This is a genomic window from Chryseobacterium sp. HNCC26DJ238 (assembly GCF_057180465.1).
Genome location: NZ_JBXUGI010000012.1, coordinates 57672 through 115342, shown reverse-complemented (window position 1 = coordinate 115342; position 57671 = coordinate 57672). Strand labels below are relative to the sequence as shown.

General features: G+C 37.0%; 54 protein-coding genes and 2 tRNA genes (2 of these 56 cut by a window edge). 32 read left to right on the top strand and 24 right to left on the bottom strand.

What is annotated here, in order from left to right; all coding sequences use genetic code 11:
* The 10 genes from AC2A07_RS12745 to AC2A07_RS12700 all read left to right on the top strand — a co-directional run.
* A protein-coding gene (locus AC2A07_RS12745; protein WP_484050732.1) for a hypothetical protein crosses the window boundary here: on the top strand, nt 1-467 show its 3' portion. 238 nt of this gene lie to the left of the window's left edge; the window shows 467 of its 705 coding nt (coding positions 239-705); its start codon lies off the left edge, out of view; the stop codon is at nt 465-467.
* Between the two features lie 297 nt (nt 468-764).
* Nucleotides 765-1436, top strand: a complete 672-nt coding sequence (locus AC2A07_RS12740) for a DUF2461 domain-containing protein (RefSeq protein WP_484050731.1) — start codon at nt 765-767, stop codon at nt 1434-1436.
* The gene (locus tag AC2A07_RS12735; RefSeq protein WP_484050730.1) at nt 1430-2155 is read left to right on the top strand and encodes a DUF429 domain-containing protein; all 726 of its coding nucleotides are present in this window, start codon (nt 1430-1432) and stop codon (nt 2153-2155) included. Before AC2A07_RS12740 ends, AC2A07_RS12735 begins: the two co-directional genes overlap by 7 nt.
* A gap of 828 nt (nt 2156-2983) precedes the next feature.
* The gene (locus AC2A07_RS12730; RefSeq protein WP_314498193.1) at nt 2984-3529 is read left to right on the top strand and encodes a peptidoglycan-binding protein LysM; all 546 of its coding nucleotides are present in this window, start codon (nt 2984-2986) and stop codon (nt 3527-3529) included.
* 505 nt (nt 3530-4034) lie between these two features.
* Nucleotides 4035-4580, top strand: coding sequence for a peptidoglycan-binding protein LysM (locus AC2A07_RS12725; RefSeq protein ID WP_484050729.1), 546 nt, complete (start codon nt 4035-4037; stop codon nt 4578-4580).
* A 325-nt stretch (nt 4581-4905) separates the two neighbouring features.
* Nucleotides 4906-5268: a response regulator transcription factor gene (locus tag AC2A07_RS12720; RefSeq protein WP_484050728.1), complete on the top strand. Its 363-nt coding sequence runs from the start codon at nt 4906-4908 to the stop codon at nt 5266-5268.
* Between the two features lie 97 nt (nt 5269-5365).
* On the top strand, nt 5366-6160 hold the full coding sequence (locus AC2A07_RS12715) for an alpha/beta fold hydrolase (protein ID WP_484050727.1): 795 nt from the start codon (nt 5366-5368) through the stop codon (nt 6158-6160).
* Nucleotides 6153-7262, top strand: coding sequence for a PAS domain-containing sensor histidine kinase (locus AC2A07_RS12710; protein WP_484050726.1), 1110 nt, complete (start codon nt 6153-6155; stop codon nt 7260-7262). Before AC2A07_RS12715 ends, AC2A07_RS12710 begins: the two co-directional genes overlap by 8 nt.
* A gap of 424 nt (nt 7263-7686) precedes the next feature.
* Entirely contained in the window at nt 7687-8232 is a 546-nt protein-coding gene (locus AC2A07_RS12705; protein ID WP_484050725.1) for a peptidoglycan-binding protein LysM, read from the top strand.
* Between the two features lie 322 nt (nt 8233-8554).
* On the top strand, nt 8555-9271 hold the full coding sequence (locus tag AC2A07_RS12700; RefSeq protein WP_484050724.1) for a leucine-rich repeat domain-containing protein: 717 nt from the start codon (nt 8555-8557) through the stop codon (nt 9269-9271).
* A 161-nt stretch (nt 9272-9432) separates the two neighbouring features.
* Here AC2A07_RS12700 and AC2A07_RS12695 read toward each other — a convergent pair whose 3' ends face one another.
* From AC2A07_RS12695 to AC2A07_RS12670, 6 genes are all read right to left on the bottom strand, one after another.
* Nucleotides 9433-10263: a GLPGLI family protein gene (locus tag AC2A07_RS12695; protein ID WP_484050723.1), complete on the bottom strand. Its 831-nt coding sequence runs from the start codon at nt 10261-10263 to the stop codon at nt 9433-9435.
* An 84-nt stretch (nt 10264-10347) separates the two neighbouring features.
* Nucleotides 10348-10602 carry a hypothetical protein gene (locus AC2A07_RS12690; RefSeq protein ID WP_484050722.1) on the bottom strand — a complete coding sequence of 85 codons (255 nt, stop codon included), beginning with the start codon at nt 10600-10602 and terminating at the stop codon, nt 10348-10350.
* Between the two features lie 903 nt (nt 10603-11505).
* A tRNA-Arg gene (locus tag AC2A07_RS12685) sits at nt 11506-11579 on the bottom strand.
* A gap of 31 nt (nt 11580-11610) precedes the next feature.
* Nucleotides 11611-11685 (bottom strand) — tRNA-Pro (locus AC2A07_RS12680).
* A 238-nt stretch (nt 11686-11923) separates the two neighbouring features.
* On the bottom strand, nt 11924-12415 hold the full coding sequence (locus AC2A07_RS12675; RefSeq protein WP_484050721.1) for a YcxB family protein: 492 nt from the start codon (nt 12413-12415) through the stop codon (nt 11924-11926).
* 5 nt (nt 12416-12420) lie between these two features.
* Nucleotides 12421-14568 (bottom strand): endonuclease MutS2, encoded by a 2148-nt coding sequence (locus AC2A07_RS12670; RefSeq protein WP_484050720.1) that lies wholly within the window; start codon nt 14566-14568, stop codon nt 12421-12423.
* A gap of 185 nt (nt 14569-14753) precedes the next feature.
* Between AC2A07_RS12670 and AC2A07_RS12665 the strand changes: the two genes are divergently transcribed.
* The 3 genes from AC2A07_RS12665 to AC2A07_RS12655 all read left to right on the top strand — a co-directional run bounded on the left by AC2A07_RS12665 (nt 14754) and on the right by AC2A07_RS12655 (nt 16294).
* Entirely contained in the window at nt 14754-15263 is a 510-nt protein-coding gene (locus AC2A07_RS12665; protein ID WP_484050719.1) for a GNAT family N-acetyltransferase, read from the top strand.
* A 54-nt stretch (nt 15264-15317) separates the two neighbouring features.
* Nucleotides 15318-15455 (top strand): hypothetical protein, encoded by a 138-nt coding sequence (locus tag AC2A07_RS12660; protein ID WP_484050718.1) that lies wholly within the window; start codon nt 15318-15320, stop codon nt 15453-15455.
* Between the two features lie 197 nt (nt 15456-15652).
* The gene (locus AC2A07_RS12655; RefSeq protein ID WP_484050717.1) at nt 15653-16294 is read left to right on the top strand and encodes a uracil-DNA glycosylase; all 642 of its coding nucleotides are present in this window, start codon (nt 15653-15655) and stop codon (nt 16292-16294) included.
* On the opposite strand, the gene AC2A07_RS12650 is transcribed toward AC2A07_RS12655, so the two are convergent.
* Nucleotides 16281-16772: a hypothetical protein gene (locus AC2A07_RS12650; protein WP_484050716.1), complete on the bottom strand. Its 492-nt coding sequence runs from the start codon at nt 16770-16772 to the stop codon at nt 16281-16283. The genes AC2A07_RS12655 and AC2A07_RS12650 overlap by 14 nt on opposite strands.
* 6 nt (nt 16773-16778) lie before the next feature.
* The gene (locus AC2A07_RS12645; RefSeq protein WP_314498153.1) at nt 16779-17270 is read right to left on the bottom strand and encodes a DUF456 family protein; all 492 of its coding nucleotides are present in this window, start codon (nt 17268-17270) and stop codon (nt 16779-16781) included.
* Between the two features lie 124 nt (nt 17271-17394).
* Here AC2A07_RS12645 and AC2A07_RS12640 point away from each other — a divergent pair, with 124 nt between their 5' ends.
* The 11 genes from AC2A07_RS12640 (at nt 17395) to AC2A07_RS12590 (ending at nt 29684) form a co-directional block, all read left to right on the top strand.
* Complete coding sequence (locus AC2A07_RS12640; RefSeq protein ID WP_484050715.1) at nt 17395-18657, top strand: mechanosensitive ion channel family protein; 1263 nt, start codon at nt 17395-17397, stop codon at nt 18655-18657.
* 63 nt (nt 18658-18720) lie between these two features.
* Complete coding sequence (locus tag AC2A07_RS12635; RefSeq protein ID WP_484050714.1) at nt 18721-19656, top strand: hypothetical protein; 936 nt, start codon at nt 18721-18723, stop codon at nt 19654-19656.
* Nucleotides 19653-20372, top strand: coding sequence for a pyridoxine 5'-phosphate synthase (locus AC2A07_RS12630; RefSeq protein ID WP_484050713.1), 720 nt, complete (start codon nt 19653-19655; stop codon nt 20370-20372). The genes AC2A07_RS12635 and AC2A07_RS12630 overlap by 4 nt, the downstream gene beginning before the upstream one ends.
* A 65-nt stretch (nt 20373-20437) precedes the next feature.
* On the top strand, nt 20438-21226 hold the full coding sequence (locus AC2A07_RS12625) for an alpha/beta fold hydrolase (protein WP_484050712.1): 789 nt from the start codon (nt 20438-20440) through the stop codon (nt 21224-21226).
* 113 nt (nt 21227-21339) lie between these two features.
* Nucleotides 21340-21534 carry a microviridin/marinostatin family tricyclic proteinase inhibitor gene (locus AC2A07_RS12620; RefSeq protein ID WP_314498143.1) on the top strand — a complete coding sequence of 65 codons (195 nt, stop codon included), beginning with the start codon at nt 21340-21342 and terminating at the stop codon, nt 21532-21534.
* Between the two features lie 76 nt (nt 21535-21610).
* On the top strand, nt 21611-22570 hold the full coding sequence (locus tag AC2A07_RS12615; RefSeq protein WP_484050711.1) for an MvdC/MvdD family ATP grasp protein: 960 nt from the start codon (nt 21611-21613) through the stop codon (nt 22568-22570).
* Nucleotides 22560-23567: an MvdC/MvdD family ATP grasp protein gene (locus AC2A07_RS12610; RefSeq protein ID WP_484050710.1), complete on the top strand. Its 1008-nt coding sequence runs from the start codon at nt 22560-22562 to the stop codon at nt 23565-23567. Before AC2A07_RS12615 ends, AC2A07_RS12610 begins: the two co-directional genes overlap by 11 nt.
* Nucleotides 23568-23576: 9 nt before the next feature.
* Nucleotides 23577-25733 (top strand): peptidase domain-containing ABC transporter, encoded by a 2157-nt coding sequence (locus AC2A07_RS12605; RefSeq protein ID WP_484050709.1) that lies wholly within the window; start codon nt 23577-23579, stop codon nt 25731-25733.
* Between the two features lie 3 nt (nt 25734-25736).
* Nucleotides 25737-26753, top strand: a complete 1017-nt coding sequence (locus tag AC2A07_RS12600; protein ID WP_484050708.1) for an NAD-dependent epimerase/dehydratase family protein — start codon at nt 25737-25739, stop codon at nt 26751-26753.
* Entirely contained in the window at nt 26753-28513 is a 1761-nt protein-coding gene (locus tag AC2A07_RS12595) for an AMP-dependent synthetase/ligase (RefSeq protein ID WP_484050707.1), read from the top strand. Before AC2A07_RS12600 ends, AC2A07_RS12595 begins: the two co-directional genes overlap by 1 nt.
* 112 nt (nt 28514-28625) lie before the next feature.
* The gene (locus AC2A07_RS12590; RefSeq protein WP_484050706.1) at nt 28626-29684 is read left to right on the top strand and encodes a diphosphomevalonate decarboxylase; all 1059 of its coding nucleotides are present in this window, start codon (nt 28626-28628) and stop codon (nt 29682-29684) included.
* A gap of 621 nt (nt 29685-30305) precedes the next feature.
* Here AC2A07_RS12590 and AC2A07_RS12585 read toward each other — a convergent pair.
* Nucleotides 30306-31388, bottom strand: coding sequence for an endonuclease/exonuclease/phosphatase family protein (locus AC2A07_RS12585; protein ID WP_484050705.1), 1083 nt, complete (start codon nt 31386-31388; stop codon nt 30306-30308).
* 199 nt (nt 31389-31587) lie between these two features.
* Between AC2A07_RS12585 and gloA2 the strand changes: the two genes are divergently transcribed.
* The gene (gene gloA2 / locus AC2A07_RS12580) at nt 31588-31965 is read left to right on the top strand and encodes an SMU1112c/YaeR family gloxylase I-like metalloprotein (RefSeq protein WP_484050704.1); all 378 of its coding nucleotides are present in this window, start codon (nt 31588-31590) and stop codon (nt 31963-31965) included.
* A 78-nt stretch (nt 31966-32043) separates the two neighbouring features.
* Here the strand turns inward: gloA2 and AC2A07_RS12575 are convergent, their stop codons facing one another.
* Nucleotides 32044-32427 carry a DUF1634 domain-containing protein gene (locus AC2A07_RS12575; protein WP_314498123.1) on the bottom strand — a complete coding sequence of 128 codons (384 nt, stop codon included), beginning with the start codon at nt 32425-32427 and terminating at the stop codon, nt 32044-32046.
* Nucleotides 32424-33254, bottom strand: a complete 831-nt coding sequence (locus AC2A07_RS12570) for a sulfite exporter TauE/SafE family protein (RefSeq protein ID WP_484050703.1) — start codon at nt 33252-33254, stop codon at nt 32424-32426. The genes AC2A07_RS12575 and AC2A07_RS12570 overlap by 4 nt, the downstream gene beginning before the upstream one ends.
* An 87-nt stretch (nt 33255-33341) precedes the next feature.
* Between AC2A07_RS12570 and AC2A07_RS12565 the strand changes: the two genes are divergently transcribed.
* Both AC2A07_RS12565 and AC2A07_RS12560 read left to right on the top strand, forming a co-directional pair.
* Entirely contained in the window at nt 33342-33893 is a 552-nt protein-coding gene (locus tag AC2A07_RS12565) for a DUF1543 domain-containing protein (RefSeq protein ID WP_314498120.1), read from the top strand.
* Between the two features lie 87 nt (nt 33894-33980).
* Nucleotides 33981-35090: a 5-(carboxyamino)imidazole ribonucleotide synthase gene (locus AC2A07_RS12560; protein WP_484050702.1), complete on the top strand. Its 1110-nt coding sequence runs from the start codon at nt 33981-33983 to the stop codon at nt 35088-35090.
* Between the two features lie 46 nt (nt 35091-35136).
* On the opposite strand, the gene AC2A07_RS12555 is transcribed toward AC2A07_RS12560, so the two are convergent.
* The 4 genes from AC2A07_RS12555 to AC2A07_RS12540 all read right to left on the bottom strand — a co-directional run bounded on the left by AC2A07_RS12555 (nt 35137) and on the right by AC2A07_RS12540 (nt 39286).
* Nucleotides 35137-35496 carry a hypothetical protein gene (locus tag AC2A07_RS12555; protein ID WP_484050701.1) on the bottom strand — a complete coding sequence of 120 codons (360 nt, stop codon included), beginning with the start codon at nt 35494-35496 and terminating at the stop codon, nt 35137-35139.
* A 75-nt stretch (nt 35497-35571) separates the two neighbouring features.
* Nucleotides 35572-37692: a cation:proton antiporter gene (locus tag AC2A07_RS12550; protein WP_484050700.1), complete on the bottom strand. Its 2121-nt coding sequence runs from the start codon at nt 37690-37692 to the stop codon at nt 35572-35574.
* A gap of 7 nt (nt 37693-37699) precedes the next feature.
* Entirely contained in the window at nt 37700-38269 is a 570-nt protein-coding gene (locus tag AC2A07_RS12545) for a hypothetical protein (RefSeq protein WP_484050699.1), read from the bottom strand.
* A gap of 108 nt (nt 38270-38377) precedes the next feature.
* Complete coding sequence (locus AC2A07_RS12540) at nt 38378-39286, bottom strand: DMT family transporter (RefSeq protein ID WP_484050698.1); 909 nt, start codon at nt 39284-39286, stop codon at nt 38378-38380.
* A 418-nt stretch (nt 39287-39704) separates the two neighbouring features.
* On the opposite strand from AC2A07_RS12540, the gene purE reads away from it, so the two are divergent.
* Nucleotides 39705-40208, top strand: coding sequence for a 5-(carboxyamino)imidazole ribonucleotide mutase (gene purE / locus AC2A07_RS12535; protein ID WP_484050697.1), 504 nt, complete (start codon nt 39705-39707; stop codon nt 40206-40208).
* Between the two features lie 72 nt (nt 40209-40280).
* Here purE and yiaA read toward each other — a convergent pair whose 3' ends face one another.
* The 3 genes from yiaA to ahcY all read right to left on the bottom strand — a co-directional run bounded on the left by yiaA (nt 40281) and on the right by ahcY (nt 43098).
* On the bottom strand, nt 40281-40673 hold the full coding sequence (gene yiaA, locus AC2A07_RS12530) for an inner membrane protein YiaA (protein ID WP_314498108.1): 393 nt from the start codon (nt 40671-40673) through the stop codon (nt 40281-40283).
* A 213-nt stretch (nt 40674-40886) separates the two neighbouring features.
* Nucleotides 40887-41684, bottom strand: coding sequence for a hypothetical protein (locus tag AC2A07_RS12525; RefSeq protein WP_484050696.1), 798 nt, complete (start codon nt 41682-41684; stop codon nt 40887-40889).
* Between the two features lie 97 nt (nt 41685-41781).
* On the bottom strand, nt 41782-43098 hold the full coding sequence (gene ahcY / locus AC2A07_RS12520; RefSeq protein ID WP_484050695.1) for an adenosylhomocysteinase: 1317 nt from the start codon (nt 43096-43098) through the stop codon (nt 41782-41784).
* Nucleotides 43099-43259: 161 nt separating this feature from the next.
* On the opposite strand from ahcY, the gene AC2A07_RS12515 reads away from it, so the two are divergent.
* Nucleotides 43260-43790, top strand: coding sequence for a pyridoxamine 5'-phosphate oxidase family protein (locus AC2A07_RS12515; protein ID WP_484050694.1), 531 nt, complete (start codon nt 43260-43262; stop codon nt 43788-43790).
* A gap of 322 nt (nt 43791-44112) precedes the next feature.
* A complete protein-coding gene (locus AC2A07_RS12510) occupies nt 44113-44727 on the top strand; it encodes a 4'-phosphopantetheinyl transferase superfamily protein (RefSeq protein WP_484050693.1) in 615 nt (204 codons plus the stop codon).
* On the opposite strand, the gene AC2A07_RS12505 is transcribed toward AC2A07_RS12510, so the two are convergent.
* The 5 genes from AC2A07_RS12505 to porU all read right to left on the bottom strand — a co-directional run bounded on the left by AC2A07_RS12505 (nt 44708) and on the right by porU (nt 54281).
* Nucleotides 44708-46969 carry an FUSC family protein gene (locus tag AC2A07_RS12505; RefSeq protein WP_484050692.1) on the bottom strand — a complete coding sequence of 754 codons (2262 nt, stop codon included), beginning with the start codon at nt 46967-46969 and terminating at the stop codon, nt 44708-44710. The two genes, AC2A07_RS12510 and AC2A07_RS12505, sit on opposite strands and share 20 nt — an antisense overlap.
* Nucleotides 46970-47242: 273 nt before the next feature.
* Nucleotides 47243-47896 (bottom strand): HAD family hydrolase, encoded by a 654-nt coding sequence (locus AC2A07_RS12500; protein ID WP_484050691.1) that lies wholly within the window; start codon nt 47894-47896, stop codon nt 47243-47245.
* A 106-nt stretch (nt 47897-48002) separates the two neighbouring features.
* Nucleotides 48003-49022 carry a LacI family DNA-binding transcriptional regulator gene (locus tag AC2A07_RS12495; RefSeq protein WP_484050690.1) on the bottom strand — a complete coding sequence of 340 codons (1020 nt, stop codon included), beginning with the start codon at nt 49020-49022 and terminating at the stop codon, nt 48003-48005.
* Between the two features lie 143 nt (nt 49023-49165).
* Nucleotides 49166-50329 (bottom strand): type IX secretion system outer membrane channel protein PorV, encoded by a 1164-nt coding sequence (porV, locus tag AC2A07_RS12490; protein WP_314498091.1) that lies wholly within the window; start codon nt 50327-50329, stop codon nt 49166-49168.
* Nucleotides 50330-50387: 58 nt separating this feature from the next.
* The gene (gene porU, locus AC2A07_RS12485) at nt 50388-54281 is read right to left on the bottom strand and encodes a type IX secretion system sortase PorU (RefSeq protein WP_484050689.1); all 3894 of its coding nucleotides are present in this window, start codon (nt 54279-54281) and stop codon (nt 50388-50390) included.
* A gap of 165 nt (nt 54282-54446) precedes the next feature.
* Here porU and gldJ point away from each other — a divergent pair, with 165 nt between their 5' ends.
* Nucleotides 54447-56048: a gliding motility lipoprotein GldJ gene (gldJ, locus tag AC2A07_RS12480; protein ID WP_484050688.1), complete on the top strand. Its 1602-nt coding sequence runs from the start codon at nt 54447-54449 to the stop codon at nt 56046-56048.
* A gap of 145 nt (nt 56049-56193) precedes the next feature.
* Nucleotides 56194-57465, top strand: coding sequence for a UDP-N-acetylmuramoyl-tripeptide--D-alanyl-D-alanine ligase (locus AC2A07_RS12475; RefSeq protein WP_484050687.1), 1272 nt, complete (start codon nt 56194-56196; stop codon nt 57463-57465).
* On the opposite strand, the gene AC2A07_RS12470 is transcribed toward AC2A07_RS12475, so the two are convergent.
* Nucleotides 57458-57671: the 3' end of an NUDIX hydrolase gene (locus tag AC2A07_RS12470; protein WP_484050686.1), read on the bottom strand. It continues 398 nt past the right edge of the window; only the last 214 of its 612 coding nucleotides appear in the window; the start codon falls outside the window, past its right edge; its stop codon occupies nt 57458-57460. The two genes, AC2A07_RS12475 and AC2A07_RS12470, sit on opposite strands and share 8 nt — an antisense overlap.

The window sequence follows — 57671 nt, the reverse complement described above, 5'->3', positions numbered from 1 at the left end:
GCAGTTATGGTAATGGAGTAAGAGGAGGTGCTGCACAATCGAGAAGTACTTCAAAAAAAACTTATGAATTTATACAATTGGGAAGACCAGCTGGTTTTGGAAGTGTTATGTCCGCAATGGGTGGTAATGCACAGAATATGGCAGATAACAGTTTAAAGAATACTAAAGTCATTGTAAATGAAATAAAAACATATCATAGAGGCAGTAAAAATAAACCCTTATATGTAGTTATGGTATTGGGAGAAATTAATGGAAGGGCTTTTGGAATAAATAAATATTTGAGCGTAATGGATACAGAGTTAGGGATTGAGTCTGGAGAAATTCTTTTGAAAAACAGAAAAATGACCAGAGAGGAAGCAATTGCAAAATTAAAAGAGGCGAAGGAACTGTTAGAAATTGATATGATGAGCAAAGAAGAGTTTGAAGCGTTAAAGAAGGAACTCGCTCCAATTATAACAAATAACTAAGAATGTAATCTTCCCTAAAAATCTCTACTTTTAATTGTTCCAGTTTTTTGGGAGAAGGTCAAAAAGGTCAATTTCCTTGAAAAACGCATACAAACCCTTCAGGCTGAATCAGCGACCCGACGATATCAGAAGCTTCTGGTCTTAGAGCCCGAATTGATCAAAAGAGTCCCTTTCAAATTTATTGCCTCCTACATTGGCATCTCCAGTGAAACGCTTAGTCGAACAAGACAAAAGTTAAATTGACTTTTGTCAATTTTAAGAACTAAATAAATTCGTTAATTTGAAGAAATTACCAAAATGATCAATCAAGAAACTTTTTCATTTTTAAAGGATCTTAGCGTCAATAACAATAAAATCTGGATGACTGAAAACAAGGAACGTTATCAGGAAGTGAAAGAAGGTCTTGTAAGCTACGTCCAAACTTTAATTGATGAATTTTCCAAAATAGATCCTATGATCGCAAGGCTGGATGCAAGAAAATGTATGACGAGGATCAACCGTGACATGAGATTTGCGAAGAATGCTCCGCCATATAAAGATGATTTCTACTTGGTCTTAAATAAAAAACAACTTCACGGCGTAACGGCTGGATATTACCTTTACATCAAACCCGGAAATTGCTTTTTGGGCGGTGGCGTTTGGAATCCTCAGAAGCCGGAACTTGACCGCTACAGACAAGAGGTCGCTGATTATTATGAAGATTTTAAATCAATTATTGATGATGATTCATTTAAGAAAAAATTCCCGACCGGAATACAGGGTGATGGAGCTCTTGTAAATGTTCCAAAGCAGTTTGATGAGAACCATCCTGCAGGTGAATTTTTGAAAATGAAAGGTTTTTGTACGAAAGAAAAAATTACGCAAAAGGAATTGATGTCAAAAGATTCCACAAAAACTGTGATCTCATTTTTCGAAGCGTCTAGACCATTGGTTGATTTTCTTAACAGAGGGATAGAATTTGAATGTTGAAATTAGTAGGAATCGACGGCTGCAGATCTGGCTGGATAGCTGTTTCGCTAAGTGACCGGTGTGCTATGCTTTTTGAAAGGCTAAGTGATCTGGTTGCCCATTATGATGAAGATGCCCGTTTTCTCATTGATATGCCTATCGGTCTGCCAGATAAGATGATCGGGCGTTCTTGTGAAACGGATGCTCGAAAGGAATTATCATCACAAAGAAAATCAAGTATCTTTCCGATCCCTTGCCGGGAGGCTGTCTATGCTGAGACTTATGAAATGGCAAACCGGATCAATCGCAGGATCCTTCAAAAAGGAATTTCCAAACAGACCTGGTTTATCTGTTCTAAGATCAAAGAATTGGATTATCTGTTGCTTCAGGATAAAAAACTTCAGATGAGAATTAAAGAATCTCATCCAGAAGTAGCATTCCATTATCTTAATCATAGGGTTTCAATGGAGTTTAGCAAAAAGACTGCGGAGGGTCAGCAGGAACGTTTGCTGCTCTTATCTCAATTTTCTCAAAGTATCAATATTATTTATAACAATGCCATTCAAAAATTCAAGCGTATGGATGTCGCAAAGGATGATATCATAGACGCCCTATGTCTGGCAGTGACTTTAGAAGAGATCATCAGAAACAATATCTCGTTAGAAAGCCCAAGTAAGGATGATAAAAATCTTGATATGAAGATGCACTTTTTCGACAGTCAGCTTTTCAAGTCATCGTAAAGCTTTGTGAAAATTTTATTATTTCTGCAAGTAAGATTTATCTATCGGTTCTAACTTTAAATACCATAAGCTCTTCTAGATTTCAAAGGAAAATAGTTTTTCAAAATTTCCCAAGCATTTGCTATTTTCATTTTCTGATAATAAATTCTCCTTTAATGAAAAATATTTTTTTGATCTATATCAGTATCAGGAGTAAATTCAAAATGTAGTTCTGATTTTTTCTTTGAAGGCTCAGATCAAGCGAAAATTCTCAAAAAATGATTAATTATAATTCTTTAAAAGGTTGTTTAAAATCTCAGTAGAAAAAAACCATTAAAAAAAGTTTTGATTTAAAATTTGCTGAATGTGGCCAAAGATGGCTTTGGAATGATCAATGGTGTTTATTATATCTGGATGGATTTTATCAAAAACAAAAGATTTGTCAATCCAAAGAAAATTTAAGATGAAAAAGATTTATAAGCATTTAAAAAAATAAGTTTTACATGGGTGGCTTACATTGCTCGACAAAATTAGATAATTCAGCTTGCCGAATGTGTAAATTTGATAGTTGGCAACAATATTTCCAAAGCTTATTTTTCAGCCTATAAATATTTTTTGTGAAGACCTGAAGAAAAATTACAAAAAAGAGCTTTATCATAGAAATAACAGCAATTCATATACGCCCTCAACACTTACTAAGTGCTGAGGGCTTTTCTATTAACTATACGTGTAGTTATTTTACTACATGAACTTCCATTTTCCACTACAAAGAAACTTTTATTGCTGCTGTAGATTTGTAGTGTTCAAAAGAGAACAATTAAACAGGAATAAAAATTAAACAATACGATCATGACAAAACAAATAGCAATCGCAGCCTTAACTATTGGAGTCTTCATCTTAGGAACTAACAATGTTCACGCTCAGAATACCACCGCAACCACGACGGTAAACATTACCCTGAACGATGTCATCTCTATTGATGCGGGAAGTACTGCCATTGGTAATACGGTTGACTTTAACTATGCTACTGCGGCTGATTATAATTCTGATCAGACAATTACTAAAGCCAACTCTTTGAAAGTGACTTCAACGAAGAACTTTAATGTAAAAGTAAAAGCAGGCGGTGCAAATTTCATGAACGGAACCAACTTAATCCCTGTCAATGTTCTGACCATCAAAGCCGCTACAGCTGCCGGAACTATGGGCGGGACAAAAAGCGCTGTTGTTTTATCTGCAACGGATCAGACTTTAGTATCAAATGCTCCGCTTGGAAGCGCATTAACTCTTAATCTGGATTACACAATTCCAGCGGCGAAATCATCATCTTCGGATATTTTAGGTAAACCGGCCGGAACTTATACTCAAACAGTAACTTATACTGCAACAGCTTTATAAGTAAATTTTTTCATATTAATATTTTGTGATTTGGTGTTCGAAGGCTTCCTACAGGAGGCCTTTGATTTTATTTATATTAATACGGATACAGAGAAATTCAAAATCCGGGAATAAGTATCTGTGAGCGGTAGGGTAGAACCTGTGTTTTTAGAAATTTTAAATCTAAACAATACATCACAACAGACATTCAGTAAATTTATTATGCCTTTTTATATCTTTTTAAAATTATCAATTCTCAAAAAACGGTTAACAATGTTAATAAGGTCAAAAAGTTCACCAACATACATTCGGAAAAGAAAATCATGTTGGTTTATAGAATTGCTATTTTTTATCTACGCCCTCAACACTTACTAAGTTTTGAGGGCTTTTCTATTAACTAATACGTGTAGTTATTTTACTACATGAACTTCCATTTTCCACTACAAAGAAACTTTTATTGCTGCCGTAGATTTGTAGTGTTCAAAAGAGAACAATTAAATAAAAATAAAAATTAAATAATACGATCATGATAAAACAAATAGCAATCGCAGCCTTAACCATCGGAGCCTTCATCTTTGGAACGAATAATGTTCACGCTCAGAATACTACTGCAACCACAACGGTAAACATTACCCTGAATGATGTTATCTCTATTGATGCGGGAAGTACTGCCATTGGTAATACGGTTGACTTTAACTATGCTACTGCAGCGGATTATAACTCTGATCAGACAATTACCAAAGCCAACTCTTTAAAAGTGACTTCAACGAAGAACTTTAATGTTAAGGTAAAAGCAGGCGGTGCGAATTTCATGAACGGAACGAACCTGATCCCTGTCAATGTTCTGACCATCAAAGCCGCTACAGCTGCCGGAACCATGGGAGGTACAAAAAGTGCTGTTGTTCTATCTGCTACTGATCAGACTTTAGTATCAAATGCTCCGCTTGGAAGCGCATTAACTCTTAATCTGGATTACACAATTCCAGCGGCGAAATCATCGTCTTCGGATATTTTAGGTAAACCGGCCGGAACTTATACTCAAACAGTAACTTATACTGCAACAGCTTTATAAGTAAATTTTTTCATATTAATATTTTGTGATTTGGTGTTCGAAGGCTTCCTACAGGAGGCCTTTGATTTTGTATGTATCGATACCGGTACGGAGAAAGTATCTGTCAGCGGTAGGGTAGAACCTGTGTTTTTAGAAATTTTAAATCTAAGTAATACATCACACCAGACATTCAGTAAATTTATTAAGCCTTTTTATATCTTTTTAAAAGTTATCAAGTCTCACAAAACGATCAGTTCATTTTTTGAAAAAATGAAATTACTGAATGCCTTTAAGCAATACTACAAAATTATAGTTTTATTTGGTTTCATTATTGCTAATAAAGGATATGAGAAAGATTTTTTTGGTCGAAGACGATCAGGCAATTAGAGAAATCCTTGAGATCGTACTCTCGTCGGAAAATTATGAGGTACAATCTTTTTCAACTGCCCGTGCCTTTAAGCAAAGAAATCTAACAGTAAATCCTGATCTCTACTTATTTGATGTTATGCTTCCTGACGGATCTGGAATTGATCTTTGCAGTGAACTTAAAGAGGATTTCAATAACAAAGATGTTCCTGTTATCGTTATGAGCGCCCATGCCCAACTGAAACAATTTAATGAGATCTGTCAGCCTGACGATTTCATCTCAAAACCTTTCGATATTGACCATTTACTTGCTAAGATTCAAGAGATTTTAGTTAAAAATTAAAAATATTTCAAATACAATTAATAGTCATTAATTTATTTACAAAAAATTTATTACATTCCATTTTAAAAATTGATAAATTTGCAAAAACTAGATTTTAATGAATATTCTTAAAAGGAATAATGTTACAATAAATGGAAAGGGTGAAAACGTCATTTTCTTTGCTCATGGTTTCGGCTGTGACCAAAATATGTGGCGTTATGTCTCCCCTGCATTTGAGGATCTTTATACTACTGTTCTTTTCGATCATGTAGGTGCCGGAAATTCAGATCTTTCCTCATATTCCTTTAAAAAGTATAGTCAGCTTGAAGGCTATGCTGAAGATATTGTTGAAATAGCAAAAGAACTAAAAATTTCCAACGCAGTTTTTGTAGGACATTCAGTAAGTTCAATAATGGGACTCATTGCCGCAAAAATGGCCCCGGAACTCTTCACAAAGTTAGTTTTAGTAGCACCTTCACCATCATACATCAATGACGAAAATTATGTAGGAGGTTTCAATAGATCTGAAATTGATGAGCTTCTTGATTCATTAAACGACAACCATTTAGGATGGTCAGCAACGATGGCTCCCGTAATTATGGGCAATCCTGACCGAGAAGAACTTGGAAAAGAATTAACTAACAGCTTCTGTAAAACCGATCCTGATATTGCTAAGCATTTTGCCCGCACTACTTTTTTAACTGATAAACGTGAGATTTTAGGTGAGTTGGATGTTCCTGTTCTTATCCTCCAATGCAGTAATGATGTTATTGCTCCGGTAGAAGTTGGGCATTATATGCATAAGCAAATGAACGGAAGTCAATTGGTCATTATGAATGCAACAGGACATTGCCCTAATCTCAGTGCACCCGAAGAAACCATTGAAGCAATAAGAGTTTTTTTAAATGACTAATAGCCAATCGAATAATTTTTCAGAGGATTTTGACGACTTTTTCGAATCTTCATTATGCGGATTTGTGATCGCTGATGGAAACGGGAAAATCACCAGAATCAATACGTCTGCAGCCCGTTGGCTCAACAAGAGCCCCGATCAGCTTACTGGAAAACGTATTTCTGATTTACTTTCAGTAGGCGGCAGAATATATTTTGAAACCCATCTGTGGCCACTACTTCGCATACAGGGACATTTTGACGAAGTATCAGTTGAACTCACTGATACGGGAAAAGGTAAGGTCCCGGTTTATATCAATGGGTATGAAAGAAGAGACGAAAACAATAAACCCCTTTTTTTACGTTTCACTTTATTTAAGGCAACGGACAGACGTCTGTACGAAGAAAACCTACAGATGGCCAAAAAATTAGCCGAAACAAACTTAAATATTGAACAGCAACAGGCAGTTATTCGTGAGCAGTTTATCGCAGTACTTGGTCATGATCTTCGAAATCCGCTTGGAGGTATTATGAGTGCAGCACAATTGCTGACAAGATCTGAATTAAGCGAACGCGACAAAAAATTAATGAACATAGTACATTCCAGCTCAAAAAGAATGTATGAAATGATTAACAATATTATGGATTTGGCTCGTGGCAGGCTTGGAGGTGGAATTTCAATTAATCCGGTTACCGTTGATTTGGAACAGCTGCTCAATGAAGTAAGCAATGAATTAAAAGTTTCCTGGCCGGAAAGAATTATAGAATCTCATTTTAAAATTAATCATTCAGTAGAATGTGATCCGGGGCGCATTTCACAACTGGTTTCCAATCTTCTCGCTAATGCTATAACTCACGGGTCATCTGATACTCCTATCATTCTGGATGCCGAAGCTAATGATGAATTTTGGGAAATTTCAGTTACGAACAGAGGTCAAAAAATACAGGAAGAAGCCGTAAAAAACCTTTTTAATCCTTTTCACCGCGAAGGCACTGAATCGAATCAAAATGGTCTTGGACTGGGGTTATATATTTCATCAGAAATAGCAAACGCACATCACGGCTTACTATCTGTTACTTCAGACGAAAATAAAACATGTTTTACGTTTCGTGCTCTATTATAAAATTTATATTGAGAGAAATTTTATCAATAAACACAGCAATATTTTTATAAAATCTCATATCTTCTTTCATTCTTTGTAACAGGGTTTGATGAGATTTGGGAAAATAGTACATTTACAGTTAATAAAGTCTCAAAAAACGACTAATAATACTAAAAAGGTCACCAACATATATTCCGAAAAGAAAATCATGTTAAAAAAAGGACTTCTACAAAATTGCAGAAGTCTTTGGTTTATTGAATTGCTATTTTTTATATGCGCCCTCAACACGTAAAAGTGTTGAGGGCCTTTCTATTAACTAATACGTGTAGTTATTTTACTACACGAACTTCCATTTTTCACTACAAAAAAACTTTTATTGCTGCCGTAGATTTGTAGTGTTCAAAAGAGAACAATTAAACAGGAATAAAAATTAAACAATACGATCATGACAAAACAAATAGCAATCGCAGCCTTAACCATCGGAGCCTTCATCTTGGGAACTAACAATGTTCATGCTCAGAATACTACCGCAACCACAACGGTAAACATTACCCTGAACGATGTCATCTCTATTGATGCGGGAAGTACTGCCATTGGTAATACGGTTGACTTTAACTATGCTACTGCAGCGGATTACAACTCTGATCAGACAATTACTAAAGCCAACTCTTTAAAAGTGACTTCAACGAAGAACTTTAATGTAAAAGTAAAGGCAGGCGGTGCGAATTTCATGAACGGAACCAACTTAATCCCTGTTAATGTTCTGACCATCAAGGCCGCTACAGCTGCAGGAACCATGGGAGGAACAAAAAGCGCTGTTGTTTTATCTGCTACTGATCAGACTTTAGTATCAAATGCTCCGCTTGGAAGCGCATTAACTCTTAATCTGGATTACACAATTCCAGCGGCGAAATCATCATCTTCTGACATTTTAGGTAAACCGGCCGGAACTTATACTCAAACAGTAACTTATACTGCAACAGCTTTATAAGTAAATTTTTTCATATTAATATTTTGTGATTTGGTGTTCGAAGGCTTCCTACAGGAGGCCTTTGATTTTGTATGTACTGATACCAATACAGAGAAAATTCAAAATACGGAAATAAGTATCTGTCAGCGATAAGGTAGAATCTGTTTTTTTGGACATTTAAATCTAATGAATACATCACACCAGACATTCAGTAATTTATTAAGCCGTTTTATATCTTTTAAAGTTATCAAGTCTCAAAAAACGATGAGAAAATGATTTGTAAAATTTCGTAAATTTGAATAATACCTGAAATTTCAAGCAATACAATCTAGAATTGATACTTATGAAAATTATATCAACCGTTTTTTTACTCGCTACAGCGATATGTTCCGCTCAAAATTTGAAATTTGAGAATTCAGAACTTGAAAAAATAGTTTTAGCAAAATATCCAGAAATTGACTTAAACAAAAACAATCATATTGAACAAAATGAAGCTGAAAGTCTGCAAAAACTAAGCTTAATGGAAACAAACTTAACAAATGCAAATGATGTACGGTATTTCAAAAACTTGACTTTTTTATCCCTTACAATCAACAATATTAAAGAATTTATAATTAAGGATTTTTTTAAATTAGAAAAATTATATATTGCAAGAAATAAGTTGAATACACTTGAAATTAATAATCTACCCCTATTAAATGAATTCGCTTGTGGTTTAAACCAATTAACAACAGTTAAAATTAAAAACTGTCCTAATATTGTATCTTTAAATATGATGGATAATCAAATAAAAAAAATTGACTTAAGTCAATTTAAAAAATTAAGATATTTGACTATTGATAATAATAAATTAGAAAATCTTGACTTATCTAATAATCTCGACTTGATACAAATTACTATTGACAATAATAACATAAAGACACTTGATATAACGAAAAATCAAAATCTTAAAATGAATATACTATATATTGATAATGATGTCAAGATTATAGGAACACCAGAACAATTATCTGGCTATAAATCAGCAGCAAAAGTTGGACCTCCACCTCCTAGTAAATAAAAACTGAAGGCATTTTCAAAATCCAAATTCCAATTTGAACGGCGTAGATTGAGCATTTGTGAAAGGCTGAACTTTCTGTTCTACTTCTAAAAATTCCGGACTTCTGCAATAAACGAAAAGTTAGTACATAATACTAAGTCTCAAAAAAAACGATAGAATTGTTAATCCTCTAATTCAATAGGATTATATCCTTTTTTTTCTGTTTCTATTATCTTTTGTGTTTTTTGATTATCTGAAAATACAGTCCCTGTTCGTTCTAATTCATACTTACTATTTTCTTTAGCACTTTCTATTGCTTGAGCCAGTTCTTTTTTTGTAACTGATTTAGCATTATGGTATCGTGCCTTATTCATTTTTACCAGTTTTCCTTTCAAATTAGAGCTTGATACTGATTTTACTAATTCAAAATCATAATGTCCTGTTTTATCAATTATTTTTACAATTAAGCCAGGCAACCCGCTAAATTTATAGGGACCATAAGGAAAAGGAATTTCGGTTGAGTACCAGGCAGTCCATTCCCTTCCTTTATAATTAACCTCGGCTTTTTTACAAACAATGGAATTAATTATTTTTGTTTCATCAACAAGTTTCCAATTATCGATTACAGGATTACTATATGATAGTAGAGTCATTCCCGCTGCCTCATAAAATTGTGAACGATCATTTGTTTGTATAATTAAAAATTTAAATTTTGATGATGGTAAGGCCCTCATATCAATATTAAAAGCATCGTTCTTTCTATTGTTAAATTGCGCTGCGAAAATAGAATCAAATTTCAATCTATTCTCACTGATAAAATAAGCACTTTTATCACTTATTTGCAATGAAAAAAGTTCTTTATACACATGATTTTTATCTAAATTGTGAGGTCTGTACTGAAGTAAATAAGTAAACTCACCTCGTAACGAATCGTTTTTAGGTGTTTGAGAAAATGAAACAAAGAAAAGGAATGAAAATATAATTGTTAAGATTTGTGTTTTTACAAAATTCATATGTTTATTTTATAAAATTGAAAAATCGTCCAAATAAATATTTATTTGGACGGTTTTTATTGATAATTAATAAATTTAAGGTCGTTACCAAAGTTGACAGTAATTTTCTTGAATCTGTTCCATCCAGTGTAACCATTGAGATTCAGTCCAATCCTGACATGTATATGCAGATGTACAAGATGCGTGAAAAACACCACATTGTGTTTTCACTTTCTTACTTTTACTAACATTTTTGATAGCATTAATTTTCTTTTCTTTAGAATTTATATTTTCTAAATTTTCTTTAGCACTTGCTAAACCAGCTACACCTAGGGCAATGATAAATAATAGTTTTTTCATGTTATAATATAATTTATAAGTGTTAAACAAAAATAAAATATAAATCAAAAAAGGAAGACGAATAACCAAAAATATATGAACTTAAGAATACTTAAATAAGTTTTGTGCATTATTTTTTTTCCGGATCAAAGCAAATCCAGCGCTTTTATTACATTGTTGGGGCTTTGAAGTTCTAGATGTGCAAGCTGTTTATGATGCAATAAAAGATCTACCGGCAAAGTAAGTCCGAGTTTCAGTTTATACCTTCGGCTCAAAGCGTTTGTGGAGATCATTTTTGTTTTTTTCTGAATGAGCAGAATTACAATGATATTCCTTTAGTACTCGTTTGGTACGATTGAAACGAAGTTAATTATCTTGACCAAATCTAAAAGAGCTATTTTTAGAACATTACTTACTGATATGTCAGATCAGAATGTTAGTAATGAAAAATTTAAAAATAATCCTAATGACATCATCAGGACTCGTACCAGATATCTAACTGCAGAGCAAGTAGATATCTGCAAAATATACTTTCGAAGGAAATTGACTCTATATTGAATTACCAGAAGGAAGAAAAGAAAAACACAGACGGCTTTGATATACACAGAATTAGAGGGAATATTGAAAGATTCTAATTCTATACGATAAATATGTATCAAACATTCGCCCATGCGGATGAACAGTGAAATATCCAATAACTAATTAATATATTTTTAAATGCTTCGTACAGTTAAAGAAATTTTTGAATCTTATAATGTAGAAGTAAAGTTTGTTAGAATTTTTTAAAAGAGTAGGAGCATTTGAATTTTTATAAAATAATCCGAGATTCTTTGATTTCCGTTTGAGATATTGATCCATAAAACATCCACTCAATCTCAAACCACCTAAAAACAAAAAAACCACAATTAAAATTGTGGTTTTATGTGAGCGCGAAAGGATTCGAACCTTTGACCGTCTGCTTAGAAGGCAGATGCTCTATCCAGCTGAGCTACGCACCCATTGGTAATTTTGAGAAAATTACGAAAACAGTCGGGGCGGCAGGATTCGAACCTGCGACCTCCTGGTCCCAAACCAGGCGCGATGACCGGACTACGCTACGCCCCGATTAAAAGGTCATCTTTTACAAGTTTTACCTTGTTTTTTGTGGGTGCAAATATAGGGATTTTTTTGATAAGTCAAAATTAATAATACATTAATTTCAAAAAAAACATTTTCGCCCCCTCTGGTTTTGCCTTTATTGCCCTGTTCGGATTGGGATAAAATGAAGATAACACGACCCAAAATCATTGAAATGATTAAGTGAAAAACGAGCAGTGATTCACAGAAATATCTATTTTTATGATCAGTCTTTCCTGAGATTTGCTTTTACCCCGTTGTTTACGATGATTTGTCGAAACTCTGCAATCTGGTTGCTTGTAAAATTCTTTTTCATCACCATATTCATCGTGAATTTACTCTGATAGATCAAAAACCAGTCTTTAGTCTCTTTAATTTTGTATACTGTGGCCCACGTAAAATCTTCTTCGAAAGTTTCCCCTTTGGTCTGTACTTTTTCATCAAAAAAAATATAGATAATCTCCTCCTGAATTTTTGCGTTCGAATAAAATGAATTTTTCAGCCGAAAGTAAGAACGGATAATTATAAAAATAATGATAACAGGAAACCATAGGGCTGCCGATCTCAAAATTTCCCTCCTGTCATTTTCCGCATTATAAAAATTCATAACAAAAAGCAGGATGATGAGCAGGGAAAAAAGAATGATGCGGGGCAAAGAACTTTTTATATTGAAGTTTACAAAATCCTTCAATGTGATGTGGGTTTTTACCGTTATCATCTTCACTAAATTCTTTCCAGCTCCTCAGCACTGATCACCGTCTTGAAACTTCCGTAATTGACCGTCACCTTGTTTTTAGAAATCGTTTCTATGGTTCCGACGCTGGTGCTTCCGGTAATTCTTACCCGCTGACCGATTTTCATCCATACCGCACGGTCCGTTTTACGCTTTTCTTCGATCTTATCGTTGGTCTCACTTATTTTTTCGATAACATCCTCTTTTTTCAGCTGCTGCGTGATCTTTCTTTTCACGACCTGAAGGCGTTTCGTTTCATCCTTATTCGCTCCGATTTTTCTGAATTTTTCCTGTTCCAGGATTTTTACGAAATCTTTGACAACGTCTTTTCTGGATTTTCCTTTGATGTAGCTGTCGATGAAAGATTCGATCTTATTTCCGAACTGAAGCTTGCGGTGCTCATCTTCATACAGTTTCTGGAAGTTGAAAAGCTTTTGCTGCAGCTGCTCATTCAGTTTCTGAAGATTATCCCGTTTGTCCTCCACAGAACCTTTTCTTTCTGCAAGATCGGTTTTCAGTTTTTCAACCTCAAATTTTTCCTGCTGAAGTTTCACGATGGTTTTATCTAAATTCACAATATCATGCTCTACTTTTTTCTTTGCGGAGTGAATGATAAACCTCGGTATCTTGTTCTTTTCCGCTACTTCAAAGGTGAATGAGCTCCCGGCCTGTCCGACTTCCAGTTTATACATCGGTTCCAGGGTTTCTTCATCAAAAAGCATCGCTGCATTTTCAGCATTTGGCAGTCCCTCAATCACAAGTTTGATGTTGGTGTAATGCGTTGTAATGATCGCAAAACTTTTTTTATCGTAGAAGAACTCCAGGAAACTTTCTGCGAGTGCACCTCCCAGTTCAGGGTCTGAACCCGTTCCGAACTCGTCAATGAGTAAAAGCGTATCGGGATTCGATTCGCGGATGATTCCGCCCATTTTCTTGAGTCGTGAAGAATAGGTAGAAAGATGATTTTCAATTGACTGATTATCCCCGATATCCGTCATGATCTTTTCAAAGAAAAACATTTCCGATTTAGGATGAACCGGAACCAGAATTCCGCTCTGGATCATCAGCTGAAGCAGTCCGACTGTTTTTAACGTAATCGATTTTCCACCCGCATTCGGTCCGGAGATACAGATGATCCTGTTGTGCTCTGTCAGGCTTAGTGACTGTGGGAAGATGGTTTTGTTTTCAGCTTTGTTTCTGAGCCATAGCAGCGGATGGTAGGCGTCTTTCAGCCTCAGGGTCTTATGTCGGTTGATCTTAGGCAGGATCCCATTGACAAGTTCACCAAACTTCGCTTTCGCCCTTGTAAGGTCGAGGTCAAAAATATACACCTGGTACCTCCACAGCTGCGGCTGAAAAACAGAAAGTTCAGCAGTCAGCTGTCTCAGGATTTTATCAATTTCTTTCTTTTCCTCTTCCTGATCCTCGCGGAGTTTGAAATAATGCTTAACAACACTGTCGGGCTGGATAAAAGTAATAGAGCCGGTTTTCGAAAGTCCTAACACTCTTCCCGGGACTCTTTTTTTATATGCAGATTTCACAGCCAGAACCCTTTGGTCTTCGATAATGCTTTCCCGGATATCATCCAGGAAATCACTTTGGCTGTAATTGAACAGTACGCGGTTAAAATTTTCCTGAATGGCTTTTTTAGCCACCTGGATTTCAGCCCGTAACGTTTTCAGAATCGGGGATGCTTCACTTTTTACTTCTCCGAAACGGTTGAACACTTTATCAACCTTGTCAATGATTTCTTTTTTGAATTCCAGGACCGAAGCTTCCTGCATCAGGTTCGGAAAGGTATCCGGCATGGTCGGGAAAAACTTCTGCAGTTTTCCGATCTGCTCGGTTATTGTTTTTATCTTGATGAAAGCACTGTTTTCAAGGCGGTAATTTTCGATCAGCATCAGTTTCAGTTCGCTTTCGATATCTTCATATTCATCGAAAGGAATTGCATTTGAACTTTCAAAACTCGAGAGGTATTCTGAAGTTTTTTTCAGCGACAATTCTGCCTCATCGATCTTCATCGGACGGAGCTCAAGAATTTTCTCCCTCGTTTTAGGAGAATAGGCAAAAGGGGCAATTTCCGAAAGCAATGCCGGAAATTCCAATTCGTTTAAATCTGCTTTGTTTATATACACAGTGCAAAGATAATTAATTTGGAAATGAATTAATTTGAGAATTAAAAAATGTTATTTTTATTCAGAGCATAAAACAGACCGGATAAGCAATGAAATTAAATGGCAAAGTCCGGTTATGAATTAAGAAACCTAAAACTGAAAAGGTCTTATCTATCGGGAGATTTTTTTATGATTATATTTGGATAATGAAACTGGAAACCGAAAGATTGCATTTAAAACCTATTAATGAGAGTCACATTGATGATATTTTAAAAATCCGTAGCAACGCAGTCATCAACAGGTTTGTACAAAGAATTCCTCCCAAAACCAATTATGATGCGCTGGATTTTATTATGACCATCAAAAAGAGGACAGAAAAAAGAGAAACTGTTTTTTTTGGCATTACCTCTAAAGATCATTCCCGCCTGATCGGAACCATTTGCCTCTGGAAGTTTTCCGATGACAGAAAAGAAGCAGAAATAGGTTATGAACTGCTGCCTGAATTTCACCGGGAAGGATTGATGTCAGAAGCTTTGAAGGCAGTTACAGCGTATGGTTTTAAGGAATTAAATTTAAAGGAGATATTCGCTTTTACCCATAAATCTAATGAAAATTCAAAAGGACTTCTTTTAAAAAATAATTTTGTTGTGAAGGAGGGCAGGAGTGATCAGGGATTTCCGGACAATATTATTTTTAGTCTGAAGAAAGAATCTTAATTTTGTTCGTCAGGGAAATTCGATATTCAATTTTTGAAATTATTACAGTAAAAAATGAAAAAAATAATCATTAACCGTTCTTCAGAATTTTCAAACTGTTGGAGAACAATAGGAATCTATCTGAATGAGAAAAAGACAGAAGATCTTCATGAAGGTAAATCTAAAGAATTTGAAATTGAGGAAGGACAATAGACAATACGGGTTAAGAGCTGAAATTGACTGGTGCCGTTCCAATCCTGCTGATTTAAAAATCAAAATAAAATTCTGCAGTTTAATCTGAATGTAAAAAATCCCTTTTTTGGCATTATTTTATCTGACATTTGGAAAAGACCGATATTTAGAATTCAAAGCAATTCATTAAGCCTGTATAAAATTATTAAATCAAATTTATGACCTGGACCGATATTTTAGCCCCGATAAAAACGACCCCTTACTTTACCCAGCTCTGGGAAAAAGTAAAACAGGAATACGCCTCAACAAAAGTTTTCCCTCCAAAGAATCAGATTTTCCGTGCACTGGAAATCACGCCTTTCGATGAGGTGGAAGTGGTGATCATCGGACAGGACCCGTATCATAATGATTTTCAGGCCAACGGTCTTTGTTTTTCTGTTTCTGAACAGGTGACGGCACCGCCGTCGCTTAAAAATATTTTTATCGAACTTAAAAATGACCTCGGTATCGAAAGAACTTCAAAAGAACTGGATGATTGGGGAAAGCAGGGGGTCTTAATGCTTAATGCAACGCTGACCGTCCGTGCGCACGCTCCCAACTCGCATAAAGATTTGGGTTGGGAAAAGTTTACCGATTTTATTATTAAAGAAATTTCAAATAAGAAAGAAAATGTGGTTTTTGTGCTGTGGGGCGCTTTTGCACAGAAAAAAGTCGAATTGATCAATCCGGCAAAGCATTTTATATTAAAATCAGCCCATCCATCCCCTTTCTCTGTTCATAAAGGGTTTTTCGGTAGCAGGCCATTCTCAAAAATCAATGAATATTTAGTTTCAAAAGGAAAGAAAGCTATCGGGTGGTAGATGAATTTACTCCGTTTCTGCTGATAATAATTCCGATCCGGTATTTTCCTGCCAGTGTTTTGGCACCCTCCCCGGAAGCAGGAGCAGGAGTTACTTCTACGAGTGAAATGGTATAACCGTTGAACACTGTGGATGTATGGTAGTTTCTGCCGGCATTTTCCGTCGTTGCCAGAGGAATCGTCATCGGTCGGGTTGCGATGCCCATCAGTTCGATATTGGCAACCGCAGCACCCTGCCATACACAGGTAACTCCTTCAGGACAGCGGCTGTCTTCAGCAATATTCTTAAATGTAACATTCATTTCGTATTCTTTCAGGAATTTGTTTTCTCCCTGGTTGAAATAGATGATCTTCCCTTCCAAATTCTTACCTACTTTATCTTTAGTAACCATTTTTTCAGGATTTTTTGTTTCCTTTTGCGCATTGCAGTTTGTTAAAAACAACAGGGCAAAACTTGAAATTATAATTTTGCAGAACATATTTTTTTATATAAAATTAATCATATCTAAAATTACAACAAATAACATGGCCAGACCTACGACAAGGCTGAAACCTGTACCGTAAATAAATCCGATGAAGGCGCCTTTTGTCGAGCGGAGCGCTTTTTTCATGTCTTTACTGTCATGAAGCAATTCTCCGATAAAAACCCCTGCAAACATTCCAACCAGAAAACCTAAAGGAATAGGCAGGAAAACCCCTACAATTGTTCCGATTACCGATCCGATACTTCCCCAGCTTGTCCCCCCGTATTTACGGTTGGTTTTTGCGGGGATCACATAATTTAAAACCGCCGACGCCAGTGTCAGAATTACAAAAGCCCAGATATAAATCATCGGCATGTCAGAATCTGTACCGTATTTATAAATAAGTAAGCCCCCTAAACTTAAAACAAGTCCCGGCAGTACAGGGAGAAATGTTCCTAAAATTCCTAAAACCAATAGGATGATGGAAATGATGCTGATTAAAGTGGTGTCCATTTTTTTTGAATACAATACAGGTTAAGAAAAATATGCTTTTTAAATATCAGATTTGGGATGATAATTGCTGATAATTTTAGAATCATAAACCAAAATCATTCCTAAATTCCATAAATTTGCTTCAATGAAAGACGAAATAAAAGATACTAAAGATTTTTTGCAGGATATAAGCGATCAGATTCATTATTTTGTGAGAGATCATGTTCCGTCAGATCTCGTGCTTCCGTGCCAGATCGTTCTTAAGTTCATCTTCCTCGCAGGTCTTATTTATACCTTGGATATCGTTTTAAAGATTCTTGTTAATTTTATATTCAAAAGGTTTTTTGATAAGGAAAAATATCCGGTTTTCAAATCGATTTATCAGTCAAGGATAACCAATTCGATTGTACATCTCTGGGCTTTGTCGTTTGCCGGTTCAGCTCTTTTATCTGTTTTCTACAGGCATCCCAAAAGCTTTACTTTACTGGAAATCATAGTGAATATTTCCATTATTTTTGTAATCGCCGGAATGTTGTTCAGAGCAATAAATACGTTCAGGAACTATTTTATTATCAAACAGGATTTTTATAAAATAATGGCGCTGAATGCTATTGCGGAAACCGTGAAAATCTTTGGAATATTTATTCTGACCGTGATTGGCATCTGCACGGTATTCGGCATCAAGGGAGGCACCATTTTAGGCAGTCTGGGTGCTATTACGGCAGTTCTCGTTCTTGTTTTCAGGGATACGATTCTCGGTTTTGTGACAGGTCTTCACGTGGCAACTTCTAAAAGTCTGAAAGTCGGCGACTGGATCGGAATACCAAAATACAGTATCGAAGGAAATATTCTGGAGATCAATCTGCTGACCACTAAAATTTCCAATTTTGATAAAACGATATCTTCCATACCGACTTATGATTTACTGACCACCGAGATCAGGAATCTTCAGGTCATGTCAGAGTCCAATACCCGTCGAATTAAAAAATCGGTATTCTTTAATATCAATTCTTTTAAATTTTTAAATGATGAAGAGATTGAAAGGTTGAAAGATATCAATCTCATCGCTGATTACCTGATCGAAAAAACTTCGGAGATCAATCTTGAAAAAGAAACTATTCAACATAAAGATAAGATCATCAACGGAAGACAGCTGACCAATATCGGAGTGTTCAGGTACTATGCCCAGAAATACCTTGAAAATGACCCCGATATTGATAAGGAAAGTCCGATCATGGTCCGGCAGCTTGAGATTACCACGCAGGGTCTCCCCATGGAAGTATACTGTTTCGCCAACGACTCAAAATGGCAGAAATTTGAACAGATCCAGGCTGATATTTTTGATCACCTTTTGGTGGCGTCGAAAGAATTTGACCTGCAGATCATGCAGATCGGCCTTCCGAAATAACGCAGTCACTGATCTCTAAAATTAAACTTTTTGTTCCCAATCACTTTTTTAAATAAAGTTGAAATGATCAATTGTCTGATGGTACTGATCTCACTGGCAGCAGCCTGTTTTTTGCTTTTTGAGACCTTTTTGTTTTCTTATGCAGTACTGGGACCATTACATTATCTTACCGAATTACAGTGGCTGAATAAGAAAGATTTTTTTATTCAGAAAAAAAGGATCTTACCATTTGTTATTCTTTTTACAGGAATTACAATCCTTTTGTTTCTGAATGGTTATCTGTTTTACCTTCATATAACAGCATTGGTTGCAGGACTGATTTTATCCTTACTCTTTGCGCTCTGTTTCAGTTATATTGTCTTGTCAGACTCCAAACGGGCAGGAATATTCCTGTTGGCGTTTGTCATGCTCCCGGGAATACTGTATTTTGTGAAACCGGATTTGATTATCATGTTAGGACTGTTCCTGCCGACCATCATCCATGTTTATGTATTTACGCTTTTTTTCATGATTGCCGGATATTTGAAATCGCCCCATCCGTTAGGCCTCACAGGTATACTGATGTTAATAGCCGTTCCTTTGCTGATTTATTTTCTTCCTTTGGAACAGGTTTCCGCATCGGGTATTCATTCGCAGAACATCTACAACTCTACAGGTTTTAAAATCATCAGTGAATGGCTAGTCTTCATGTTTGGGAATACCGCTGGAATAGGTACGGAAATTATCATCAAAGCACAGATTTTCATTGCCTTTGCCTATACTTATCACTATCTGAACTGGTTTTCAAAAACTTCAGTGATAGGATGGGCTAAAACTTTACATCCTAAAAAAATGATAATGGTTTCAGGAATTTGGATTTTATCAATAGCTTTGTACCTTTATAATTATCAAACCGGTTTGATGGTTTTATTTATCCTGAGTATGATCCATGTGCTGGCAGAATTTCCACTCAATGTGTTATCCATCAGAACGGTATTTCAAAAATTTATCAGTAAATGACAAAACTAAGCGTAAACATTAATAAAATTGCAACGATAAGAAATGCAAGAGGCGGTGAAACGCCAAGTGTTACCGAAGCTGCAGTTAAAATTCAGGAATTCGGTGCCCATGGGATTACCATTCATCCCAGACCGGATGAAAGACATATCACCCGAAAAGATGTGTATGACCTGAAACCACTGGTAACGACTGAGTTTAATATCGAAGGAAATCCGCACAGGGATTTTATTGATATGGTGGTAAAGGTAAAACCTGAACAGGTAACTTTGGTTCCTGATGCAGATGATGCGATCACTTCGAATGCAGGGTGGGATACCAGAAAACACCTTGATTTTCTGAAGGAGATTATTGCGGAATTCAAAAATGCAGGAATCAGAACATCTGTTTTCCTTGACCCGGATCCGGAATTGGTAGAATACGCAGCAGAATCCGGTGCTGACAGAATCGAACTGTATACCGAAGCGTATGCGAAGGATTACCTGACAAATAAAGAACAGGCCATCAAAGCGTATTACGATACTGCAGTTGTAGCCGGTGATTTTGGTTTGGGAATCAATGCAGGTCATGATCTGAGCCTGGAGAATATAAAATATTTTGCCGATCATATCCCGAATTTGCTGGAGGTTTCTATCGGACATGCACTGGTTTCTGAAGCACTGTATATGGGAATGGAAAACACGGTACAGGCGTATCTGAAAAGACTGGCTAAATGGTAAACTGAAAGCCGGAAGTTTGCAGGCGTATTTTTAAACTTTCATCATCCGGCCCTAAATAAAAATATATGGAAATTTTACATTCAAAAATATTCGGAGAAAACCTTACGTCCACACCCCTGTTAGTATTTCACGGTCTGTTTGGAATGCTTGATAACTGGGGAAGTTTCGGCAAAGAACTGGGGGAATATATACCCGTTCATTTGATCGATCTGAGAAACCATGGCAGAAGTTTTCATTCCGGAGAAATGTCTCATGATGACCTGGCGGACGATATTGCCCATTATATGGATCATCACGGAATTGAAAAAGCACACGTTTTAGGACATTCTTTAGGTGGGAAAGCTGTCATGCAGTTCGCACTCAGCTATCCTGAAAAAGTGGAAAAGCTGATTGTAGTCGATATATCTCCGAAAGCATATCCTCCGCATCATCAGGGAATTATAAAAGCGCTTGAGACCGTAGATTTTGAAACTGTGAAATCAAGAAACGAGGTGGAAGCAGTACTCAGTGATTACATTCCTGAAAAATCAACGATTCAGTTTCTGGCAAAAAACCTTTATTGGGAAGAATCAGGCGATACCAAAAGACTTAACTGGAGGTTTAATTTGAAAACATTATCCGAAAAATACAATCAGTTTGTTTCAAATGCAGTAAAATTTGGCTTTTTCGAAGGTGAAACTTTATTCCTTGCCGGAGAAAAATCAAATTATATTTTACCGCAGGATGCGTTTTCAATTAAGCAGCAGTTTCCAAAGGCTCAGATTGTTACTGTGAAAAATGCAGCGCATTGGGTTCAGGCAGATAATCCTGTAGATTTCAGTGCCGAAGTTAAAAAGTTTCTGCAGATCTCCTGACTTGACTTCTTTTTTTTTTGATAAGTTAAATTTATCATAAAATTGAATATTCTTTCATAACATAATAAATAATTTGTACCTTAGATTTATCAAATCAGTAAAAAAAATGTGTTATGGACAACAAAAAGTTAAAAAAACCATTTTTTGCTTCGTTTTTAGAAAATCAAATGAAAGATTCTAAAGAAGTAAAAGGAGGTACAAGCAGTTTCGGAGCTACGACTCCGTTAAAAGATACGGTTACAAAACCAACGCTTGATACACAGCAGACGATGAAATATCCGTCTGATGGTGATGAGTCAACCGTTTAAAATATAGGTTAGATCATATTAACAATTCATATTGAAGGAAACTTAAGTTCTAAGTTTCCTTTTTTAATACCTCAGAATGATTCTCTGCATTACCCATTCCCGGGATTATTACACGGTTGATTTATTTTTTGAATACCTGAATTCAAAAAAAATTCCCTTTTACAGGCTGGATTCAGATCTGCTGAATCACCGGCAGAAAATCAGTATCAGTCATAACTCGTTTACCATTACCGACGAATCCGGAAACTTTGTTTCATCAGAGCGGATCACCGCGGTATGGCACCGCAAATCATGGCAGGTTACAGTTCCTGACGATCTTGATGAGCAGTATAGAAATATCTTCAATCGTGAATATGACAGCCTCCGCTCAAATATCTATACCATTTTAGAACATCTTCCTTGGATCAATCCTTATGAAAGTGAAAGGAAGGTTGATTTTAATAAAATGTATCAGCTGCAGTCTGCCGAAAAAAACGGTCTGAAGATTCCTGAAACCCTATTTTCAAATGATCAGGAAGAAATTCTAAGATTTATAAAAGAAAAATGCAGTGGAAAATCAATTGCAAAACTTCACGGCGTTATGTCGAGAAATATGAACGGCGAAAATATGGTTTCAACCACGGTTATTGATGACCGTACTATTCAGAATCTATCTGATATCGCTTACTGTCCCATGATTTTTCAGCCTTATATTGAAAAAGAATATGAACTGAGAATCGTGTATATTGACGGAGTGTTCTTTACGGGTAAAATCAACAACAGTGAAAACACAGACTGGCGTGAGGTGAAAGAGGGGTATTTCTGGTCTTCCTATGAGCTTCCGGAAGAAATTAAAAAAAAGCTGACTCTGATGATGAGCCAGATGGGGCTCTGTTTCGGAGCCATTGATATGATTAAAAGCAAAGACAGGGAATATTATTTTCTGGAGGTGAATCCACAGGGAGAATGGGGAATGCTTCAGAAAGAACTGCACTTTCCGATCGCCGAAAGAATCGCCGATTATCTATTAAAAAGAATACAGACCAATGAACAGTAAAATATTAATAATAACACATACAGCAGACAACTTTTCAATCGACAAAGTCACGGAATATATCCACAAAAATGGCTTTGAAGTCATCCGTTTCAATGTCGACCTATATCCATTACAAAATAAGCTGACCACAAGTTTCCAGGATGGAGCATGGGTGAGTTTCCTGGAAAATGAAGAAGGAAAATACCGTCTTGATGATATTTATACCGTCTGGTACAGGCGCGCTTACAACATAGGAAACGGACTGAAAGAAGAACTGGACCAGAAGTTTTTCGGAGCTGCCATGGGAGAAATCAGGAATACACTTTTTGGGTTCCTGGAATCTTTAGACTGCTATTCTCTGGGGAAACCAAGCGTTTACAGACGGCTGGACAGCAAAGAAGAGCAGTTGAAAATCGCTTCAAAAATAGGGTTTAAGATTCCCGAAACCTGTATTACCAACAACGCTGAAGAAGCAAAACAGTTTATTCTCAAAAATAAGAAGGTCATTACAAAAATGCAGACCGGTTTTGCTATTTATGAAGACGGTGTTGAAAATGTGGTGTTTACCAATGAGATTGATGAAAGCAGATTTGATCAGTTGGATGCATTGATCTATTGTCCGATGCAGTTTCAGAAGAAAATTGAAAAGAAAAAAGAGTTGAGGGTAACCGTTGTCGGTGAATCCATTTATACTTTTGAAATTGATTCTCAACAGTCAGACGATGCAAAAGTTGACTGGAGAAAAGACGGCGTTAATTTACTGGATAAATGGGTACAGACTGCACTTCCTGCAGATGTTGAGTCCAAAATCACAAAGCTTCTGGATTTTTATCATGTAGATTACGGTGCTATAGATATCATCGTTTCCCCTGAAGATGAGTATTATTTTATAGAAATTAATGCAGCGGGAGAATTTTTCTGGCTGGATAATCTTACAGAGGATAATGTGATTTCAAAGAACATTGCAGATCTGCTGTGCGGTAAAGTAAAAAGAAGAAATAATACGGTTGTAATCTAAATTCTTAACGTGGCAAAAATTACCTATTACAGACAGTTGGATTCCATGGATTGCGGTCCGACCTGTCTTAGGATAATTACTCAGTATTTCGGTAAAAAATTTTCTCCCGAATATCTCCGGCTTATTACTTTCCAGTCAAGGACAGGGGTGAGTTTCCATGATCTGATCTCAGCATCTGAAGAATTGAAGATGGAAACTTTAGCCGTAGAGGTGGATTTTGAGAAGCTGATTGCCGAAGCACCGCGGCCCTGCATCCTGCACTGGAAAAAAGATCATTTTGTTGTACTGGTGCCTCATGAATCTCAGGATAAAATTACAATTGCAGATCCTGAATACGGGAAATTGCAGTATACAGCAGAAGAGTTTAAAAAATACTGGCTTCAGGAAAACGGCCTGGGAAAAGCATTGCTTTTTGAAACGACTGAAGAATTTTTCAGTAAAGAGGAAGAACAGTCCGCAGGTGGATTTAAGTTCTTATTTAAATATCTGAAACCGCACAAAAAAGCACTTTTATCACTGCTGTTCACCTTGTTGATTACCAGTGTAATTACGCTCGTGTTTCCTTTTCTTACGCAGAACCTGGTCGATAAAGCGATCAGATTCAAAGATAAAAATCTGGTACTGATGATCGTCGGTGCCCAGATCGTATTGTTTCTGGGAAACAGTTTTATGGAACTGTTCCGAAGCTGGATTATGCTGAAAGTCAATACCCGAGTCAATATAAAACTGATCAGCGACTTTATCGAAAAACTCATTCATCTTCCCGTTTCCTATTTTGAATCCAAAAGGATCGGCGATATTCAGCAGCGGATCTTAGATCATCAGCGGATCAGCTCTTTTCTTTCCACCAATACGCTTTCCATTCTTTTTTCATTTATCAACCTGCTGGTTTTCTCCGTCGTTCTGGCGACTTACAATCTGATCATTCTGGTATTGTTTTTTGTACTCAGTTTTTTATCAGTCGTATGGATTTTTATTTTTCTCGAAAAAAGGAAAATACTGGATCAGAAGGAATTTATCCTCAACAGTCAGAATCAGAATGTTCTGAACGAAATGGTTTTGGGAATGTCTGAAATCAAAATTAATCAGTCAGAAAATTTTCAGCAGTCCAAGTGGGAAAGTATTCAGGAGAAACTTTTTATCAGGAATAAAAAAGCCCTGAAGCTTTCCCAGTACCAGATGATCGGCTCAGGATTTATCTCACAGTTGAAAAACATTCTTATTACAGGTTTCTCAGCATACGCAGTGATCGACGGAGACCTTACCCTGGGAATGATGCTGGCAATCAGTTTCATTGTCGGACAGATGAATTCACCCTTTGATCAGCTTCTTTATTTTATCCAGATTACCCAGGATGCGAAACTGAGTCTCGAAAGAATTGCTGAGGTTCACACAAAACCTTCGGAAGATATCATTCAGAAGACTGAAAAATCAATATCCAACGAAGATATCATCCTGGAAAAAGTAGACTTCGGATTTGGTGATTTTCAGATTTTAAAAAATTTAAACGTAAAAATCCCAAAAGGAAAGATTACGGCCATTGTCGGTGAAAGCGGAAGCGGAAAAACAACACTGTTTAAACTCCTGTTAAGATTTTATGAGCCGGACAGGGGAGTGATCAGGTTCGGAACTGAGAATCTCTCAAAAATCCCTCTTACAGACTGGAGGGATACCACCGGTACGGTGATGCAGGAAGGTTTCATTTTTTCAGACAGCATCCGTAAAAATATCACTCTCAAAAGCGATAATATTGATGAAAGTCTACTGAATTATGCCGTAAAAGTTGCAAATTTGCAGAAATTTGTCAGTAAGTACACTCAGGGTCTGGATACCATGGTCGGAAACGACGGAATCAATTTAAGTACAGGACAGAAGCAGCGGATTTTGATTGCGCGTTCTGTATACAGAAATCCTAATGTTTTTCTTCTGGATGAAGCGACCAGTGCACTTGATTCTCAGAATGAAAAAGAAATCATGGGAAACCTTTTTGAGTTTTTCAAAGGACGTACGGTGATTATCATTGCCCACCGTCTGAGCACCATCAGAAATGCTGATCAGATTTTGGTTCTTCATAACGGGGAATTTGTAGAATGCGGAAATCACGAGGAACTTCTGAACCGTAAAAAATATTATTATAACTTAGTCAATAATCAAGTAGGAATATAATTCATGGTTTTTGTAACAGGAGCAACAGGAATTTTAGGCAGGGTCATCGTTCTGGAACTTTTAAAAAGAGGGAAAACAGTTCGTGCTGCAAAGAGACCTGGCAGTAATGTTGATGAAGTAAAACATTCTTATCAGTATTATACCGGGAAACCGGATCTTTTTTTCAGTAAAATCGAGTGGATCAATGTCGATTTCGATGACATCCATTCCCTTCAGAATGCCTTGAAGGGGATTACAGAAGTGTATCACTGTGCTGCAAAAGTAAGCTTTCATCCTAGAGATGAAAAAGAAATGTACCACACGAATATCAGGGGGACGGAAAACCTGTTATTTGCCTGCGAAGATTCAGGAGTAACGAAATTACTTCATGTAAGTTCGATTGCAGTTTTGGACAGTTTTAATGAAAACGGAGAACTCGACGAAGCGTCTGATTTTAATCCCAAAATAGATCATTCTGCTTATGCCATTTCCAAACATCTTTCTGAGATGGAGGTATGGAGAGCATCAGCCGAGGGTCTGAATACTGTTATCATCAATCCCGGAATGATTGTCGGAACAGGAAACTGGACGCACAGCAGCGGCGAACTGTTTTCAACCTTTGAAAAAAACAGGTTCACCTTTTCAGGCGGTTCCTCCTACATTGATGTGAGGGATGTAGCAAAGGCAGCCCTCGATCTTATGGAAAAGAATAAATTCGGAGAACGTTTTATCCTGATCTCAGAAGGTAAAAAATACACGGACATCGGAAATCAGGTCAGGAGAAAAGTAAATAAAAAAGATGCTGCCGTTCTTTCTAAAAGTACCCTGAATATCGGAAGATGGCTGAATATCATTTTTGGATGGCTGATCCCGCCACTAAAAATGGCGAGCACGACCAATATCGAATCTGTCACTTCGTACAATACAATTTCAAACCGGAAAGTACAGGAGGTGTTGGGTTATGACTTTATTCCTGTACAGGAAAGTGTTGATTTCCATCTCAATAATTATATTAACGATCAAAAGCTGAACCAATTATAATGAATCTTGCAGAAGCAATTATCAGTAAAAATACAGAAAAACATCCTTATAAATCAGCGGTTGGTTTCAAAAAAAAGGAAGCGTGGAAAGAATTGAGCTGGAAGAAATTCAGTGAAATTATCTGCAAAACGGCCAACGCCTTAAAAGAGAACGGAATTGAAGAAAATGATAAAGTTGCGATCTATGCAGATAATTCTGCAGAATGGCTGATTTTTGACCTGGCAGCACTGTCTCTGGGCGCAGTGACTGTTCCGATCTATTCTACCAATAATGCAGAACAGGCAGAATATATCATTCAGGATTCTGACGCTAAAATAATCCTTGTCGGAAATCAGGCACAATATGATGCTGCACTTGAAATTGCAAAGAAGGAAAACAGCCTTGAAACCATTATTGTTTCTAAAAAGGCAGTCTGGGTAAAAAAAGAACATACTTTTTATCTTGAAGACTTTATTGCTAGATCTTCCCCAACGTCAGCGTTTGTCAAAAAAGAAGAGGATGACCTTGCGACAATCATCTATACCTCCGGAACGACAGGAACCCCCAAAGGAGTCATGCTGTCGCACGGTAATTTCATAAAATCCTTTGATGCACATTTTGAATTTTTTAAATTTAAAAATTTCGAAGAGGAACTTTCTTTAGCCTTCCTGCCGCTTACCCATGTTTTTGAAAGATGCTGGAGCCTTCTCTGTCTTTATGGCGGAGCCCGTGTTTATTTCCTTGAAGATCCGAAAGATATAGCGAAGACCCTTGTAGAGGTAAAACCTACCATGATGTGTTCTGTACCCAGGTTTTTTCAGAAAATTTACGCAGGAGTCAACGAAATGGCTGCAGAATCTTCATCATTAAAAAAGAAAATATTCAGTTGGGCACTGGAAACCGGAAAAGAAACTGCCGAACTCAGAAGGAGAGAGGTTGCTGTTCCCTTTGGATTAAAACTAAAACAGTCGCTTGCAGAAATGCTGGTGTTTGGTAAAATTAAAAATAAAATGGGGGGGAGGCTTTGGTTTCTGCCTTGCGGCGGAGCTTCGGTTTCCCCAGAGGTGACCCGTTTTTTTGAATCTGTGGGCATTCATGTGACCGTGGGCTACGGTCTTACAGAAACTACTGCAACCCTGACCGCATTTCCTCTTACCAGATTCGAACACGGAAGCTGTGGAAAGCCACTTCCTGGAATTGAAATTCGTATCGGGGAGCATGACGAAATCCAGGCAAAAGGAAACGGGATCATGAAAGGGTATTATCAGAAACCTGAAGAAACAGAAAAAGTTTTCACACAGGACGGCTGGTTTAAAACCGGGGATGCCGGAAAGTTTGATGAAAACGGAAACCTCTTCATTACTGACCGCATCAAGGATTTGATGAAAACATCCAACGGAAAATATATTGCTCCGCAGCAGATCGAAAATATACTGACCAACAATAACCTGATCAGTCAGATTGTTCTGATTGCCGAAGGACGGCAGTTTGTTTCAGCATTGATTGTTCCGAATTTTGAGTTTTTGGAGGACTATGCAAAGAAAAATGCTGTTTCATTTACCGGTCGTGAAGAATTGGTCAATAAAATAGAAATCCTCGAATTTTATAAAGATCAGTTGAAAGAATTACAGCACGATCTTTCAGATTTCGAAAAAGTAAAGAAATTTACACTCATGCCTTCAGAATTTGAGATCGGAAGTGGGGAAATTACCCCGACCCTCAAAGTCAAAAGAGCCGTGGTGCTGAAAAAATATGCTGACGTAATTGAACAGATGTATTGACAGACAAAGGGTAGTGAGGTTATCAGTTGAATTCAGCCCTGAAAGAGTGAAATATAAAGTAAAAGATCATTTTAAACACGTATTGTGATCATTAAGATTCTATATTTAAGTTATGAAAAAAGAAGAATTTTTAGGAAAAGAAAATTTTACAGTAAATAATCAGACCGTTATAGAAAGCTGTCCGTCAAACATTGCCCTGATTAAATATTGGGGAAAATATAAAGACCAGATGCCGGCCAATCCAAGCATCAGCTATACTTTAAATCACTGTAAGACAAACACGACGATAGAATTTCTGGCAAATGAACCTTTTTCAGTACAGACTTTTCTTTCAGGAAATGAGGAAGTTAAATTTGCAGAGAAGATTGAGAAATATTTCAGAAATATAGAGCAGTATCTCCCGTGGATTTTAAAAGGCAGCTACATCATCAGAACGGAAAATACATTCCCTCACAGCTCTGGAATTGCAAGTTCAGCGTCAGGTTTCGGAGCGGTTGCAAAATGTCTGATGAAATTTGATGATGTTTTTTCAGAAAAAAAATCAGAAGAAGAATCTGTCAGGAAAGCCTCTTTTTTAGCCAGACTGGGAAGCGGAAGTGCATGCAGAAGCCTGTATAAAGGATTGGTGGTCTGGGGTGATTCTGATGAGGTGAATGGAAGTTCGGATTTATTTGCTGTGCAGTATCCCGATGAGGATGTCCATGATATTTTTAAAGATTTTAATGATTGGGTATTACTGATTCACGAAGGTCAGAAAAGTGTCTCTTCCACAGTCGGACACGGTCTGATGAATACCAATCCTTATGCAGAAAGAAGGTTTCAGGAAGCCACGGAGAACTTTGTTCCCATGAAAGAAATCCTGAGGAATGGGGATCTGCAAGGTTTCATAAAACTGGTAGAACATGAAGCTCTTACGCTTCACGCTATGATGATGATGAGTGACCCTGCCTTTATTCTTATGCGAACCGGTACATTAGAGGTAATTAATAAGATCTGGGACTTCAGAAGAGAAACAGGCCTGCCTTTATTTTTCACGTTAGATGCCGGAGCAAATGTTCATTTACTATTCCCGAATGAAGGTTCGGAAGATCAGATAAAAACTTTTATAGAAAAAGAGTTACTGCAGCATACCCAGAAAAATGGGGTAGTGAAAGATGTGATGAAATGGTAATTAAAATCTACGTGACGTTTGTCATTCCGGAGGAATCCAGACTGTTATTATCTTTGTAAGATCAGAGCTATCTGTTTCAATTTTTATAATCCGATTTTTAGAAGTTGCTTAGATTCCTCCGGAATGACAAACTATCCGTTTAACCTTTAATAACTAATCCTGTAAATCCAATTTCAGAAACATTCAATGGTCAACAGATAATCCAAATCTGAATTTTTTGAATTATCTGTTTCAATTTTGATGATCCGATTTTTATAAATTGCTTAGATTCCTCCGGAATGACAAACTAACCGCTTATCCTTTAATGACTAATTAAATCTGTTGTTTCTCTGTAAATCCAAATTCGGAAACATTCAATGATCAACAGGTAATCCAAATCTGGATATTTTGAGTTATCTGTTTCAATTTTGATGATCCGATTTTTATAATTGCGTAGATTTCTCCGGAATGACAAACTAACCGCTTATCCTTTAATGACTAATTAAATCCGTTGTTTCCCTGTAAATCCAAATTCGGAAACATTAATGGTCAACAGGTAATTATGTGGATATGAATGAGTATAAAAAGCAGTGTTCTATTAAAAGGAAATACGGTCTGATATAATAGGTTTTATAAAATCAATTAATCCTCCGTCACCACGGCATCTCTTTCACCATCTTCTTCCTTTCCTTCTTTGATAATTTCCTCAGCTTCCTCTACTTCTTCAGAATCTGCCTGTTCAACACGATCTTCCTGTTCATCATTATGATGGTCGATAAAAAACTCACAGTAGACCGGAAGATGGTCTGAACCAAAATTTTCCAGTGTTTTTAATTCTTCAATGAAAACATCTTCACTGTGAAACATCAGGTCAATCGGAAAACGTAAAAGGCGGGATTTAGCATGGAAGGTCGAGACAAAGGCATGCCCGACTCTTGGATCGATCAGATGACTTGTTTTTCTGAAAAGGATCGATGACTTAGACCAGGCGACATTGTTAAAATCGCCGACAACGATGATCGGTTTTTCAATGTCCTGCACACGCTTTGCGACACTCAGCAGGTCGCCGTCCCTTTCTTTTGAAGTTTCTTCTTCAGTAGGGCTTGGAGGCGGGGGGTGAACTCCGAAAAATACGAATGAATAACCATCTTCCGTTTTTAAATGGGCTTCAATGCTTGGAATATCATCCGCTACAAAATAATGCGTTTTTGAATCCTCAATTTTCATTTTGGAATAAAAATGCATTCCGTAGGTGTTTTCCAGTGTCACTTTATGTTGATACGGATAGTCTTTTTCCAAAACCTGCAGCGCTTTTTCCCAGTCGCCGTTGCTTTCCATCGTAAGAAATATTTCCGGTTTGTTTTTTTGTATCAAATTGATAAATCTGCTGTAATCTGTATTAAACTGGTATACATTGGCAGAAATGAAGTGATATTTTTCCGAAGATTTCTCACTTCGCTGATGCTTTTTTACTTTATAGAGGGGGGTATATTTGATAAGGGTAATTCCGTGATAGATAATCATGGCGAGCAGCAGGCCCTGCAGATACCAGAAATATTCTGTCTTTTCAATAATAAATCCAAGAACAAAGGCAGCAATAGTGAAATAGGTAATCTGAATTTTACCAAAGTCAGGAAACCGAAAAATCCAATGCGAACTTGGGATTTTTGGTAAGATGGTTAAAATCAGCAATAAAGCACTTAGAACAAGGTAAGTTTCCCACATATTTCTTAAAATAAACGACTAAAATTAAACTATTTTAAGGTAAATTCGTGCCAGTTTACTTTAAATTTGTTAATAAAACTGAGTTGAATCATAAATTGATTAATTTTAGGATTTTATATTGCGTATTTAAGTACTGTAGATTGACCCATTTAACTTTAGGAAGCATCATCAATATCAGGTATAATCCAATAATTTTAAAATGAAAATTCATCACATTGCTGTCATCTGTTCGGATTACCGGGTTTCAAAAAAATTCTATACAGAAGTTTTAGGATTGAATATCATCCGGGAAGTATATCGTGAGCAAAGGCAGTCTTATAAATTAGATCTGGCGATTGGTGAGCATTATGTTATAGAACTGTTTTCTTTTCCTGATCCGCCGGAAAGACTTTCGGGACCGGAATCATGCGGCTTAAGACATCTGGCTTTTTCTGTGGAAGATGTTAATGAAAAGCGTGAAGAATTAATTCGGAAAGGTTTAGAATGCGAAGAAATCCGGACTGACGAATTTACAGGGAAAGAATTTTTCTTTACCCAGGATCCCGATAAATTACCGCTCGAGTTTTACGCAGAGTAAACTACTAAACTTGAGTCTTCAGATAAAATAGCAAGAGAATAAATCAATTATCATTGATCACTTATCAATTATCATCAATCAATGCGCATACCCTGTAAAAAAGCTCACTGCCATAATTGCAAGAACAATCGATGAGATCAGAACGTACAGATAATCTTTTTCCTTAAGGTAACCGATAAGTGCGAAAATGATTCTCATCAGTGGTGTGAAGATCAGGATCAGAATGCCAAGTTGGATGATGGCCATCCCTTCACCTTTACAAAGCGTTTCCCAAAATTGGCTCCAGACCTTTTCGGAAGAGGTTCCCATCTCAAGAAGTTTGTATTTTCGGGGCATTTTGAAGCCTTCTGTAAAAAGTTTGACAAAACCGACCAGCGATATAATTACCGATAAAATAACGCCCAGCCTTAAAAGATTTCCAACGGAACGGTTCAGGTCTACGTCAGTGAAGTTCTTTTTCATGAGAAATTGCTTCTGATTCCGTTATACATCATATAAATTGAAAGAATGGTAATGACAATCGCAAAAAAGGTTTTCAGCTTCTTGGTTTTCGAAACCATCAGCGTCTTCGATCCGATGAAGCTTCCAACGACAACTCCTACCAAAACGGGAGCAACGATTACAGGAATAATTTCGCCTCTCTGAAAATAAATCAGTGAACTTGCCACCGCTGTCACTCCGATCATGAAATTACTGGTAGTTGTGGAAACTTTAAAAGGAAGTCTCATCATATTATCCATGGCAAGTACTTTCAAAGCGCCTGAACCGATTCCTAACAGTCCTGACATTGCACCTGCAAACATCATCATAAAGAATCCGGGAACAGTGTTTCTTGCTGCATAGCTTTTGAGAATCCCTTTGTCAGGAAAAGTTCCGTACAGCTTCAGTTTTTCTTCCAGGCTCCCCTGAATTAATGATTCCTGGTGATCCGGTTTTCCTTTAAGGTTTAAAATTACAGTGAGTAAAAGGATACTTGCAAAAATAATTCCGATCGTATTGGGATTTAACATTCCCGAAACGAGGGCACCGGCAATGGCACCGGCAGTTGTCGCGATCTCCAGAAACATTCCGATTCTCATATTGGTAAAACCTTCTTTCACAAAAGCTACTGCAGCTCCCGAAGAAGTTCCGATCACTGAGATCAGTGAGGCACCGATGGCATAATGCATTGGAACACCAAAACCCAGCGTCAGCAAAGGGATAATGATAACTCCTCCTCCCAAACCTGTAAGTGAACCTAAAAGACCGGCTGAGATAGCTCCAAGAAAAAGAATAATGATCTCCGACATGCTACAAATATAAAACTATTGCGGTTTTCAGGCAAACATTAACTCAAGATTATTTTTTGATGTATTTTTGCAAAAATAAAATTCAGAATGAAGTTATTTTATATCATCCTCGGGGCAACTCCAAAAGGCAGAAACATTGAACAGCATGACGTATTTTTCGGTATTGCAGAAACGCTGAAAGACCTGGTTCCTGTCATGAAAGAATTTTGGCCCGAAGCCAAAGGAAAGATTCATATCGATGCTTATCAGGAAGTTAAGTACGCCGATGGATACGAAATATCGGTTGAACCTAAAAATACCTTCGAAAATGAAGAAAAACTCTTTTTCGTCAATCTCGGCGGTTACAAGGAAGAACATTTCAAAGAGTTTCACGAACAGCATCTTATGGTGGGAAAAACCCTCGGTGAAGTCGTGAAAAAATCAAAGGCAACAGAATTTTACCAGACGATGGGCTTTAAAGGTGCAGGCAGTCATATTGATGAAAAATTCGGAGTGGATATTGATGATATCTTCAGTGTTACGGAGATCCTTCCCGAAGAAATGAAGCAGAAGTATTCACTGAAAATCAGAAAGTCAGAGGATGCACAGCAGCAGAATCATACCTTTTTGGGGTACCTGATGCTTGATAAAATTAAATAACTGACCGGAGGTGGCCAACTGCCTCTTTATAATGATTTTAAATCACGGAAATTTAAAATAAAATCTATTAAAAATAAAAGTAAACCAATGAAAATAGGAATTTTGGGAGGCGGACAGCTCGGCAGAATGTTGATTCAGGAAGCACTGAAATATGATGATGAATTTTATACTTTAGACCCGGCAGCAGATGCGCCTTGTCATACGATATCGCATTTTACACAGGGAAGTTTTAATGATTATGAAACCGTCCTGGAGTTCGGTAGAGATAAAGAGGTAGTAACCATTGAAATCGAACACGTCAATGCTGATGCTTTGGCTGAGCTTGAAAAGCAGGGAGTGAAAGTAGTTCCGAATGCTGCAATAATTAAAACAATCCAACAGAAAATCCTTCAGAAGCAGTTTTACGAAGCAAATGGTATTCCGAGTCCTGATTTTGAAATTATGGATGGAAGTTCAGATGAAATAAAAATTCAGTTTCCTTTTGTACAGAAGCTCAATACCGGCGGTTATGACGGAAAAGGAGTACAGATTATCCGTTCTTCTGAAGATCTGAAAAACCTGTGGACGGAAGATTCTGTATTGGAAAACCTTGTAGATATTGATAAAGAGCTTTCTGTCATTGTAGCGATCAATGAAAATGGAGAAACCAGAACTTTTCCGGTAACAGAAATGGTCGCTGATCCGAAATTAAATTTACTGGACTTTAATATCTGTCCGGTTCTTTTAACTGAAGAAATTGAAAATCAAATCGATTCGATTACAGAGAAATTCCTGAATGCTGTCAATTCTCCTGGATTATTTGCGATCGAACTGTTTTTGGATAAACAGGGAAAAGTCTGGGTTAACGAAACGGCTCCGAGACTGCATAATTCAGGACACCAAAGTCAGGAAGGGAATGCCAATTCACAGTTTGAACAAATGTACCGCGTCGTGAAAAATTTACCTTTGGCAGATACCGATGCTGTTATCTATAGCGGAATGCTTAATCTGGTTGGAGCAGAAGGCTTTACCGGAAAAGTAATTTATGAAGGGATGGAAGAAGTCTTAAAACTTCCGGAAACCTACATTCACCTTTACGGAAAAACGGAAACCAAGCCCGGAAGAAAAATGGGACACATCAATGTTCTGGCAGAGTCCAGAGAGGAGCTGATGGAAAAACTGGTGAAAGTAAAAGCAATGGTAAAAGTAATTGCATAAAAATTAGAAATATAGACTGAAAAAAGACTGCATTAGCAGTCTTTTTTCAGTTTTTTAGGACGGAAGGGAAATCAACGGTCCATTTTTTTTCCTGAGAATTCCATAACAGGAAGGGTCCGCCAAAATCATCGAAATAGACAATTTCGTAATGACCGTTGTCATCTGAAATATATTTTGGTTGTGAAGATTCATTTCTTGAGAATCCCATTTTTTCTAAACTTTCCCAGTCATCATTTGCGGGAAGTTTATGGTTCGTATTCTGATACGTTTCTATTTTATTCACCAGTAAATCTCCGGATTTAATATCTGACTTCCTTGTAATTTCAATAGGAAGATTCCAATAGATCATTACAGAAATAATCAGAAGTATGACGGCAGAAATTAAGATGATAAATGCTTTTTTCATATTTTAAACGTATCGGTATGCAGAATGTTCCAAATTTTAAATGTTTATCTCAAGAACAGAATTTTTTAACGTAAACTATTTAAAAATCTTCTTAATCACATTTCCTATTTCCATAAAATCATCATGGTTACCTACAGAACGCTTTTCTGTGTTATCCTGTCTGTATTCCGAATAAGGGAAGATGAGCAGGTAATTATGATCTTTTAGCTGCCCGTTCAAAAGCTCGGGAATCATTCTCATCCTCGGAATATAAGACTGCATTCCTCTTTTTGCCATAAATATAATCAGTCCTTCATCCTCTTTGATCCCGGCTGCGGTCTGTTCACCGTCCTTCCAGGTATTCATGATGATAAATTCAGCTTCTATATTGGCTTTTTTAATAATTTTCTGTAGGATGTTGAGGATGTTTTCCGGCGCATAAAAAATGATGGTGGCCCCTGAATTTCTTGCAATATTCCAAACTCTGACCAGTGCGTGAAAAAATCCGGCTTCCCGATGAGCATTTTCAGGAATCATCACCGCATATTTTTTAATGGTTGAAAGGGGTTGTGCTGCATGATAAACAAAAACATTGACATCATCATTTTGTAAATAGCCATTATACAGATTATGGGCAAATGAAGTGGAAAAACCTTTTTCATCTTCCAGGCCAATGATCAGATCGGTGATCTTCTGTTCTTTAATAACATTGTTGACTCCATTGATCACGTCATTGTCATACCTTTTCAGAGCTTTCAGTTTTACGTCTGCGGAAGCGGCTGTGTCAGCTGCCTGATGCAGAAGTTTATCAGCATTTTTTACGGAGGATTCGTTTTTGTCTTCATTAATCACATTCAGGGCAAAAAAGTCTTCGGTATTTGAATGGGCTTTAATTAAAATTCCGAGATTGATCATTCTCTCCACAGTTGCCTCATAATTGATGGCCAGAAGAATGTTTTCCTCTTCATGGTTGTTTCCTGAAACGGTATCCTCATTATCACGTTCCGCAATTTTCTGTGCACTGGACATGGAGATGAATGATGATACGGTACATGAAACCAGGATCAGTAAAATACTTCCGTTAAGAACATGTTCATTCAATAATCTCACAGGCTCTCCCGTTTCGCTTTCAGAAAGAATAATGTTGTAACCCACCATTACCGCTGCCAATGTTGCCGCAGCAGAGGCAGAACTTAATCCGAAAATCAGTTTTCCTTCTTCTTTTGTCAGCCGGAAAGTCTTCTGGGTAGCAACCGCTGAAATATATTTTCCCGCAATGGAAGCAACAAGCATAACGGCAGCCACTTCAATCGTTTCCCAGCTTTTAAAAAATACCTTGAAATCGATCAGCATTCCCACGCTGATCAGGAAGAAAGGAATAAAAATCGCATTTCCTACAAATTCTACCCTGTTCATGAGTGATGAAGTGTGGGGAATCAGTCTGTTTAAAGCTAAACCTGCAAAGAAAGCACCTATAATTGCCTCCACACCTGCCAATTCGGCCAAAAGTGCTGCGAGGTAGATCATGACCAGTACAAAAATATACTGGGAAATTTTATCATCTACCTTTTTAAAAAACCAGCGCCCGATTATAGGGAAAACAAGTAAAACGATCAGTCCGAAAACGATGAATGAGCCGGAAAGCTTAACCCAGAATTCAGTTCCCACATCACCCTGCGACATCCCGACAATGATGGCAAGAACCAAAAGGGCGAGAACATCGGTGATCATGGTGCCTCCCACTGTAATGTTTACCGCTAAGTTTTTTGCAATTCCGAGTTTGCTTACCAGGGGATAAGCAATAAGGGTATGGGAAGAGAATAAACTGGCAAAAAGTACAGAAGTCAGTACGGAAAAACCTAAGATGTAATAAGCTCCTGCAAAACCAAGTACAAAGGGAACAATAAATGTATAGATTCCGAACGTAAGACTTTTCCATTTATTTTTTTTAAAATCACCCATATCAATTTCAAGTCCCGCAAGAAACATGATATAGAGCAGTCCTGTAGTTCCGGTGACAACGATGCTGCTGTCTCTTGCCAGAACATTAAATCCGTTCGGACCGATAACCGCCCCGGCAATAATAAGTCCCAGAAGATGCGGAACCTTTATTTTATTGAGTAAAAGCGGGGCTGCCAGAATGATAATGAGTACCAACAGGAATTTGAGTACCGGATCTTCAAATGGAAGACTGAGGTTATGTAAGCTTAAAATCATAAGTGTTTTATTTTGAAGGACGTGTCAGCTCAACAGAAAATTTGGCTGTGCATTTATTATCAACAGTAACCGTTCTCGTACCTTTGATTTTGGTCGCAGAAATATCATTGAGAAGAATATTCATTTCTACAAATTTTTCAGCAGTGGAGTCGGTTTTGTAATTAAGTTTTACCTCATTATTTTCGTATTTACCGGAATACAGCCTGACTAGTTTGTTATTGTTGATGATCTTGCATCCCATCTGAGTGGAATCGCTGTCAAATTCCCAGGTGTCAATTCGTTGATCACCGATAACATAGTCACTGCATGAGGATTCTGTACAGATTACTTTACCTGTCCATACCCCGGAAACTTCCGCAGGCCATTCCCTGATCATCTCTACAGAATCTTTTTTGCTGAAAAGACTGTCTCTCATTTTGAGTAATGACTGATAGTCAGCTTCTTTTTTGGCAAAAAGTTTTTCTTTTTCGAATAGTTCTGTTTCTCTCAGTTCAAGTTCTTTTTTGTTTTCCTTACTGTCACAGCTTAAGAGTACTGCAAATAATACCAGAATAATAAGTGGATGTTTTTTTATCATAGTGTTAAAATATTCTAAAAATGTAAGAAAAATAAATGAAATAAAAAAACGAAGAGTTTCAGAAAATGATGGATCGCAGTAAATTTATTTACTGAACAGAATGGCCCTTTACTGTTTAAGCTTTTGTCTTTTAAATAATTCTGGTGTATAGTTGATCACGAAAACTCCTGCAATTATTAAAATAGCAGCAACTATAAATTTTGCAGAAATAGTTTCATCTAAAATTAACCAGCTTAAAAAAATAGAAATAATTGTATTGATATAAGCTAAGATCGAAACCTGCACGGGTGAAATTTTGGTGAGGGCATAGTGGAAGGCAAAAAATGCGGCCACAGATCCAAAAACTGCCAGGTAAAGGGTCGCTGAAATACTTACCAAGCTCCAGTTTTCAAAATTATAGTTTTCTGAGAACAGAAATGCAAAACAAAGCTGAACTATTCCTGCGAATATAAATTGATAGAACAGATTCAGGGTAATATTTTTACTCTGTATATTAAGTTTTTTAGTGAAAACTGTTCCGGAAGCCCAGCCGAGAATAGCTACGAACAGAAAAATGATTCCCATAAGATAATCAGGATTTCCTAAATCGTTCAGACCATCCCAGAATATAAAAAGAATTCCGCTGAAACAGAGAATGATCCCTGTCAAAGCCCGGAAACTGAATTTCTGCAGTCCGACCGCAACACTTCCTAAAAATACAATGATGGGTGAACAGGCACTCATCAGAGATGCGAGGCTGCTCGTTACGGTTTCTTCAGCAACCGTTGTCATCCCATTGGCGATGATCAGCATCAGGGTGGAAAAAATAAGCTGATACCCCAGGTTCTTCCAGCCAATCCATTTGAATTCGTTTCGGTAAAGCAGGATGGTCAGCATGATTATGGCTGCGAGAAACTGTCGGATTCCCGCTACAAACCAGGCAGGAATGGTTTCTACAGCAACCCGGATGGATAAAAAAGTTGTTCCCCACACAACAGCAACAGTGAGAACGGCAAAAGTAAGTTTGTAATTTTTCAATGGAATAGGGGAAATCGAATGGCAAAGATATTTATTTTATCATGAAAAGCTGCCTGTTTTGCTCCGTATATGAACGGTCAGTCGCAAATTTAGTGTTTGGTAAAGCAGATTTCCATTCCCTGTATTTTATATATATACCCGTTTTCTGATGAGTGCACAAACATTTAAACAACATTGGATGTTAAGAAAACATTTGAATAATTTTCTTTGAGAACTTTCCAATATTTGAGCAAGTATAAAATGTTACTGAGAAACGAAATCGTCTGCGATACATGTTTTGGGAATTTTAGAAATTTTTCTGAAAGTTGAGTTATGTTTTCAGTAGAAAGGTTGAAAATTCACTATTGATGAGCAAAGGAAATTCATTTTTACCTTTTTTAAAATCATTATCTTTGACCGATCTAATAAAATTGAAGAAATGGTAGGAATTATCATGGGAAGTCAGAGCGACTTGCCAATCATGGAACTGGCAGCAGATTTTTTAAAAAGTTTAGACATTCCCTATGAGTTGACTGTGGTATCAGCACACAGAACTCCTGAAAGGATGTTTGACTACGCTAAACATGCGCAAAAAAGAGGTTTGAAAGTAATTATCGCAGGAGCCGGCGGCGCTGCGCATCTTCCGGGTATGGTGGCAAGCTGTACGACATTACCGGTTATAGGTGTTCCTATCTTATCCAGTAACTCTATCGACGGTTGGGATTCTGTCTTATCGATCCTTCAGATGCCGGGAGGGATTCCGGTCGCTACTGTTGCCCTGAATGGCGCTCTGAATGCTGGGATTTTAGCTGCAAAAATACTGGGAACCGGTGATGAAAGTGTATCGGATAAGCTTCAGATTTATCAGGATACGTTAAAAGATAAAGTCCTGGGAACAGTGGATGATATTAAAGCAAAGCATCCTAATCTTTATGATTTGTAAATAATAAGAGTTCACATAAAATAAGGCTGCCCTGAAATGGGACAGCCTTATTTTATGATTTGAGGAGATCACTTAGTCTTCCATCATATTGTCACGCGTGTTTTTCTGCACAGCGATAGCACCAAAGAGAGCCAGTAAAAATGCAAAGGCATAAAAACCTTTCTCACTCGGCATGATGGTGGCATTAAACAATCCCACAGTCAGAAGAACAATGGATGATAAGGTAGCAAACCAGCAGATGCCATAATAAATATCTGTCACTTTAATATTTTCCATTCTGTCACGGACAGCTTTCTGTAAAGAAACTACGGCGAATAATCCGTAGAGTAGGATGGTAAAGTAGTATCCTTTTTCATTCAGCTGCATTTCTGCTCTTACGAGGCCTACAATATAGCCAATCATTCCAGCGCCTAAAGCGACCCATGAAGCTGCGACAAACGCATTAGAGACTCCCTGTTTTTTCATTATTTATCTTTTTAATGTATAGTTTAGTCAAATATATCCTTTTTTAAGAGATCAACTGTAATATATTTGAATTTTTATCACCATTCTTTGAAGATAATTAATAGATGGATGTTTTTTTTTGAAATAGTGAATGAAAGATTTGAAGTTCGCTTAAAAACAAAAGCAGAAATCTGGGCATATACTCAAATTCTCAAAGAGAACTGCAAGGATGATTTACTGAATGATATATTCGTAATTATGCTGTACGTACTGATTGCCGTTTGAATCTTTACCGGTCACCTGAGCAGGCAGGTTTGAGCTGTTGTACTGTATGTCATAGGTGATGTTCTGATTCGGAATCCATATCCCTGCACTGTCTTTATAGCTTTTCTTTTCAGTCAGATAATTGTTTCCGCTCAGGATATAGGCTCCCCCTAAGGATACTCTGAAATACTTATTGGTGTAAGTAAACGGATTAGGCTTATCATCGTACGTAAAAACCTGTTGAGTAGCGTAGGTGAATGTTCCGCCAATCACAAAAGTTTCTACAGAAATGTTATCTCCGCTGTACTGATAAGAAGATGTACTGGGGTTGGAACAGTCTGCTGACTGACACAGCGTAGAGGTCTTTACTTTACCGTTCTCGTACGTGTAACTGGTGGTCCTGTTAAAATCAGGATTGCTGTAAACAGCCTTTACATTTGACAGCTGTTCCCCATTATAGGTGTAGAGCGAATAGTATTCCGGCACACCGGCAGAATTATAATAAATGGTCTTATTCGGTTTTCCTGCAGCATCATATTCGAAAGTGGAAGTTCTTCCCTCAGAAACTATTTTTATCAGTTCACCCTCATTATTGTAATTGAATGTTGCGATATTGGTTTCAGGGCTGGAAGCATTGTCATAATACACGGTAGTGACTTTACTCAGTAATATTTTTTTGTCAGCAGAATTTATAATATCACTGTCATCACTGCAGCTGTTCATTAAGATCACGGTGCCGATAGCGCTCAGAACAATAGATTTCTTCATGTTTTAATTTTTCCAAAAATAGGAAAAATTAAAACAGATAAAATAAAAAATCCCATTATGTTGAATAATGGGATGGTATTGAAAAGATTAAAAAATCTTAGTATCTGTAGTATTCCGGTTTGAACGGTCCTTTTGCATCTACTCCGATGTATTCAGCCTGTTCAGGAGAAAGAATTTCCAACTCAACGCTTAATTTCTTAAGGTGAAGAGCGGCTACTTTTTCATCTAAATGCTTAGGAAGCATATACACTTCATTTCCGTAAGCTTCAGCATTGGTCCAGAGTTCGATCTGAGCCAGAGTCTGGTTAGAGAAAGAATTTGACATTACAAAACTTGGATGACCCGTAGCGCAACCTAAATTAACCAGTCTTCCTTCTGCAAGAATGATCACTTCTTTACCTTCTTCCAAAGTATAGATGTCAACCTGTGGTTTTACTTCTGATTTTGTGTGACCGTAGTTTTCGTTTAACCATGCCATATCGATTTCGTTATCAAAGTGACCGATATTACAAACGATTGCTTTATCTTTTAATTTTAAGAAATGTTCTTTTCTTACAATATTGAAGTTACCGGTTGTTGTAATAACGATATCTGCGTTATCCACTACCGTATCCAATCTTTTAACTTCGAAACCGTCCATTGCAGCTTGTAATGCACAGATCGGATCAATTTCAGTAACGGTAACAATAGATCCTGCCCCTCTGAAAGAAGCAGCAGTACCTTTACCTACATCTCCGTATCCGCAGACAACCACTCTTTTTCCAGCCAGCATAATATCTGTTGCTCTTCTTACAGCATCCACTGCAGATTCTTTACATCCGTATTTATTGTCGAATTTAGATTTGGTTACTGAATCATTTACATTGATTGCAGGCATTACCAAAGTTCCGTTCTTCATTCTTTCGTACAGTCTGTGAACGCCTGTTGTCGTTTCTTCAGAAAGTCCTTTGATGTCTTTAGTAAATTCAGGATATCTGTCAAACACCATGTTTGTTAAATCTCCACCGTCATCCAGAATCATGTTCAACGGTTTTCTATCTTCCCCAAAGAATAAAGTCTGCTCGATACACCAGTCAAATTCTTCTTCATTAAGGCCTTTCCATGCATAAACAGGGATTCCTGCAGCAGCTATGGCAGCAGCAGCGTGATCCTGAGTTGAGAAAATATTACATGAAGACCATGTAACCTCAGCTCCCAGGGCAACCAAAGTTTCAATCAGAACAGCAGTCTGGATCGTCATGTGAAGACATCCTGCAATTCTCGCTCCTTTCAATGGCTGAGAGGGTCCGAACTCTTCACGGATTGACATTAATCCCGGCATTTCTGCTTCTGCAAGAGTAATCTCTTTTCTTCCCCATTCTGCCAGGGCGATGTCCTTAACTTTATAAGGAATGTATTGTGTTGTCGTACTCATATCGTATGAATAATTTTAAATTCAAATAATTAAAGTGCAAAATTACAACATATAATTAAGATATAAAAACTGAGTATCCAATCAATTGTATGAGATAATACCTGAAGGAAAATTATTTACTTTAATTCTAAATAACTACTTTTGCAGAAATAAATCTTTTTATGAATCATACCCATACCCAGGAGGAGGCACAAAGACAGGCAAAGCCCCTCGCTCCAAAAGTGAAAGAACTGATTGCAAGAACTCAAAGTATTGTTTTGGCAACCATAGATGCAGAAGGAAATCCAAACTCCAGCTATGCACCGTTCGTACAGGTTGAGAACTCTTTTTATATTTTAGTTTCTTTCATGGCGAGGCATACAAAAAATCTGGCTGAAGGGAGAAAAGCTTCAATTATGTTTATCGAAGATGAGTCTGCCTCAAAACAGATCTATGCTCGTGAAAGATTAACCATTGAAGCAGCAGCTGCACAGATTGAAAGGGATTCTGATATATGGAATCAGGTAGTAGGCCAGTTGAAAGAAACTCACGGTAAAGTGGTAGATGTAATCTCTGAAATGAAAGATTTTATTCTGATTTCTTTAACCCCTGTGAAGGGAGCCTATGTAAACGGATTTGGAAGTGCTTATTTTGTAGATGAAAATCTAAACATTATGGAGCATAGAAACGATCAGAATCATCAGGCTAAGTAAATTTGTCTGAAGCAGACAGAGAAGTTAAATTTTAGCTTTCCAAATACTATAAAGTCACTTAAATTATACGATTTAGGTGACTTTGTTTTTAAATTTTAAAGACTGTTGTATTGCTCAATTCTTTCATGCTGCTCTTTCTGTACGAATCCAAGATTGAATTTTTGAAAATTGATAAGACTTATAAACCTGGTAACTGTGTTCTGAAATTCTGATGATCTTTAAAGGATATTTTAGATATGCATTATAAATAATAAAAACCGCTATCTTTCAGCGTTACACTTCCAGCCAAAAAAATTACTACTTTTACACAATAAATTTACCAATGCCTCTCTACCGTGACTTTTCTGACGATGATGCCACCATTCTTATCTGGAAATATGAGGAAGGCGAAGAGTTAAATCCTGATGAACTTCTGGAACCTGAAAATGCTGAAAAAGTAAAAGATTATCATCCGAAAAAACTGTTGGAGGTACTGATGGTACGTAAACTTTTGAAAAGTTTAAAACCCGGTTCTAAAATCCTGTACAGGGACAGAGAGCCTTTCCTTTCGCCTGCGGATGCTGAAATCTCTATTAGCCATTCCTTTCCCTTTGCGGCCATTGCAATATCAAAGAATAAAATCGGAATTGATATTGAAAAATTCAATCCTAAAATTTTGCGGGTCATCGATAAATTCACGTATGAAAATGAAAGAGGATTTATCCCTTTTGATAATGAAGTAACTTTTTTTACCATTATCTGGAGCGTGAAAGAAAGTATGTATAAAATTCATCACTCAAAACACTGGTCCCTGAAAAAGCATTATGAAGTAAAACCTTTCGAACTGAAACATCTATTCGATATCAGATGCAGGGTTCATGATGAAAAGATTTCAGATGAATTTAAAGCAAGGGTGAAGTTCTTTGACGATTACTGCTTTACGATTGTGGAAGAGTAGTCGTTTCTGCTCTGTACGTCTGAATGACTTTTCGCTGTTCTTTGGCAACATCATAAATCAGTTCCAACACATCGTGGATATTTTTCAGTTCTGTCAAATGCGAAATCTTGTTGGGATCTCTTCTGTCGAATATTTCATTTTCGAGCAATTCTGATTTTCTCTGGATCAGTAAATTTTCTATCGAAGAATCTTCAGGTTCCAGGCGGCTGTCCATTTTTAAAGTTTCCGTTATTTTTTCACCATTCAGCAATACCGATACCTGATTCATTTCGGCTTCAATTTTTTTAGTCCAGCTTTCAGAATCGATTTCAGGATATTTTTTATTGTTTTTTGAATACTGTGACAGAGAAGCGGTATATGCAGTAATCAAATGCGAGGTTGCCACAAACTGATGGACCACTTCCAGTTTTTTCTGCTGGTTTTTTGGATCAGAAATCATTCTCTGAAAATTATCAGAAAGATTGGCCAGTGAAATAATAGCGTTTTTACGTTTTACCTTATAATCCTCAAGATCAAAATCTTCGTTCAGAAATTTCGACATGACACTGTGAAAATAGGTGAAATTAGATTCCGCTGATTTTTTCATCAGATCTAAATTCTGGGTATGTTCCCAAACCGGAAGGACAACATAAGAAACTAAAAATGCTATGATTCCGGCAATAACGGTATCTACAATCCTGTCTCTGAAAATGATATTGACATTTCCCGGATTTAAAAAATTAAAAGTCATAAAAACATACATGGTCATGAAGAGCACTGCCCAGAAATAGCGTCCTTTCAAAAAACTGAAACACAGAATCATGCTCAGCAGAAGAACTGCAAAAAGGATAGCATTGACATGAACATAATATAAAATGACATATGCGATTACCGCTCCTGCAACGGTACCGTAAAAACGCAGAAGATTTCTCTGCTTGGTAATCGAGTAGGCAGGTTTTAAAATAGCAACTGTGGTGATCAATATCCAATAGGTATGGCCGACGACAAGAAATGGAAGTTGAGAAACCAGATATCCCAGCAGCAGTGCGGTGGTAACTCTTATCGCATGGCGGAAGTGGGATGATGTTAAAGAGATGTTGCTTTGTAAAATTTTAAAATTGATTTTTTCGTTATTCGTCACAAATTTTTTCAGGTCCAGACCCGTGGAAAGACTTTTTGCAAGCTTTACATTTTGGGAAAAGACTTTATAGATCTCATTAATTTCTTTCGTAATCTCGTTGATGCGCATCATGATCTGTCTCAAAATCATGAAGTTTTCAAGCGTATCAGGATTCATTGCTCTGTTTCTTAATTCAAAATAATCAACATTAAGATCCTGAGAACGGGCTTCCAGATTGAAGATAGGTTTAGCACGTGTGCTGCTTTGTAAAGAGATTCCGATGTTTGCAATTTCTTCGGAAAGAATATTCAGGTAATCATGAATTTTAACCAGAATGGTACTGTCTTCAAAACTTTGCTGGAGTTTTTTATAGTCACTTTCTGAAGTCATGAGTTTCTCATGAAGATCCATTGAATTCAAAAATGTCAGCATCAGTAATCGGCTGATTGTCGTTGACTCATTAACGATTGTTCTCGTTTTAAAAACCGTTTCACGAGTCTCTTCCTGGAGGTTTTTAATCTCCACCTGTTTTGCAATAATCTGGTAATTCAACCGGTCAAAATCAGGGTTTTTCTGATAGAAATTGGCTTTAATTTTTAAAAATTCTGCAAGCTGAAGATAATTTTCACCAATCATCTGGCTGGCAAGTTTATAAGGCTGAATGGTGGTGACAATTAAGAAAATCAGCAGGAACCAAATGCATCCTGCGGCAAAAATCAAAAGACTTTTAAGAATATTGACTCCTGTTAAATGCCCGTCAATAAATATGGCCAGAACCACCAGTGCGAGAGATCCTACAGCGGCAAGTCTCTGACCATAAACACCGATCAGAGAAAAAAACATTCCGAAGGCGACAATCTCCAAGATGACGAGAGGAATAATTCCTTTGACCAGACTTGCAATAGTGGAAACAAAAACAAAGCAGAAAATGGCAAAAGTCAGGGAGTTTCTTCTACGGATAAATGGTCCCGGCTGATCTGTCAGCGCAACAAAACTGGTTCCTAAAGGAAAAAGAAAATATTCTTTGAGCAGTCCGAAGTAGGATAGAATCAGACAAGGGATAACCGTTGCCAAAGTAATTCTTATAGAAGAATAAACATATTGGCTGGTAACGATCTTTTTTAACTCCGAAGAATAGTTCATTCTGCAAAAATAATTATTGAAAAACAAAAAGCCTTATAAATATAAGACTTTCTTAGCATTTTTTGATGTTCACTTTAAGATCAGATTACTTCGTTTTTTTTACCGCTAAAGGTTAGACGGGTTTAGAAATATGTTGGATTGTAAATAAAAAGAACTGCTAAATATTGTAGTGAAATGTACATTTTCCGTCTCATCTTCAAAGTTATTTGTAAAAATAATCAGAAGTATCTTGTGAACAAATTGAATGAAATAAAACTTTCCCGCGGTTAAAAATCATTCTGTCAGAAATAGTTTCTTAAGATCTTTTACTGTTTGTATGCAAGGTTGGTCATCAGGTAACTCTCCAAATCCATAAGCGGCATAGATAAACGGAATTCCTGTTTTAGCTGCAGCTTCACAATCCCAAACGGTGTCTCCTATATACACTGCATTTTTCAATTGATTTCGCTCGATGATCATTTGGATATTCCTGTCTTTTGAGAGATTGGTATTACCGGAACACTCAAAATCTTCAAACAGATTCTCAAGTTGATGAAAGGATAAAAAATTTTCAATATATCCGGACAGACAATTGCTTACAATAAGTAAATTGTATTTTTTAGCCAAATCCTTAAGTATTGGTTCTATGTCAGGATATAATTTTCCACCGTATTCTTTAATATATTCATTTTCATAAACCTTGTAGCGTTTCAATACTTCGGGCTGCTCTTCTCCGGAGATAAAGTCAAAATGCTTTTCCAGGATATCATCCATTTTCATTCCCGAAAAAAAACGTACTGTAGCAGCATCAACAGAATTGTTTCCGTTTCCGTAAAATTCAGATAAGGTTCGGTTCCAGGCTTCTGCACAGGTAGAAGATGCGTCCCATAAAGTTCCGTCAAGATCGAAAATGATGCTGTCAATATTTTGTAATTCTGATAAATTCATACGTAGTAAGATAAGAAAAATGTTTAAGATTAAAACTTACTTTATCAGTACAGTGGTTACTGAAAATATTTCGACAGGACATTTGGATTTTTATTTTTATGACTGTTTACAGGATTGAACGTTTAGTCGAATCTCTGTAAATGATTTTTGAATCAACGGTCACTGTTTTGCTTTCGGAGGTTTTATTATTTATTTTTTCTAAAACCAGTTCAGCAACATTTTCTCCCATTTCGACAAGGGGCTGTTCTACTGTGGTCAGCTGTGGATAAGTAAATTTTGATAATTCCGTTCCTGAAAAGCTTGCTACAGCTACTTCCTGAGGTACTTTTACTCCTACATCCAAAAGGTGATGCATGCTTCCTATAGCCAATGTGTCTGTGAATGCAAATACAGCATCAAACAATATATTTCTGGATAAAAGTTCTTCAGTGAATTTTTTCCCATCCTCGTAGGTCATTCCCTCACTTCTGACGATCAGGTCAGGATTATAAATTTTATGTTTTGTGAGAATACATTTATACCCTTTTTCTCTTTCCCGTGCATTTCGGATGAAAGAAGGACCGACAATATGTGCGATATTTCTTCTTCCGGTTTCTATCAGGTGTTCCACCATTAAAGAAGCTTTTATATGGTCGTCTGCCAAAACTTTAGAAGCATCAAGTTCTGAATGGGGAATCCTGTCAAAAAAAACAAGAGGAATTCCTCTTTTTATCATTTGCTTATAAAGATCCAGGTTATAGGATTCATGACATAAATTAATAATCACCGCATCTACGTTGATTTGCTCTAAAAGCTGCAGATGATGTCTTTCTTTAACGGGATCTTCATCTGAAGTCAGAATGATGGTTCGGTAGCCCTGAGTGTTTAATACATTCTGTATTCCTTTTAGTACTGTAGCAGAAAACGGTGTCACCATCTCCGGAACTACAAAACCTATATTTTTAGACTGTCCGTTTCTGAAATAAAGTGCGGTGGGATTGGGTTTATATCCCAATCTTTCGGCAGCTTCAAGAATTCTCTGTTTCGTTTCGCTATTGATATTTTTGTCATTGACAAAAGCTCGGGATATGGTAGATGTGGAAAGTAGCAGTTCCTTGGCCAGATCTTTGATAGTAATACGTTTCATGTGTTTTTTATTCTGTTAAAATACAAATTTTATATATTCTGTTGCTGAGATAAGATAAAATTAAGACTCACAGAGTAAAACGGGTGCCAAAAAAAATGGCTGGAATCTCTTCCAACCATTCTATAGGGTATATTGTAAGTTATTTAATAATCTACATTAGAAGTTTCGTCACCAATATTCCATGTAAGACCAAAACGTAAAGTATTGTCAAGAGCAGTATTGATTTTAGACATATTGATCAGGTAAGAGATATCCAATCCGAAAGAACGGTATTTTAAACCAATACCGGCAGTTGCAAATTGTCTTGCTCCCTGTACTTCACTTTCGTGGAAATAACCTCCTCTTACAGCAAATGCATTGTCATAAGAGTATTCTAAAGCACCACTGTACATAATAGATTCAGGATTCTTGAAAGATTTTCCGATTCCTGACATTACCCCTACATTAGGCACCGCGTAGATAGGCTGTCTTGTGTTTGGATCATTTCCAACAAATTCTGATCCCGGTACTAATATTTTTGAACCTTCAACACTCAGACCCACTCTGTTTACGTCATCAAGATACATATCGTAACCAATCCCTAATCTCGCCATGGTAGGAAGATAAGATCTTGATTCTTCATTTCCTGTGTAATCCAGTTTAGGACCAAGGTTTGTAATTGCTAAACCTGCATTCAGTTTCCCGTCAAATCCCCCGAAACTTGAAAATTTAGGAGAAGTATAATACGCTGAAACATCTACCGCAAAAGTATTTGCCGGTTTAAGGGTTGTATCTGTGTTGAATCCTCCGGCCAAATCTGAACGGATAAATCTACCGGTTACTGCCATTGAATATGAATCAGAAAGTTTCAGACCATACGCTACGTCAACTGAGAATTCATTGGGCTTGGAGGTACCGTTTGATGTAACATCGTTCCCTACCAATGAAGTAAGGTCTACCTCACCCATATTGAAATAATAAATACTCGCAGAGATCGTAGATCTTTCCTCCTGACCTAAGAATTTATGGAATGCTCCATACAGTAAAAATACATCATTTGTAAGTTTTCCCATGTAAGGAGTATAGTTAATACCCACAGAAGAACTTGTTCTGCTAAAAGGATATTTTGCTGCATTCCAAAATTGAGAAAAAGCGTCAGGTGAAGTTACAACCCCCTGATCTCCCATACCTCCGGATCTTGCATCAGGCGCAATTCTCAGAAATGGAGCTCCGGTTAATACAGGTCTTACCTGACTTAAATCTTGTGCATAGCCTAAAAACCCAGCACCAAAACCAATCCCCAAAAGCAGTTTAGTAGTTAAATTCATATGTTGTCTTTTATATATATTATCAGTTTTCTATTGATATTCTCAATTATTTATTATTTTACTTCAAAAGTACCATTTTTTCTACAGCTGTAGCACTTCCTTTGCATTTTTCTTGATTTTGACTTTTTGCAAATATCTTAAAAATATACGTACCTTTTGCTACTGTATCACCAAAATCATCTTTTCCGTCCCATTCTATTGCCTGACGTGGCGTTCTAAAGCCCTGTAGGAAAGGTTCTGCAACAACCGGCTGACTTAAAGTTCTTACCAATTTTCCTGTAATGGTGTAAATTTGAACGTTCACATCTAAAATATCATCACAGTTATGCTCGAAATGAATGTAAGTTTTGTTGGTAAAAGGATTTGGCCAGTTAAGCGGTCTGTTAATGACCAAATGCTGGTCTGCCTCATCTTTAACTTCAAAGTTTAACGTTTCAGTCGTTGAATTATTGTTGATGTCCCAAACTTTAAATGTAAGTTGATGTTGACCTATTGCTAAATTTCTGAAAGGATACGACACATTTCCTTTCTGATAGTCTGCCAATCCGGGATTTAAACATCCGTTTCCTTCCCCTGAAGCAAAAAAGTCATTTAATACTACAGTGTTGATAATCTGTCCGTCCAGATAGACTGTGATATCATGGCCAATACCGGATCCTGTAGAATTAATCCCTGTATCATCCGTTACACAGGCAAGAAGCATCGGGTTCTGGTCTGTAATCCCTCCATTCGCAAAATTTGTATTGTTCATATACAGCTTTACTCTTGGCGGTTCGTTATCGTTAATGCCGTTAGGGTTAATATCTCCCACCTGAACTGTCTGATTTGTAAAAACGTCGGTCGCCTTGTTATCTGCATATCCAAGCATTCTTCCTTCGCCTACAGCATAGTTGATGTCTTTCGGGACATAAAATTCTACAGTGAAAACACCATTGACTGCCGTGCCTGAAGCTTTAACAATAGCACTTCCTTCCTCTGTATAACTTAAAACAGGAGTTAGATTTCCATCATTATTTAAAGTTGTTTTATTCAGTCTTTTATCAAAGATGTTAATGACAACTCTTCCATTAAAAGTGGTATTAACTGAACCGTTGGTATTGTTGATATGACCTTTTATTTTTACAAAGTCCAATCCTCTGATCAGTCCGGAAACAGGCGTTTCTATATTATCAATCATTAGTAACCTCTGGGGTCTGCTTAACTTCATCGCAGGATCTCCCAGAACATTCACCTTTAAATGATTGCCATCTCCGGGTCTCAGTTTCTTAGCATTAAGATGAGCATCTCCGACAGGAATAAAATCATCATTAACCAATTTGAAAATATCTTTCGTATAAAGGTTCGTAAAATCAATTCCATAGCCTACACCCACTGCACGGCTTGAAGTTATCATGCTCGCAGCACCTCCCTGTTTCAGTTTTATCAGCTGCTCACCTGCAGATGATGTGGACGGCTCGTCCCAAAGTGTAAATTCACAGGTAATGGTAGAAACAAACGGAAATCTGCTGTATACATTTGAGAAATTATTGGCATTTTGAATTTCATCCAGGGTAAAAACTCTTTCTTGTGCCCATCCGTTGATTCCTCCGTGTCCGAAATAGAAAAGGTATAAGCTGTTTCCCAGATCGTTTGAGATTGCCTGATTGACCTGTGGATATCTTTGTCCGCCTGCCGTACTCTGACCTTGGAATGCATCGAGGTAAAGCTTCTTAACATTGTATTCTTTAAGAACCGTACCAGGCAATTCAAAAGTACTAGCTAAAGTATTATTCATTACGGTATGGAAAGGAACACCTCCATCATTGTCATCATCGACTACAAAGTCCAGTTTCATTCTCCATTCACCGAAAGGAGTGGACTGGCCGGATAATGAATTGTAATAGGCAAGTGTTTTATCTATCATATTTGCCGCCTCTGTAGGATTAGCCGCAGGAAGTCTTCCTACAGGAAGGTCAGGAAGGTTATTATATAAAATAGATGAAGTCTGTGGCTTAGTCATAACAATATAGTCATCGGTAACGAAAGAACTGATGAAATCAGCTGAACCTTCACTCTCATAACTTGAGACTACATTGGAGTTGTTGGGAACCCTGTTTTTATAATCATATGAAGCGTCCCCCAGAATGAATACATATTTTAAACTGCCGAGAGGAGTATTGAGTTTTGTGACAAAATCCCTGATGGCTGTAAGATCCCTGCTTCCGCTTCCGAATTCCTGATAAATTTTAGCTGCATCTACAATCTGTACACTGTAGTTGTTTTTAGTCTGATGATAATTGGCAAGTCTTTGTGCCTGGGACATCATTTCCGGTGTTGTGATAATGAGATAATCTACATTCTGTAAAGCAGAAAGATTCTGATTGTTGATTCTCTCAACGAACTGCGGTGTAAAAGCAGCATCTGCTCTGAAAGCTACGAATTCATTGTTAAAAGAAGGATTTGATGTCGTGTAGGCAAAATTGAATGTCCCTGTTCCCACTGCTTTGTTTACTTTTCTGCTGGCATTGGTAATATCTGTAACGTCCCAAACCTGTTCCATTGTAGCGGTATTGCTGATACTGAAGCCATAATTGGTATTGGTTCCGCTCAGGAGTGAGTAATCACGGAAATTCATTTGGTTCCCATTGAATCTCAAGTCTTCCTTATATTGTAATTCCACATAATCAAAATAAAAAGTTCCGTTTGGATTTGTTGCAATATTTGGATTGTATTTAAAGCTGATTTGATTTCCGCTTAAATTTGAGATTGTTCCCGAATATCGCAAATTGAAAAAATCATATGCATAATCCGGCAAATTTGCAGGGACACTATTGGTAACAGGATTTTGGTTATTGATTGTAAAGGCTACAGAATTTTGCTGGGATTTAAAACCGATCACCTGTGTCCTGTAGCGTATCACATCAGAACCCTGAACAGGAGAGTTTAATGTCAAAGTAATGGTTTTCTCTGTGGTGAAGGGCTGATCTTCTACCCAGATCCTTCCTACTTTTAATAAGTTTTTCTGATCATTATCAATAACCTGATAGTTATCGTACCTTGTAATAAGGGATGAGGCCGGTAAGTTTAAATCAACATTCTGCACTCTTTTTCCGGCTCCTTTATCAAAGTTGATATAATAATAAGAATAATCTTCGTAAATATTTTTTAAGTTTTCACTGCGGTCTTCTCTGGTATCTACTCTCTTGAATCCATTTCCGTTCGAAGTATTGTAGAGATTATAACCATTAGGGCCCTGAGCATAAAATAATGCATAATCAGCATCGTTCCAGACATTGTCATCTTCTCCCACAACCTGAATTGAATTTTCCTGAAGAGCACTGTATTTTACATCCTGATTAAATTCAGGAAGCATAATTCCGCCATTTCCGTAAATTCTGAAATTTTTTGGATTTACATTGGAAGGATTGATTCCTATATCTCTTAAAAACTGTGCTGTAATTTTAAATATTCCTGATTTGTCAACCCGTATTTTATAAAAGCCGCCTGCCGATAATGGGTTTGTGGTTGTCCCTACTTTCTGAGCGCTGAAACTGACCGGCAGATTAGAGGGGGAAATCTCAAAAGAGGAAAGACGCTGAACCCTTCCTTTTACATTTTTAAATAATCCTACATTCACATTTGCGTATCTTTCACCTTCCAGATAAAAATAATTGATGTCTGCAATATCATAATCAGGCAGAAGATCTTTACTGATATCAAATAAATCCCTGTATGAAACCGTTTCCCAAATAAGATTGGTAACTCTCAATTGATTTTCCCCGATTTTTTGTTTATTTTGGATAAAAATATTATTTTGGCTGAAAGAAAAGCCTCCGTTTTTGAAGTTTGGGAGGCGTAATTTTGCATCACCAAAATCTTCGATTTTTGCTCCATCCCATTCTACTGAGATTCTTTGAGCCCAAGTCGTTGATATAAAAGCGAATAGGAAGAAGAGAGTCGTTTTTAGTCTCATGTTGATTTTTGAAATTTCTGAATTACAAAATAAATGAAAATTTTAGAATTAAACAGTGATACAATAAAATTAATTTGTTAACGTTTTCAAAAAAAATCAAATCTTTACTTGATTTATTGAATAATTTATTTTTTCTTTGTACTTTGAATAATATTTATATCGACTATGAAAAAACTAAAGTTGTTTTCATTAATAGCATTAAGTTCTACACTTGCATTAACCAGCTGTGGAGGGTCTAGTACCAGCAAAGGAGGGGGTACTAAAAAATTTGTCAGCAAGACAGGTTGGAAGCCAAACGAAAAACAAGGTTGGTTTTTTGCAGGAAAGCAACAAAAGCAGAAGGGTTGGCCAGGAATGGTATATGTTGAAGGTGGAACTTTTACCATGGGATTAGTGAAAGATGATGTAATGCACGATTGGAATAACACACCTCGCAGAATGCAGGTAAGTTCATTCTTTATTGGTGAAACAGAAATTACTAACTACGAATACCGCGAATACCTTACATGGTTGAAGTATGTATTCCCGCCGAGTGATCCAAGTTTTAAGGAAATCTACAATGGTGCTTTGCCTGATACCTTATTGTGGGATAATAAATTATCAAGAAACGATCTTAATGAGACTTATTTCAGAGATCAGAACTATGATTATTATCCGGTAGTAGGTGTTTCCTGGACACAAGCAAACAGATACTGTGAATGGTTGACAGACAGAGCAAACGAAAAAGCCTTAATGCAGGCTGGTGTTATTGCAAAAGATCTGTATATCAACGAGTCAAACAATCAGGGTGGAACAGCTTTCAATATGGATAAATTCAAATCGAATGATCCTGAAATGCAGGGGTATATCAATGAGCAGAGACTTGCCCAGAAATCAGGGATGAAAACGACGAACCAGAGATTGCTTGCCGCTAACAGATCTCCTAGTTCTGCAATGGTTACGAAATTCAGACTTCCGACAGAAGTTGAATGGGAATATGCAGCTCTCGGAATGGAAAAAAGCAGAGAATACAACAGTTATACAGAAAAGAAACCCCAAATCGATATGCTTAGAGGAACTAAGGGTAAAGACAGAGGGATGATTCTTGCTAATTTCAAGCAGGGCAGAGGTGATTATTCAGGACTTCCGGGTTGGAAAAATGACGGTGCTGCCAACACTTCAGATGTTAGACAGTTTCCTTCAAATGACATCGGTGTTTACGGTATGTTCGGAAACGTTTCAGAATGGACCGCAGATGTTTACAGACCGATCATCGACGAAGATGCAAACGATTTTAATTATTACAGAGGAAATGTACCTCAGGCTATCGTAAGAAACGGAGACGGAACTTATAAAATGGTAGATGAGGGGTCAATTAAATATGATACTTTAGCTGATGGCAGACTGGTTTACAAAAACCTTCCGGGTCAGTTCGAGAGAGAAACGATTGCTGATTACAGAAACTATAGAGACGGTGACAGAATGTCGTCACTGGAATATAGAAATGCAAGTGATTCTGCTGCTTCATTTAACATGTACAACGCTCCTACATCCCGATTTGTAGTAGACGGAAATGGAAAAGTGATTCTTCAGAAGGATACCAAAGACAGAACCTCAGCAATAACCAACGATATCAGAGTTGTGAAAGGTGGTTCTTGGCAGGATTCAGCGTACTGGTTAGATCCGGGACAAAGAAGATATAAAACTCAGAATTCAGGCTATGGATGGATTGGTTTCCGTGTAGCTCAGGATGCAAGAGTGAATGACAAAGCTAGAACAAGAAGATAATATTTCAAAATACTTATAAAAAACCTCCCGTAGTTCGGGAGGTTTTTTTAATTTTGATATATCAAATATAATTATTCAAAGTCTTGAGATATACATTCGGATTTTGAACTGATATTGTCTGATAAAAATATATTTATATTTACCCATGACTACAGAACAGTTTTATCCGTTGTTTTTACAATCTGAAAAAGTAACAATTGACAGTAGAAAAATTAATGTCAATGATATTTTCTTTGCATTTTCCGGAGATAATTTTAATGCAGCTGCTTCAGCTCAAAAAGCAATAAGCGACGGTGCATTGGCAGTGATTATTGAAGATAAGGATTATGAAAACAGCGATAAAAATATTTTCCTTGTCCCATCAACCTTAAAGTTTCTACAGGACTTAGCTGTTTACCACAGAAATCAATTAGATATTCCAGTGATCGGTCTTACAGGAAGTAACGGTAAAACAACGACCAAAGAGCTGATCCATGCTGTACTTTCAAAGAAGTATCATGTACAGTATACCCATGGTAATCTGAATAATCATATTGGTGTTCCTTTGACTCTTCTTTCAATACGGAAAGAGCATGAAATGGCAGTGATCGAAATGGGAGCCAATCATCAGAAGGAAATTGAACTTCTCTGCACGATCGCACGACCTGATTTTGGATACATTACCAATTTTGGAAAAGCACATCTCGAAGGATTTGGTGGTTTTGAAGGAGTAATCAAAGGAAAGTCAGAGCTGTACGATTATCTTAAAGATAACAGGAAAACCATTTTAGTAAATGAGAATGATCATGTTCAGGTAGAAAAAACAAATGATTATGATTCAAAAATAACTTTTGGTAAGCGCACTTCAGATTATTTCTTCGAAATATTTTCAGATGAACATTTTGTGGGGCTTGATTATAGAAACACAAAAATTTTATCCCAGCTTACAGGAGATTATAATTTTACCAATCTCTGTGCAGCAGCCAGTCTAGGAATCCATTTCAATGTTGAAACAGATCATATTAAGGAGGCTATACAAAATTATGCACCTACCAATATGCGTTCTCAGGTGGTAAAAAGGCATGATAAAACGTTGGTATTAGATACTTACAATGCAAATCCGAGTTCGATGAAAGCTTCCCTTCATAATTTTTTCAGTTTTGAAGGTACCAAAACCGTTGTTATTGGTGATATGCTTGAATTGGGTGATGAAAGTATACCGGAACATATTGATATTCTTAAAACTGCCCACGATTTAGGTTTTAACCAGATTATTACCGTGGGGAAAAATTTTAAGGCAGTGAATGATTCTTCAGAATCTTTTGAGAATACAGCAGAATTGATTGCATATATCAGTGTAAACAAAATTCAGTCAGAAAATGTTTTGTTAAAAGCTTCGCGGGGAATCTCTTTAGAAAAGGTTATTGACTTTATTTAGTTTTGGTTTCCCAGAATTCTTTAATGATCAATTTGATATTTTGAAATGTGCCGGGAAAAACTTCATTTTCGATCTGTAACGTATTTTTCCATGCAACTTCAGTAATCCCTTCTTCCTGCTGTGGTTTTGAAGTGTCTTCACCATCGAAGTTCATTTCAAACCAGTGCGTGTATTTTAATACCCTGTCACCATTGCGTTCAATATAA

Coding starts and splice junctions, on each gene's coding strand:
- AC2A07_RS12675 (WP_484050721.1), bottom strand. CDS start 12,415: ATGATAACGGTAAAAACCCACATCACATTGAAGGATTTTGTAAACTTC.
- porU (WP_484050689.1), bottom strand. CDS start 54,281: ATGAGACTAAAAACGACTCTCTTCTTCCTATTCGCTTTTATATCAACG.
- AC2A07_RS12570 (WP_484050703.1), bottom strand. CDS start 33,254: ATGTCGGAGATCATTATTCTTTTTCTTGGAGCTATCTCAGCCGGTCTT.
- AC2A07_RS12660 (WP_484050718.1), top strand. CDS start 15,318: ATGAAAAAAATAATCATTAACCGTTCTTCAGAATTTTCAAACTGTTGG.
- AC2A07_RS12585 (WP_484050705.1), bottom strand. CDS start 31,388: ATGTGGGAAACTTACCTTGTTCTAAGTGCTTTATTGCTGATTTTAACC.
- AC2A07_RS12590 (WP_484050706.1), top strand. CDS start 28,626: ATGAAAAAAGAAGAATTTTTAGGAAAAGAAAATTTTACAGTAAATAAT.
- AC2A07_RS12560 (WP_484050702.1), top strand. CDS start 33,981: ATGAAAATAGGAATTTTGGGAGGCGGACAGCTCGGCAGAATGTTGATT.
- AC2A07_RS12650 (WP_484050716.1), bottom strand. CDS start 16,772: ATGTTCTGCAAAATTATAATTTCAAGTTTTGCCCTGTTGTTTTTAACA.
- AC2A07_RS12735 (WP_484050730.1), top strand. CDS start 1,430: ATGTTGAAATTAGTAGGAATCGACGGCTGCAGATCTGGCTGGATAGCT.
- AC2A07_RS12495 (WP_484050690.1), bottom strand. CDS start 49,022: ATGAAACGTATTACTATCAAAGATCTGGCCAAGGAACTGCTACTTTCC.
- AC2A07_RS12715 (WP_484050727.1), top strand. CDS start 5,366: ATGAATATTCTTAAAAGGAATAATGTTACAATAAATGGAAAGGGTGAA.
- AC2A07_RS12500 (WP_484050691.1), bottom strand. CDS start 47,896: ATGAATTTATCAGAATTACAAAATATTGACAGCATCATTTTCGATCTT.
- AC2A07_RS12515 (WP_484050694.1), top strand. CDS start 43,260: ATGAATCATACCCATACCCAGGAGGAGGCACAAAGACAGGCAAAGCCC.
- AC2A07_RS12625 (WP_484050712.1), top strand. CDS start 20,438: ATGGAAATTTTACATTCAAAAATATTCGGAGAAAACCTTACGTCCACA.
- AC2A07_RS12665 (WP_484050719.1), top strand. CDS start 14,754: ATGAAACTGGAAACCGAAAGATTGCATTTAAAACCTATTAATGAGAGT.
- AC2A07_RS12510 (WP_484050693.1), top strand. CDS start 44,113: ATGCCTCTCTACCGTGACTTTTCTGACGATGATGCCACCATTCTTATC.
- AC2A07_RS12615 (WP_484050711.1), top strand. CDS start 21,611: ATGATTCTCTGCATTACCCATTCCCGGGATTATTACACGGTTGATTTA.
- AC2A07_RS12545 (WP_484050699.1), bottom strand. CDS start 38,269: ATGATAAAAAAACATCCACTTATTATTCTGGTATTATTTGCAGTACTC.
- gloA2 (WP_484050704.1), top strand. CDS start 31,588: ATGAAAATTCATCACATTGCTGTCATCTGTTCGGATTACCGGGTTTCA.
- AC2A07_RS12610 (WP_484050710.1), top strand. CDS start 22,560: ATGAACAGTAAAATATTAATAATAACACATACAGCAGACAACTTTTCA.
- AC2A07_RS12640 (WP_484050715.1), top strand. CDS start 17,395: ATGAAAGACGAAATAAAAGATACTAAAGATTTTTTGCAGGATATAAGC.
- AC2A07_RS12555 (WP_484050701.1), bottom strand. CDS start 35,496: ATGAAAAAAGCATTTATCATCTTAATTTCTGCCGTCATACTTCTGATT.
- AC2A07_RS12720 (WP_484050728.1), top strand. CDS start 4,906: ATGAGAAAGATTTTTTTGGTCGAAGACGATCAGGCAATTAGAGAAATC.
- AC2A07_RS12600 (WP_484050708.1), top strand. CDS start 25,737: ATGGTTTTTGTAACAGGAGCAACAGGAATTTTAGGCAGGGTCATCGTT.
- AC2A07_RS12645 (WP_314498153.1), bottom strand. CDS start 17,270: ATGGACACCACTTTAATCAGCATCATTTCCATCATCCTATTGGTTTTA.
- AC2A07_RS12690 (WP_484050722.1), bottom strand. CDS start 10,602: ATGAAAAAACTATTATTTATCATTGCCCTAGGTGTAGCTGGTTTAGCA.
- yiaA (WP_314498108.1), bottom strand. CDS start 40,673: ATGAAAAAACAGGGAGTCTCTAATGCGTTTGTCGCAGCTTCATGGGTC.
- AC2A07_RS12655 (WP_484050717.1), top strand. CDS start 15,653: ATGACCTGGACCGATATTTTAGCCCCGATAAAAACGACCCCTTACTTT.
- AC2A07_RS12565 (WP_314498120.1), top strand. CDS start 33,342: ATGAAGTTATTTTATATCATCCTCGGGGCAACTCCAAAAGGCAGAAAC.
- AC2A07_RS12525 (WP_484050696.1), bottom strand. CDS start 41,684: ATGAAGAAATCTATTGTTCTGAGCGCTATCGGCACCGTGATCTTAATG.
- AC2A07_RS12550 (WP_484050700.1), bottom strand. CDS start 37,692: ATGATTTTAAGCTTACATAACCTCAGTCTTCCATTTGAAGATCCGGTA.
- ahcY (WP_484050695.1), bottom strand. CDS start 43,098: ATGAGTACGACAACACAATACATTCCTTATAAAGTTAAGGACATCGCC.
- AC2A07_RS12700 (WP_484050724.1), top strand. CDS start 8,555: ATGAAAATTATATCAACCGTTTTTTTACTCGCTACAGCGATATGTTCC.
- AC2A07_RS12740 (WP_484050731.1), top strand. CDS start 765: ATGATCAATCAAGAAACTTTTTCATTTTTAAAGGATCTTAGCGTCAAT.
- AC2A07_RS12725 (WP_484050729.1), top strand. CDS start 4,035: ATGATAAAACAAATAGCAATCGCAGCCTTAACCATCGGAGCCTTCATC.
- AC2A07_RS12575 (WP_314498123.1), bottom strand. CDS start 32,427: ATGAAAAAGAACTTCACTGACGTAGACCTGAACCGTTCCGTTGGAAAT.
- AC2A07_RS12695 (WP_484050723.1), bottom strand. CDS start 10,263: ATGAATTTTGTAAAAACACAAATCTTAACAATTATATTTTCATTCCTT.
- AC2A07_RS12595 (WP_484050707.1), top strand. CDS start 26,753: ATGAATCTTGCAGAAGCAATTATCAGTAAAAATACAGAAAAACATCCT.
- porV (WP_314498091.1), bottom strand. CDS start 50,329: ATGAATTTAACTACTAAACTGCTTTTGGGGATTGGTTTTGGTGCTGGG.
- AC2A07_RS12710 (WP_484050726.1), top strand. CDS start 6,153: ATGACTAATAGCCAATCGAATAATTTTTCAGAGGATTTTGACGACTTT.
- AC2A07_RS12630 (WP_484050713.1), top strand. CDS start 19,653: ATGACAAAACTAAGCGTAAACATTAATAAAATTGCAACGATAAGAAAT.
- AC2A07_RS12475 (WP_484050687.1), top strand. CDS start 56,194: ATGACTACAGAACAGTTTTATCCGTTGTTTTTACAATCTGAAAAAGTA.
- AC2A07_RS12730 (WP_314498193.1), top strand. CDS start 2,984: ATGACAAAACAAATAGCAATCGCAGCCTTAACTATTGGAGTCTTCATC.
- AC2A07_RS12635 (WP_484050714.1), top strand. CDS start 18,721: ATGATCAATTGTCTGATGGTACTGATCTCACTGGCAGCAGCCTGTTTT.
- AC2A07_RS12705 (WP_484050725.1), top strand. CDS start 7,687: ATGACAAAACAAATAGCAATCGCAGCCTTAACCATCGGAGCCTTCATC.
- purE (WP_484050697.1), top strand. CDS start 39,705: ATGGTAGGAATTATCATGGGAAGTCAGAGCGACTTGCCAATCATGGAA.
- AC2A07_RS12505 (WP_484050692.1), bottom strand. CDS start 46,969: ATGAACTATTCTTCGGAGTTAAAAAAGATCGTTACCAGCCAATATGTT.
- gldJ (WP_484050688.1), top strand. CDS start 54,447: ATGAAAAAACTAAAGTTGTTTTCATTAATAGCATTAAGTTCTACACTT.
- AC2A07_RS12620 (WP_314498143.1), top strand. CDS start 21,340: ATGGACAACAAAAAGTTAAAAAAACCATTTTTTGCTTCGTTTTTAGAA.